General features: G+C 74.3%; 51 protein-coding genes (2 of these 51 cut by a window edge). 17 read left to right on the top strand and 34 right to left on the bottom strand.

What is annotated here, in order from left to right; translation table 11 throughout:
* The 14 genes from ACFVQZ_RS01005 to ACFVQZ_RS01070 all read right to left on the bottom strand — a co-directional run.
* Window positions 1-744, bottom strand: the 5' portion of a protein-coding gene (locus ACFVQZ_RS01005; RefSeq protein ID WP_030493211.1) for a nucleotide pyrophosphatase/phosphodiesterase family protein. Its footprint begins 660 nt before the window's first position; the window shows 744 of its 1404 coding nt (coding positions 1-744); its start codon is at window positions 742-744; its stop codon lies beyond the left edge, outside the window.
* A 40-nt stretch (window positions 745-784) separates the two neighbouring features.
* Window positions 785-1954, bottom strand: a complete 1170-nt coding sequence (eboE, locus tag ACFVQZ_RS01010; RefSeq protein WP_383618586.1) for a metabolite traffic protein EboE — start codon at window positions 1952-1954, stop codon at window positions 785-787.
* A gap of 16 nt (window positions 1955-1970) precedes the next feature.
* On the bottom strand, window positions 1971-2822 hold the full coding sequence (locus tag ACFVQZ_RS01015; RefSeq protein ID WP_383618587.1) for a TatD family hydrolase: 852 nt from the start codon (window positions 2820-2822) through the stop codon (window positions 1971-1973).
* Window positions 2822-3454: an EboA domain-containing protein gene (locus ACFVQZ_RS01020; protein ID WP_383618588.1), complete on the bottom strand. Its 633-nt coding sequence runs from the start codon at window positions 3452-3454 to the stop codon at window positions 2822-2824. Before ACFVQZ_RS01020 ends, ACFVQZ_RS01015 begins: the two co-directional genes overlap by 1 nt.
* Window positions 3448-4326 carry a TIM barrel protein gene (locus ACFVQZ_RS01025; RefSeq protein WP_036413830.1) on the bottom strand — a complete coding sequence of 293 codons (879 nt, stop codon included), beginning with the start codon at window positions 4324-4326 and terminating at the stop codon, window positions 3448-3450. Before ACFVQZ_RS01025 ends, ACFVQZ_RS01020 begins: the two co-directional genes overlap by 7 nt.
* Window positions 4323-5258, bottom strand: a complete 936-nt coding sequence (locus ACFVQZ_RS01030; protein ID WP_383618589.1) for an SCO3242 family prenyltransferase — start codon at window positions 5256-5258, stop codon at window positions 4323-4325. The genes ACFVQZ_RS01025 and ACFVQZ_RS01030 overlap by 4 nt, the downstream gene beginning before the upstream one ends.
* Complete coding sequence (locus tag ACFVQZ_RS01035; RefSeq protein ID WP_383618590.1) at window positions 5255-6373, bottom strand: inositol-3-phosphate synthase; 1119 nt, start codon at window positions 6371-6373, stop codon at window positions 5255-5257. Before ACFVQZ_RS01035 ends, ACFVQZ_RS01030 begins: the two co-directional genes overlap by 4 nt.
* 373 nt (window positions 6374-6746) lie before the next feature.
* A complete protein-coding gene (locus ACFVQZ_RS01040; RefSeq protein ID WP_383618591.1) occupies window positions 6747-7754 on the bottom strand; it encodes a sugar phosphate isomerase/epimerase family protein in 1008 nt (335 codons plus the stop codon).
* A gap of 94 nt (window positions 7755-7848) precedes the next feature.
* Window positions 7849-9111 (bottom strand): Gfo/Idh/MocA family protein, encoded by a 1263-nt coding sequence (locus tag ACFVQZ_RS01045; RefSeq protein WP_051787506.1) that lies wholly within the window; start codon window positions 9109-9111, stop codon window positions 7849-7851.
* Window positions 9112-9190: 79 nt separating this feature from the next.
* A complete protein-coding gene (locus ACFVQZ_RS01050) occupies window positions 9191-10234 on the bottom strand; it encodes an ABC transporter substrate-binding protein (RefSeq protein WP_030493202.1) in 1044 nt (347 codons plus the stop codon).
* A 70-nt stretch (window positions 10235-10304) separates the two neighbouring features.
* The gene (locus ACFVQZ_RS01055) at window positions 10305-11348 is read right to left on the bottom strand and encodes an ABC transporter permease (protein ID WP_030493201.1); all 1044 of its coding nucleotides are present in this window, start codon (window positions 11346-11348) and stop codon (window positions 10305-10307) included.
* Window positions 11345-12880, bottom strand: coding sequence for a sugar ABC transporter ATP-binding protein (locus tag ACFVQZ_RS01060; RefSeq protein ID WP_383618592.1), 1536 nt, complete (start codon window positions 12878-12880; stop codon window positions 11345-11347). Before ACFVQZ_RS01060 ends, ACFVQZ_RS01055 begins: the two co-directional genes overlap by 4 nt.
* Before the next feature lie 388 nt (window positions 12881-13268).
* Window positions 13269-14450: an ROK family transcriptional regulator gene (locus tag ACFVQZ_RS01065; protein WP_030493199.1), complete on the bottom strand. Its 1182-nt coding sequence runs from the start codon at window positions 14448-14450 to the stop codon at window positions 13269-13271.
* 202 nt (window positions 14451-14652) lie between these two features.
* Complete coding sequence (locus ACFVQZ_RS01070) at window positions 14653-15591, bottom strand: helix-turn-helix domain-containing protein (RefSeq protein ID WP_030493198.1); 939 nt, start codon at window positions 15589-15591, stop codon at window positions 14653-14655.
* A 340-nt stretch (window positions 15592-15931) separates the two neighbouring features.
* Between ACFVQZ_RS01070 and ACFVQZ_RS01075 the strand changes: the two genes are divergently transcribed.
* The 3 genes from ACFVQZ_RS01075 to ACFVQZ_RS01085 all read left to right on the top strand — a co-directional run bounded on the left by ACFVQZ_RS01075 (window position 15932) and on the right by ACFVQZ_RS01085 (window position 17352).
* Window positions 15932-16420 carry a membrane protein gene (locus ACFVQZ_RS01075; RefSeq protein ID WP_030493197.1) on the top strand — a complete coding sequence of 163 codons (489 nt, stop codon included), beginning with the start codon at window positions 15932-15934 and terminating at the stop codon, window positions 16418-16420.
* Between the two features lie 110 nt (window positions 16421-16530).
* Window positions 16531-17133, top strand: a complete 603-nt coding sequence (locus ACFVQZ_RS01080; RefSeq protein WP_030493196.1) for a type 1 glutamine amidotransferase domain-containing protein — start codon at window positions 16531-16533, stop codon at window positions 17131-17133.
* 30 nt (window positions 17134-17163) lie between these two features.
* A complete protein-coding gene (locus tag ACFVQZ_RS01085; protein WP_030493195.1) occupies window positions 17164-17352 on the top strand; it encodes a CsbD family protein in 189 nt (62 codons plus the stop codon).
* Between the two features lie 97 nt (window positions 17353-17449).
* Here ACFVQZ_RS01085 and ACFVQZ_RS01090 read toward each other — a convergent pair whose 3' ends face one another.
* Together ACFVQZ_RS01090 and ACFVQZ_RS01095 are read right to left on the bottom strand one after the other, a co-directional pair.
* The gene (locus ACFVQZ_RS01090) at window positions 17450-18205 is read right to left on the bottom strand and encodes a glucose 1-dehydrogenase (protein WP_030493194.1); all 756 of its coding nucleotides are present in this window, start codon (window positions 18203-18205) and stop codon (window positions 17450-17452) included.
* Window positions 18206-18306: 101 nt separating this feature from the next.
* Window positions 18307-19164, bottom strand: a complete 858-nt coding sequence (locus ACFVQZ_RS01095) for a helix-turn-helix domain-containing protein (protein ID WP_030493193.1) — start codon at window positions 19162-19164, stop codon at window positions 18307-18309.
* A 151-nt stretch (window positions 19165-19315) separates the two neighbouring features.
* On the opposite strand from ACFVQZ_RS01095, the gene ACFVQZ_RS01100 reads away from it, so the two are divergent.
* Window positions 19316-20005 carry a hypothetical protein gene (locus ACFVQZ_RS01100; protein WP_383618594.1) on the top strand — a complete coding sequence of 230 codons (690 nt, stop codon included), beginning with the start codon at window positions 19316-19318 and terminating at the stop codon, window positions 20003-20005.
* 95 nt (window positions 20006-20100) lie between these two features.
* Window positions 20101-20829: a dienelactone hydrolase family protein gene (locus ACFVQZ_RS01105; protein ID WP_383618596.1), complete on the top strand. Its 729-nt coding sequence runs from the start codon at window positions 20101-20103 to the stop codon at window positions 20827-20829.
* 25 nt (window positions 20830-20854) lie between these two features.
* On the opposite strand, the gene ACFVQZ_RS01110 is transcribed toward ACFVQZ_RS01105, so the two are convergent.
* Window positions 20855-21400 (bottom strand): hypothetical protein, encoded by a 546-nt coding sequence (locus ACFVQZ_RS01110; protein WP_383618597.1) that lies wholly within the window; start codon window positions 21398-21400, stop codon window positions 20855-20857.
* A gap of 134 nt (window positions 21401-21534) precedes the next feature.
* Here ACFVQZ_RS01110 and ACFVQZ_RS01115 point away from each other — a divergent pair, with 134 nt between their 5' ends.
* The gene (locus tag ACFVQZ_RS01115; protein ID WP_030493188.1) at window positions 21535-22059 is read left to right on the top strand and encodes a S1 RNA-binding domain-containing protein; all 525 of its coding nucleotides are present in this window, start codon (window positions 21535-21537) and stop codon (window positions 22057-22059) included.
* A 46-nt stretch (window positions 22060-22105) separates the two neighbouring features.
* On the opposite strand, the gene ACFVQZ_RS01120 is transcribed toward ACFVQZ_RS01115, so the two are convergent.
* On the bottom strand, window positions 22106-24058 hold the full coding sequence (locus ACFVQZ_RS01120; RefSeq protein ID WP_383618599.1) for a helix-turn-helix domain-containing protein: 1953 nt from the start codon (window positions 24056-24058) through the stop codon (window positions 22106-22108).
* Window positions 24059-24173: 115 nt separating this feature from the next.
* Window positions 24174-25574: an MFS transporter gene (locus tag ACFVQZ_RS01125; protein WP_051787500.1), complete on the bottom strand. Its 1401-nt coding sequence runs from the start codon at window positions 25572-25574 to the stop codon at window positions 24174-24176.
* 474 nt (window positions 25575-26048) lie between these two features.
* On the opposite strand from ACFVQZ_RS01125, the gene ACFVQZ_RS01130 reads away from it, so the two are divergent.
* Window positions 26049-26678, top strand: a complete 630-nt coding sequence (locus ACFVQZ_RS01130; protein ID WP_383618601.1) for a CBS domain-containing protein — start codon at window positions 26049-26051, stop codon at window positions 26676-26678.
* 65 nt (window positions 26679-26743) lie between these two features.
* Entirely contained in the window at window positions 26744-27433 is a 690-nt protein-coding gene (locus tag ACFVQZ_RS01135) for a response regulator transcription factor (protein WP_030493184.1), read from the top strand.
* Here the strand turns inward: ACFVQZ_RS01135 and ACFVQZ_RS01140 are convergent.
* From ACFVQZ_RS01140 to ACFVQZ_RS01155, 4 genes are read right to left on the bottom strand one after another with little or no spacing between them, the layout of a single operon-like run.
* Complete coding sequence (locus ACFVQZ_RS01140; RefSeq protein WP_383618603.1) at window positions 27430-29178, bottom strand: GAF domain-containing protein; 1749 nt, start codon at window positions 29176-29178, stop codon at window positions 27430-27432. The two genes, ACFVQZ_RS01135 and ACFVQZ_RS01140, sit on opposite strands and share 4 nt — an antisense overlap.
* 48 nt (window positions 29179-29226) lie before the next feature.
* Window positions 29227-31845, bottom strand: coding sequence for a cation-translocating P-type ATPase (locus ACFVQZ_RS01145; protein WP_383618605.1), 2619 nt, complete (start codon window positions 31843-31845; stop codon window positions 29227-29229).
* A gap of 9 nt (window positions 31846-31854) precedes the next feature.
* A complete protein-coding gene (locus ACFVQZ_RS01150) occupies window positions 31855-32715 on the bottom strand; it encodes a universal stress protein (RefSeq protein ID WP_030493181.1) in 861 nt (286 codons plus the stop codon).
* Window positions 32712-33614 carry a universal stress protein gene (locus tag ACFVQZ_RS01155; RefSeq protein ID WP_383618607.1) on the bottom strand — a complete coding sequence of 301 codons (903 nt, stop codon included), beginning with the start codon at window positions 33612-33614 and terminating at the stop codon, window positions 32712-32714. Before ACFVQZ_RS01155 ends, ACFVQZ_RS01150 begins: the two co-directional genes overlap by 4 nt.
* A 245-nt stretch (window positions 33615-33859) precedes the next feature.
* Between ACFVQZ_RS01155 and ACFVQZ_RS01160 the strand changes: the two genes are divergently transcribed.
* Both ACFVQZ_RS01160 and ACFVQZ_RS01165 read left to right on the top strand, forming a co-directional pair.
* The gene (locus ACFVQZ_RS01160; RefSeq protein WP_383618609.1) at window positions 33860-34486 is read left to right on the top strand and encodes a CBS domain-containing protein; all 627 of its coding nucleotides are present in this window, start codon (window positions 33860-33862) and stop codon (window positions 34484-34486) included.
* Window positions 34487-34512: 26 nt separating this feature from the next.
* Window positions 34513-35502 carry an Acg family FMN-binding oxidoreductase gene (locus tag ACFVQZ_RS01165; protein WP_383618611.1) on the top strand — a complete coding sequence of 330 codons (990 nt, stop codon included), beginning with the start codon at window positions 34513-34515 and terminating at the stop codon, window positions 35500-35502.
* Between the two features lie 12 nt (window positions 35503-35514).
* Here ACFVQZ_RS01165 and ACFVQZ_RS01170 read toward each other — a convergent pair whose 3' ends face one another.
* From ACFVQZ_RS01170 to ACFVQZ_RS01180, 3 genes are read right to left on the bottom strand one after another with little or no spacing between them, the layout of a single operon-like run.
* The gene (locus ACFVQZ_RS01170) at window positions 35515-37911 is read right to left on the bottom strand and encodes a glycoside hydrolase family 65 protein (RefSeq protein ID WP_383618613.1); all 2397 of its coding nucleotides are present in this window, start codon (window positions 37909-37911) and stop codon (window positions 35515-35517) included.
* Entirely contained in the window at window positions 37908-38684 is a 777-nt protein-coding gene (locus ACFVQZ_RS01175) for an HAD family hydrolase (RefSeq protein WP_383618615.1), read from the bottom strand. The genes ACFVQZ_RS01170 and ACFVQZ_RS01175 overlap by 4 nt, the downstream gene beginning before the upstream one ends.
* Window positions 38681-39754, bottom strand: coding sequence for a zinc-dependent alcohol dehydrogenase family protein (locus ACFVQZ_RS01180; RefSeq protein WP_383618617.1), 1074 nt, complete (start codon window positions 39752-39754; stop codon window positions 38681-38683). Before ACFVQZ_RS01180 ends, ACFVQZ_RS01175 begins: the two co-directional genes overlap by 4 nt.
* Before the next feature lie 197 nt (window positions 39755-39951).
* On the opposite strand from ACFVQZ_RS01180, the gene ACFVQZ_RS01185 reads away from it, so the two are divergent.
* From ACFVQZ_RS01185 to ACFVQZ_RS01210, 6 genes are all read left to right on the top strand, one after another.
* Entirely contained in the window at window positions 39952-41379 is a 1428-nt protein-coding gene (locus tag ACFVQZ_RS01185; protein WP_383618619.1) for an MBL fold metallo-hydrolase RNA specificity domain-containing protein, read from the top strand.
* A gap of 94 nt (window positions 41380-41473) precedes the next feature.
* Window positions 41474-41944 carry a cyclic nucleotide-binding domain-containing protein gene (locus ACFVQZ_RS01190; RefSeq protein ID WP_030493173.1) on the top strand — a complete coding sequence of 157 codons (471 nt, stop codon included), beginning with the start codon at window positions 41474-41476 and terminating at the stop codon, window positions 41942-41944.
* A gap of 11 nt (window positions 41945-41955) precedes the next feature.
* Window positions 41956-42609, top strand: a complete 654-nt coding sequence (locus ACFVQZ_RS01195) for a CBS domain-containing protein (RefSeq protein WP_383618621.1) — start codon at window positions 41956-41958, stop codon at window positions 42607-42609.
* A 53-nt stretch (window positions 42610-42662) separates the two neighbouring features.
* Complete coding sequence (locus tag ACFVQZ_RS01200) at window positions 42663-43997, top strand: nicotinate phosphoribosyltransferase (RefSeq protein WP_383618623.1); 1335 nt, start codon at window positions 42663-42665, stop codon at window positions 43995-43997.
* Window positions 43998-44115: 118 nt separating this feature from the next.
* Window positions 44116-45054 (top strand): potassium channel family protein, encoded by a 939-nt coding sequence (locus ACFVQZ_RS01205; RefSeq protein ID WP_383618625.1) that lies wholly within the window; start codon window positions 44116-44118, stop codon window positions 45052-45054.
* A 74-nt stretch (window positions 45055-45128) separates the two neighbouring features.
* On the top strand, window positions 45129-45791 hold the full coding sequence (locus tag ACFVQZ_RS01210) for a DUF4389 domain-containing protein (protein ID WP_036413826.1): 663 nt from the start codon (window positions 45129-45131) through the stop codon (window positions 45789-45791).
* Here the strand turns inward: ACFVQZ_RS01210 and ACFVQZ_RS01215 are convergent.
* The 6 genes from ACFVQZ_RS01215 to ACFVQZ_RS01240 all read right to left on the bottom strand — a co-directional run bounded on the left by ACFVQZ_RS01215 (window position 45728) and on the right by ACFVQZ_RS01240 (window position 52537).
* Window positions 45728-48490, bottom strand: coding sequence for a cation-translocating P-type ATPase (locus tag ACFVQZ_RS01215; RefSeq protein ID WP_383618628.1), 2763 nt, complete (start codon window positions 48488-48490; stop codon window positions 45728-45730). The genes ACFVQZ_RS01210 and ACFVQZ_RS01215 overlap by 64 nt on opposite strands.
* Window positions 48483-49076 carry a hypothetical protein gene (locus ACFVQZ_RS01220; protein ID WP_382800128.1) on the bottom strand — a complete coding sequence of 198 codons (594 nt, stop codon included), beginning with the start codon at window positions 49074-49076 and terminating at the stop codon, window positions 48483-48485. The genes ACFVQZ_RS01215 and ACFVQZ_RS01220 overlap by 8 nt, the downstream gene beginning before the upstream one ends.
* Window positions 49077-49127: 51 nt before the next feature.
* Window positions 49128-49631: a flavodoxin domain-containing protein gene (locus ACFVQZ_RS01225; RefSeq protein WP_030493167.1), complete on the bottom strand. Its 504-nt coding sequence runs from the start codon at window positions 49629-49631 to the stop codon at window positions 49128-49130.
* Window positions 49628-50083 (bottom strand): Hsp20/alpha crystallin family protein, encoded by a 456-nt coding sequence (locus ACFVQZ_RS01230; RefSeq protein WP_030493166.1) that lies wholly within the window; start codon window positions 50081-50083, stop codon window positions 49628-49630. The genes ACFVQZ_RS01225 and ACFVQZ_RS01230 overlap by 4 nt, the downstream gene beginning before the upstream one ends.
* A gap of 877 nt (window positions 50084-50960) precedes the next feature.
* Entirely contained in the window at window positions 50961-51590 is a 630-nt protein-coding gene (locus ACFVQZ_RS01235) for a universal stress protein (RefSeq protein WP_383618630.1), read from the bottom strand.
* A gap of 38 nt (window positions 51591-51628) precedes the next feature.
* Window positions 51629-52537 (bottom strand): universal stress protein, encoded by a 909-nt coding sequence (locus ACFVQZ_RS01240; protein ID WP_382953555.1) that lies wholly within the window; start codon window positions 52535-52537, stop codon window positions 51629-51631.
* A gap of 187 nt (window positions 52538-52724) precedes the next feature.
* Here ACFVQZ_RS01240 and ACFVQZ_RS01245 point away from each other — a divergent pair, with 187 nt between their 5' ends.
* Window positions 52725-53585, top strand: a complete 861-nt coding sequence (locus ACFVQZ_RS01245; RefSeq protein ID WP_030493163.1) for a universal stress protein — start codon at window positions 52725-52727, stop codon at window positions 53583-53585.
* 92 nt (window positions 53586-53677) lie between these two features.
* Here the strand turns inward: ACFVQZ_RS01245 and ACFVQZ_RS01250 are convergent, their stop codons facing one another.
* Window positions 53678-54367 (bottom strand): helix-turn-helix domain-containing protein, encoded by a 690-nt coding sequence (locus tag ACFVQZ_RS01250; RefSeq protein ID WP_383618633.1) that lies wholly within the window; start codon window positions 54365-54367, stop codon window positions 53678-53680.
* Window positions 54364-54857, bottom strand: the 3' portion of a protein-coding gene (locus tag ACFVQZ_RS01255) for a universal stress protein (protein ID WP_383618635.1). The gene runs 409 nt beyond the window's last position; only the last 494 of its 903 coding nucleotides appear in the window; its start codon lies beyond the right edge, outside the window; the stop codon is at window positions 54364-54366. Before ACFVQZ_RS01255 ends, ACFVQZ_RS01250 begins: the two co-directional genes overlap by 4 nt.

Here is a 54857-nt window from a genome sequence, read left to right on the forward strand (position 1 = left end):
GGACAGGGCGACGACCGTGCGGCCCTCGGCGCGCGCGTCGTCGAGCAGCGGTCCGATGACGGCGTCGAGTTCGGCGGCGGCGCGGAGCGAGCGCGGGTCGTCGGGGCCGTATCGCTGGAGGTCGTAGTCGAGGTGCGGGAGGTAACAGAGCGTCAGGTCGGGGCGGCGGGTGCGCATGATGTGGCGGGTGGCGTCGGCGATCCACCGGCTGGAGGCGAGCGAGGCGCCCGGCCCCCAGTACTGGAAGAGCGGAAACGTGCCCAGTTCGGCGGTGAGTTCGTCGTGGAGGGCGGGGGGCCGGGTGTAGCAGTCGGGTTCCTTGCGGCCGTCGGCGCGGTAGACGGGCCGGGGGGTGACGGTGATGTCGGTGTCGGCGCCCATCGCGTACCACCAGCAGATGTTGGCGACGGTGTAGCCGGGGTGGGCGCGGCGGGCGGCGTCCCAGATCTTGTCGCCGGCGACCAGGCCGTTGTGCTGGCGCCAGAGCAGGACCTCGCCGAGGTCGCGGAAGTACCAGCCGTTGCCGACGATCCCGTGCTCGGCGGGGAGGGTGCCGGTGAGGAAGGTGGACTGGGCGGAGCAGGTGACGGCGGGCAGCACGGTGGAGAGGGGTGCCCGAGAACCGGAGTCGGCGAGGGCGCGGAGGCGGGGCATGTGGTCGAGGAGCCGGGGGGTGAGGCCGACGACGTCGAGGACGAGGAGCGGCGTCGGGCGTCCGCCTGCCGGGGTCTTCGCGTCGGTCACGGGCGTTCCTTCACAGGAGGTCCTTCACGGGAGAGGTCCTTCACGGGAGTTCCTTCAGGCCGAGGTCGGTGAGCAGGTCGCGGGCGAGGGCGAGTTCGGCGGCGATCCCGTCGGCGAGGCGGCCCCGGGTGCGGGGCCGTGCTCCGGGCGGCAGCGCCGGCCAGGTGTACGTCTCCACCTCCAGGTGGCGGGTGCGGGGACGGTCGCCGCCGACCAGGCGGGCCAGGGCGTCCTTCAGGACGGGGAGCGTGGAGGTGAGCGGCGGGGCGGGCGGGGCGTGCAGCGGGACGTGGAAGTGGGCGCGCCAGGGGGCCGTGTCGGGCAGGGCGTTGCCCGCGAGCGCTTCGGGGAGGTCGTCGGTGCCGTGGAGTCCGGCGGCGGTGCGGGTGCGGGTCTGGTGCAGGAAGCGGGGTTCGGCGAAGGCGGCGAGCGCGGCGCGGACCTCGGGGCGGTCGGGGTGCTCGGCGTGCAGGGCGGTGGAGAGCTGGGCCTTGGGGACGGGGATGCCGGCGGCGTCGAGCGCGGCGAGCGCGCTGGCGGGGTCCTCGAAGGAGGTGGCGAGGTGGCACGTGTCGACGCAGACGCCGATGCGGTCGCCGGGCAGGGCGGCGAGCGGTGCGAGGGCGTCGGCGGTGGTCTCCACGACGCAGCCCGGTTCGGGTTCGAGGGCGACGCGCACGGACTTGCCGGTCAGCTCCTCCAGGGCGTCGAGCCGTTCGGTGAGGGTGGTGAGGGCGGTCCGGGCGGTGGCGGCGGCGCGTGCGTCGAAGCCGGTGCGCCAGGCGAGCGGCAGGGTGGAGACGCTGCCCTCGGTGACGTCGTCGGGGAGCAGGGCGGCGAGGAGGCGGGCGAGGTCGGTGGTGTGGGCGAGGCGCTGCGGTTCGGTCCAGTCGGGTCGGTAGACGCGGTGCTTCACCGCTTCGGCGCCGAACCCCTCGTAGGGGAAGCCGTTGAGGGTGACGACCTCGAGGCCGCGGCGTTCCAGTTCGTTCTGGAGTCCGCGCAGCGCCACCGGGTCGTCGACGAGGGCGTGGGCGGCGTCCTTGGCGAGCCAGAGGCCGATGCCGAGCCGGTCGCGGCCGAGCCGTCGGCGCACCGGTTCGCAGTGGTCGCGGAGCTGGGCGAGGACGCCGTCCAGGGTCTCGGCGGGGTGGACGTTGGTGCAGTAGGAGAGGTGGACGAGGGTGCCGTCCGGGTGGCGGAAGCGCACGGGGGTCCCTCCTTCGTCATTCTCCGCCGCGCAGCACGGAGTTGCCCTCGTGCAGGGCCTCCGGGGCGGCGGGGACGTCGAGCTGGAGCCGGCCGCTGAGTCCGTAGAAGGCGACGGGGTTGCGCCACAGCACCTGGTCGACGTCGTCGTCGGTGAAGCCGGCGGCGAGCATCGCGTCGCCGACCTCGCGGGTCTTCAGCGGATCGCTTCTGCCCCAGTCGGCGGCCGAGTTGACGAGGATCTTGTCGGTGCCGTAGGTCCGCAGGACGGCGACCATGCGGTCGGGGTCCATCTTGGTGTCGGGGTAGACGGAGAAGCCGAGCCAGCAGCCGCTGTCCCGGGCGGCGGCGACGGTCGTCTCGTTGAGGTGGTCGAGGAGGGTCCGCTCGACGGGCAGCGCCGACGCGCGGACGACGTCCAGGGTGCGGCGGAGTCCGGCGAGCTTGTCCCGGTGCGGGGTGTGGACGAGGGCGGGCAGGCCGTGGTCGGCGGCGAGCTGGAGCTGGGCGGCGAGGGCGGTGTCCTCGGCGGGGGTCATGGCGTCGTAGCCGATCTCGCCGACGGCGACGACGGAGTCCTTGACGAGGTAGCGGGGCAGCTCGTCGAGGACGGGCGTGCAGCGCGGGTCGTTGGCCTCCTTGGGGTTGAGGGCGATCGCGCAGTGGTGGGCGATGCCGAACTGGGCGGCGCGGAACGGCTCCCAGCCGAGCAGCGCGTCGAAGTAGTCGAGGAAGCTGGCGGGCGAGGTGCGGGGCTGGCCGAGCCAGAAGGCCGGTTCGACCACGGCGCGGACGCCCGCCGCGCACATCGCCTCGTAGTCGTCGGTGGTGCGCGACGTCATGTGGATGTGGGGGTCGAAGATGCGCATCACGGCTCCTCGGTCGGTACGCCGGTCAGGGTCAGGGCGTGGCGGAGGTCGCGGGGGACGTCGCGGCCGGCCGCGGTGCGTTCGGCGGCGAGGGCCGCGAGCATGCGGGCTAGGTCCGCGTCGCCGGCCGCGCGCCGCGCCAGGTCCGCGACGGCGGTCAGCGGTACGCCGGTGAAGAGGCACTTCAGGACGGCGTGCCGCCAGGCGTGCGGGTCCAGGTGGGCGGCGGCGTACGGGCCGACGGCGGCGGCGATCAGCCGGGTGTCGTGCGTCCGCAGGGCGTCCTCCACGAGCGGGACGGCCTCCGGGCCGGGGACGAGGGCGGGCAGGGCCTGCAGCACCGCGCGGCGCTCGGCGGCGCTGCCCTCCCGGTAGAGCCGGGCCAGCGTCTCCGTGCCGGCCCGGGCCTCGGTCAGCAGCAGCGCCCGTACGGCGTCGGCGTGGTCCTGGCCGCAGTGCCGGCCCGCGGTGACGAAGCGCAGCTCCCAGGCGGGGCGCGCGGACGGGGCCGGCGGGGTGCTCGCGGCCCGGGCGGCGTCGGCGAGGGCTTCGGCGAGCCAGGCGCGGGCGGGGTCGCCGGGCAGCCGGGCCGCGAGGGCGTCGACGGTGCGGGACGGCGGCGGCGTCAGCATGCGGGTGCTCCCTTCGCCGCGGTCTCGGCGGCGGCCCGCAGGAACGCGGCGGACTCGGCGGCGAGTCGCGGGCCGGCGTGCGCGTGGCGGGGCAGTTCGACGATGGTGAGGCCCCGGTAGCCGACGGCCGCGAGGGCGTCGAGGACGGGCGGGAAGTCGATCTCGCCCTCGCCGAACGGCAGGTGCTCGTGGACGCCGCGCCGCATGTCCTCGATCTGCACGTGCCGCAGCCAGGGTCCCGCCGCGCGGACGCACGCGGCGGGCGGCTCCGGCTCCAGGCACTGGCAGTGGCCGATGTCGAGGGTGAGGCCGAGCGGCGCGGGGTCGCCGAGCGCGGCGCGCAGCCGGTGGAAGTCGGCGAGGGTGGCGAGGAGGTGGCCCGGTTCGGGTTCGATCGCGAGCGGCACGCCCGCGGCGGCGGCCGTGTCGAGCACGGGCTCCAGCGCCTCGGTGAGCCGCCGCCAGGCCGTGGCGGGGTCGGTGCCGGGCGGGGTGACGCCGCTGAAGCAGTGCACGGCGTGCGCCCCGAGGTCGGCCGCGACGCCGACGGCCGTGCGCAGCAGCCGGATCCGGGCGGCCCGGTCCTCGGGGTCGGCGTCGAGCAGGGACGGGCCGTGCTTGCGGCGCGGGTCGAGCACGTACCGGGCGCCGGTCTCGACGGTCGCGGTGAGCCCGAGCGCGCCGAGCCGGCGGGCGACGGTCGCGGTGCGGGCGGCGAGGCCGGGCGCGAGCGGGTCGAGGTGCATGTGGTCGAGGGTGAGTCCGACGCCGTCGTAGCCGAGGTCGGCGAGGAGCGCGAGGGCGTCGTCGAGGCGGAGGTCGGTGAGTCCGTTGGTGCCGTATCCGAGGCGGAGCGGCGGCCGGTCGGTCATGTGGTGCTCACCTTCCGTGCGAGGGCGCGGGCGAGGGGGACGAGCCCCAGCAGGCCGATGCCGGTGCCGGTGGCGCCGGCGCGGGCGGCGAGCGCGGCCTGGAGCGGGATCAGGGCGCGGATGCCGCCGCCGACGGCGCGCCGGGTGAGCGGCGGCGACGGGTGGAGGGCGGCGTGCAGCAGGGGGACGGCGGCGGTGCCGGCGTACAGGGCGGCGGGCGCGAGCGGGGCGAGGGCCGCCGCGCCGCCGGGCCGCCGGAGCGCGCCCAGCGCGGTGGCGGCGCCGAGGGCGCCCGTCGCGGCGAGCGCCCCGAGCGGGGCGAGCGTCGATCCGCCCCGCTCCTCGTGCCGGGACACGGCGGTGACGGCGTACGTGTGGGCGGCGAGCGCGGCGGCGGGCGCCGCGACCCGGCGTACGGTACGGGCGTCCGCGCCGGGCCGCGCGGCCGTGGGCGGCGCGCCGGTGGCGGCGGCGCCGAGGACGAGGTCGAGGGCGCGGGCGGCGGCCATGGCGGCGGGCGCGGCGGGCGTGTGCTTGAGACGCAGGTCGTAGGCCCAGACGGTGCCGGCGAGGGCGGTGGCGACGGAGAGGGCCGGGCGGCCGGCGCGGGAGGCGAGGGCGAGCCCGGCGGCGGTGAGGAGGCCCGCGGCGCCGAGCGCGGCGGCCGGCGCGATGCGGCCGGAGGGCAGCGGGCGGTCGGGGCGGTCGACGGCGTCCTCCTTCCGGTCGGCCCAGTCGTTGAGGGCCATGCCCGCCTCGTACAGGCAGAGCGAGGCGCCGATCGCGTACGCCGTCCCCCGTCCGGGCCGCAGTCCGGTGGCGGCGGCGCCGGCGAGCGCGTCACCGGGGACGGTGAACAGCGCCGAGACGCGCAGCAGTTCGGCCCAGGCCCGGAGCTGCCGGGTGCGGTCCGGCCGACCGGGGCGCGTCACCGTGCCTCCCGCAGCCGGTCGGCGAAGGCGAGGAGCGCGGCGTACTGCTCCGCGAGGCCGGAGGGTCCGCCGTCGGGGTCCTTGAAGTAGAAGCCGAGCTGCGGGAGCGGTCCGGAGAGCCCGGCCTCGTGGGCGCGGGCCACGAGCCGGGCCAGGTCGAGGACGAGGGGCGCGGCGAGCGCGGAGTCGCAGCCCTGCCAGATGGTCTGGAGCACCATCCGGGTGCCGAGGAAGCCGTCGAAGGCGATGTGGTCCCAGGCGGTCTTCCAGTCGCCGAGCGCGGGGACGTCGTCGATGTGGACCTGTCCCTCCGGCCGGTGGCCGAGCGTGTCGGCGAGGACGCGCTCCTTGCCGGCGTTCTTCGCCGCCGCGGCGGCGGGGTCGGCGAGCGTCGCCCCGTCTCCCCCGCCGAGCAGGTTGGTGCCGGACCAGGCCCGCACGTCCAGGGCCCGCTGGACGAACATCGGGGCGAGCACGGCGCGCAGGAGCGTCTGGCCGGTCTTGCCGTCGCGGCCCGCGTGCGGAAGTCCGGCGTCGGCCGCGGCGGCCGTGAGACCGGGGGCGCGCAGCCCGGTGGACGGGGTGAAGTCGACGTACGGGCAGCCGGCCCGGAGGGCCGCGGAGGCGTAGAGGGAGCTGGGCGGCAGGCGTACGGCGCCGGGTGCGGGCGGGGGTTCGGTGGCGGAGACGTTGACGACGACCACGCGGGCCAGGGCGTGCCGGTCGCGGAAGGAGACGAGGTCGGCCGCGAGGTCCGCGACGAGCTCGGCGTCGGTGCGGGGGTCGTCCGGGAGGGGGCCGCCGGTGCGTATCTCGGCGTCGGCGGCGGCGAGTTCGGCATGGACGGCGGCGGCGAGACCGTGCGGGAGGACGCCGGCGCCGGTGAGCTGCTCGGCGCGCTTGGGGAGCGGGCAGGACACGATGTCGTGGCCGCCGAAGACGAGCGCGGCCAGGGACGGCAGCCCGGTGCCGGCGAACGCGTGCGTCTCGGTGACCATGCCGGTCGCGGGGTGGAGTCCGGCGCGGACGGCGGCGCATCCGGCGACGGCCGTGGTCGCCACGGAGCCGCGCGCTCCGGCGAACCAGACTCCGGTGCGTACGTGGGTGTCAGTCACGGGCTGCCTCCTTGCCAGATCGTTCGGTGCGGGGGTGGAGGGCTGGGGTGGGGGTGGCGTGGTGCCGCCGGTGCGGGGCGGGCGGCGGGAGCGGGTCTTCGGCTGCGGCTTCAGCTTCGGCGCGCGGGGCCGTCTCGGCGGTCCGGGCGCCGGGTGGGGGCGGAGAACCCGGGGGCGTACGGGGAAGGCGGGGCGTACGGGGAAGCGGGTCGTACGGGGTGCGGTGAGGGGACCGTATCCGCCTTCGTCCGCGACGGAAAGCCCTTGCGCGGCACATCGGTCGAACTTTCTCCTGCGTCAGGACAAAGCCGTGCGCGGGCAGGCCGGACCGCCCGGTGGCGCTTCCCGCGCCACCGGGTCCGACCGCCGGCTCCTACCGGTCGCCGCCGGAGAACGCCGCGTCGAACGAGGCGGCCGGCGGGTCGAAGTCGAACCGCTTCAGATGGGCCAGCGCCTCGGGCGCGCCGGTGAGCCGGTCCATGCCGGCGTCCTCCCATTCGACGGACACGGGGCCGGCGTAGCCGATGGACCGCAGCATACGGAAGACGTCCTCCCAGGGCACGTCCCCGTGACCGGCGGAGACGAAGTCCCAGCCGCGCCTGGGGTCGCCCCACGGCAGGTGGGAGCCGAGGCGCCCGTTGCGCCCGTCGAGGCGCTTGCGCGCCTCCTTGCAGTCGACGTGGTAGATCCGGTCGCGGAAGTCGTACAGGAAGCCGACCGGGTCGAGGTCCTGCCAGACGAAGTGACTGGGGTCGAAGTTGAGCCCGAAGGCCGGCCGGTGGTCGACGGCCTCCAGGGCGCGGCGGGTGGTCCAGTAGTCGTAGGCGATCTCCCCGGGGTGGACCTCGTGGGCGAAGCGGACCCCTTCGGCGTCGAAGACGTCGAGGACCGGGTTCCACCGCTCGGCGAAGTCCTCGTAGCCGCGCTCGATCATGCGCTCCGGCACGGGCGGGAACATGGCCACCAGGTGCCAGATGGAGGAGCCGGTGAAGCCGATGACGGTGTCGACGCCGAAGGCGGCGGCGGCGCGCGCGGTGTCCTTCATCTCGGCGGCGGCCCGCCGCCGCACGCCCTCGGGTTCGCCGTCGCCCCAGATCCGGGGCGGCAGGATGCCCTGGTGCCGCTCGTCGATCGGATGGTCGCAGACCCCCTGGCCCACGAGGTGGTTGGAGATCGCCCAGCACTTCAGGCCGTACTTGTCGAGCAGGGCATGCCGCCCCGCGAGGTACGCCGGGTCGGCGAGGGCCTTGTCGACCTCGAAGTGGTCTCCCCAGCAGGCGAGTTCGAGGCCGTCGTAGCCGAAGTCGCGGGCGAGCCGACAGACCTCCTCCAGCGGCAGGTCGGCCCACTGGCCGGTGAAGAGCGTGAACGGGCGGGGCATGGGGCCTCCAGACGGCGGGCGGACGGACGGACGGTCACGCGGGCGGACGGACGGGGTGGCGCTCCCGGACGGCGGACGGACGGTCCCCGGGCGGCTAGCGGACGGCGGGCGGACGGTCGTGCGGCGGCCGGCGGACGGCGGCCGGCTCGTCCGGGACGGGGGTGTAGACGGCGTTCTTCCGGGCGCTCTCCTCGACCGCGTCGAGCACCCGCTGCACCCGCAGCCCGTCGGCGAACGACGGTGACGGTTCGGTGCCGGCGCCGATCGCGGCGACGAGGTCGCGGGCCTGGTGGGTGAAGGTGTGCTCGTAGCCGAGGGTGTGGCCGGGCGGCCACCACGCCTCCAGGTAGGGGTGGTCGGGCTCGGTGACGAGGATCCGGCGGAAGCCCGCGGTGGCGGCGGGTTCGCGGTGGTCGTGGAAGGAGAGCTCGTTGAGCCGTTCCAGGTCGAAGGCGAGCGAGCCCCGCTCCCCGTTGATCTCCAGTCGCAGCTGGTTCTTGCGGCCGGAGGCCATCCGGCTGGCCTCGAAGGCGGCGAGCGCCCCCGAGGCGAGCCGCCCGGTGAAGACGACCGCGTCGTCGACGGTCACCGGCCCGCGCGGGGCGGCGGCGGACTGCCCGGCGGGCGCGGCCAGGCCGGCCGCCGCGGCGGCGAGCCGGGGCCGTTCCCGTACGAAGGTCTCCGTCTGGGCCGACACCCCGACGACCGGCTCCCCCGCCAGGTACTGCGCGAGGTCGACGATGTGCGCGCCGAGGTCGCCCAGCGCCCCGGACCCGGCGTGCTCGCGCTCCAGCCGCCAGGTCAGCGGGAAGTCCGGGTCGACCAGCCAGTCCTGGAGGTAGCTCACCCGGACGTGCCGCAGGGCGCCGAGCCGTCCCTCGGCGATGAGCCGGCGGGCGTACGAGAGGGCGGGCACGCGACGGTAGTTGAAGCCGACCATCGCGACCTGGCCGCGGGCGCGGGCGGCCTCGGCGGCGGCGGTCATGGCCTCCGCCTCGGCCACCGAGTTCGCCAGCGGCTTCTCGCACAGGACGTGCTTGCCGGCCTCCAGGGCCGCGATCGCGATCTCCGCATGGCTGTCCCCCGGGGTGCAGATGTCGACGAGCTGCACGTCGTCCCGGGCGATCAGGGCGCGCCAGTCCGTCTCCGCCGCCGCCCAGCCGTGCCGCCGGGCGGCGGCCCGGACGGCGTCCGCGTCCCGGCCCGCGATCGCCGCGAGGACGGGCCGCAGCGGCAGGTCGAACACCCGGCTCACGTTGCGCCAGCCCTGGGAGTGCGCCGCGCCCATGAACGCGTACCCCACCATGCCGACGCCGAGTGCGGGCGGCGCGGTCGCGTCGCTGTCCCGCTGTTCCATACGGTTCCTCCTGGTCAGAGAGTCACTGACTCGTCGGTGTGCTGCGGAGCCGGGCATCCCCCCGGGAGCCCGGATCCGGTCAGTTGAAGCCGGTCGGCAGGTAGTCGTCGACGTTCTCCTTGGTGACGACGGCGGAGTAGAGCGTCAGCGAGGACGGGATCTCCAGCTCGGCGAGTCCGCCGACGCCCTTGCCCTGGCCGAGGGCGCGGGCGAGGTCGATCGCGGACGCGGCCATCGTCGGCGGGTAGAGGACGGTGGCCTTGAGGACGCCCGTGCCGGCCTTGATGGCGTCCATCGCGGACTTGGCGCCGGCGCCGCCGACCATCAGGAAGTCGTCGCGGCCGGCCTGGGCGATGGCGCGGAGCGCGCCGACGCCCTGGTCGTCGTCGTGGTTCCACAGCGCGTCGAACGCGGGCTGGGCCTGCAGCAGTTGGGCCATCTTGGCCTGGCCGGACTCGACGGTGAAGTCGGCGGCCTGGCGGGCGACCTTGGTGATGTTGGGGTAGTTCTTCAGGGCGTCGTCGAAGCCCTGGGTGCGCTGCCGGGTGAGTTCGAGGTTGTCGAGGCCGGCGAGTTCGACGACCTTGGCGTTCGGCTTGTCCTTGAGCTGCTCGCCGATGTAGGTGCCGGCGTTGAGCCCCATGCCGTAGTTGTCGCCGCCGATCCAGCAGCGGTACGCCTGCGGGGAGGCGAAGATCCGGTCCAGGTTGACGACCGGGATGCCGGCCCGCATCGCCTGGAGGCCGACCTGGGTGAGGGCCTTGCCGTCGGCGGGCAGGATGACGAGGACGTCGACCTTCTTGTTGATGAGGGTCTGCACCTGGCCGATCTGGGCGGCGGTGTCGTTCGAGCCCTCGGTGATCTCCAGGGTGACGTCGGAGTACGTCGCCGCGCGGGACTTGGCGTTCTGGTTGATGGCGTTGAGCCAGCCGTGGTCGGCCTGGGGGCCGGCGAAGCCGATGGTGACGGGCTTGCCGGGCTTGTCGCCGGCGGCGGGGGCGTTGCCGCTGGGCTGGGCCTGCTGCTTGGGCTCGTTGCTGGTGCAGGCGGTCAGCAGGGCCCCGGCGGAGACGGCGGCGGTGCCGAACAGAAGTCCTCTGCGGCTGGGGGAGGTTCGGGACATGGCGGATCAACCCTTCGGCTGGGCGGGACGGATCGGCTCGGGTGTCGGGACGGGTGCCGGGCGGCGGGCGTCAGGCGTCGCCGCCGCGCAGGGTGCGGCGCTGGACGAGGACGGCGGCCACGATGATCGCGCCCTTGGCGATCTGCTGGACGGCCGTCTCCATGTTGTTGAGGGCGAAGATGTTGGTGATGGTCGTGAAGATCAGGACGCCGAGGACGGAGCCGACGATGGTGCCGCGTCCGCCGCTGAGGAGGGTGCCGCCGATGATGGCGGCGGCGATGGCGTCGAGCTCGTACAGGTTGCCGTTGGTGTTCTGGCCGGATCCGGCGAGGACGATCAGCATGAACGCGGCGATCCCGCAGCACAGCCCCGACAGCAGGTACAGGTAGAGGCGCTGCCGCCGCACGTCGATGCCGGCGAGCCGGGCGGCTTCCGCGTTGCCGCCGACGGCGACGGTGCGGCGGCCGAACGTGGTCCGGTTGAGCAGCAGCCAGCCGACGACGGTCACGGCGGCGAAGACGAGGACGAGCGGCGGGATCCCGAGCACGTAGGCGTCCTTGACGCCCAGGTCGAGGACGTCGGTCACGGTCACCATCTGGGTGCGGCCGTCGGTGATCTGGAGGGCGAGGCCCCGGGCGGAGGCGAGCATGGCCAGGGTGGCGATGAACGGCACCAGGCCGCCGTACGCGATCAGCACCCCGTTCACGAGGCCGCAGCCGAGGCCGACGAGCACGGCGGTGAAGAGGATGCCCGCGAAGCCGAACTCCTGGGTGGCCACGGTCGTCGCCCACACCGACGCGAGGGCGACGATCGCGCCGACCGACAGGTCGATGCCGCCGCTGGTGATGACGAACGTCATGCCGACGGTGACGACGCCGATGACCGACGCCTGGGTGAGGACGAGCTGGAGGTTGCTGGTGGCGAGGAAGGAGTCGGGCTGGGTGATGCCGCCGACGGCGACGAGCGCGACGAGGACGCCGAGCAGCGTCACGCTGCGGACGTCCCACCGCATGAACGCCGGCCGGTGCGGCGCCTTCCTGCCGGGGGCGGCGGTGGCGGGCGCGGGGGCGGACGTCGGCGCGTCCTTCCGCGCGGCGGGGGCGGGCTGCGTCATGGCGTCGGGTTCCCTTCCATCACGAGATCGAGTACGCGGTGCTCGTCCAGCTCCTGGGCCGGCGCCGTGTGCACGACGGACCCTTCGCGCAGCACCAGCACCCGGTCGGCGAGCCCGAGGACCTCGGGAACCTCGCTGGAGACGAGCAGCACGGCCAGTCCTTCGTCGGCCAGCCGGCGGATCACGGCGTAGAGCTCGGCCCGGGCGCCGATGTCGACGCCCCGGGTCGGTTCGTCGAGCAGCAGCACCTTGCAGCCGCGCAGCAGCCAGCGTGCGAGCACGGCCTTCTGCTGGTTCCCGCCGGACAGCGTCCTGACCGCCACGTCCGGGTCGTCGGGCCGCAGCGACAGCTCGCGCACGGCCTGGTGCGCGGCGGCCCGCTCGGCGCGCCGGTCGAGCCAGCCCGCCCGGGAGTAGCGGGAGAGCGTGGAGACCGAGACGTTGCTGCCGACGGACTCCAGCATCAGCAGGGCCTGCGCCTTGCGTTCCTCGGGGGCCAGTCCGATGCCGGCCCGGACGGCGGCGCGGACGCTGCCCGGGCGCAGCGGGACGCCGTCGACGAGGACCCGGCCCGCGTCGGGCTTGCGCGCCCCGTAGATCGTCTCCAGGATCTCGCTGCGGCCGGAGCCCACCAGCCCGGCGAGGCCGACGATCTCCCCGGGCCGCAGGGCGAGGTCGAGAGGGGCGAACTCGTGGGCGCGGGTGAGGCCTTCGACGGTGAGGACCGGGGCCCGGACGGCGGCGGCGTCGTCGTCGGGGGGTGCGGGGCGGGCGGGGAAGACGTGCTCGACGGTGCGGCCGGTCATGAGGGCGACGATGTCGCGGGTCGGGGTGGTGTCCGCCGGCAGGCCGCCGGCGACGGAACGGCCGTCCTTCAGCACGGTCACCCGGTCGCCGATGCGGCGGATCTCCTCCAGGCGGTGGGAGATGTACACGACGGCGACGCCGTCGGCGGTGAGTTCGGCGACGATCCGGAAGAGGTTGTCGACCTCGTCGGGGTCGAGCGCGGCGGACGGCTCGTCCATGACGATCAGCCGCACCTCGTGCGAGAGGGCGCGGGCCATGGAGACGATCTGCTGCTGGGCGGCGGAAAGTTCGCCGACGAGCCGGCCCGGGTCGATCTCGGGGTGGCCGAGCCGTTCCAGCAGCCGGCCGGCGGCGGCCCGGGCCCGCGCCCCGCGCACGACGAACCCGGCGGAGGTCGGCTCGTTCCCGAGGAACACGTTCTCGGCGACGGACAGCCCGCCGACCAGGTCCAGCTCCTGGTAGATGGTGGCGATCCCCAGCCGCATGGCCGCGATCGGGGAGGTCAGGGCGACCGGCTCGCCGGCCCAGGTGATCTCTCCGTCGTCGGGCTGGTGGGCCCCGGCGAGGACCTTGATGAGGGTGGACTTGCCGGCGCCGTTCTGGCCGAGGAGGCAGTGGACCTCGCCGGCATGGACGTCGAGGTCCACGCCGTCCAGGGCGCGGACGCCGGGGAACGACTTGGTGATGCGGGTCATCGTGAGCAGCGGTGGGGGTGATGAGGCCATGGGGTTCCCCTCGGCGGATGGGCCGTGTGCGGGCAGGGCGAAGCAGGCCGCGGCGCGCGGCGGGACGAGGCGAGGCGCGGTGAGGCGAGGTGAGGCGAGGTGAGGGAAGGGTGGGGCTCAGGGCCCTGCGGCGTGGTGGGTACCGGCGCGTGCGGGGGCGGTGAGCGGGCATGGCGGACAGCCACGGGACCGTTGCGTGGTGCGGGGTTGCGGGTGGTGCCGGGGTGCGGTGGTGCCGGGGTGCGGGTGTGCCGGGGTCCGGCGTGCGGTGGGACGCGGGTGCGATGAAGGTACGGATACGGGACGGGGTACGGGTGGTGCGCGGGTGCTTCGGCGGGCGGCGTACCGCTGCCGGAGGTACGGGGGACGGCGGAGAGGCCGTCCGGGGTCAGGCCGGGGAGAAGACGTGGTCGCTGATGAGCCGGGCCGCGCCGATCACTCCGGCGGTCGGGCCCAACTCGCCCAGAACGATGGGGAGGTTGCCGGTCGCGAGCGGCAGCGACTGGCGGTAGACCTGGGTGCGGACGCTGGCCAGCAGGGTGTGGCCGAGACCGGTGACACCGCCGCCGATGACGACGAGCCCCGGGTTGAAGAAGCTGACGAGCCCGGCGATGACCTGGCCCAGACGCCGTCCGCCCTCGCGGATCAGTTCCAGGGCCACGGTGTCGCCCGCCGCCGCGGCGGCCGAGACGTCGGCGGCGGTCAGCTCACCGGCCGCCTCCAGTCGCGCGGCCAGGTGCGGGGACCGGCCCGAGCGCGCCGCGTCCTCCGCGTCGCGGGCCAGCGCCGCGCCGCTGAAGTGCGCCTCCAGGCAGCCCTGGTTGCCGCAGGCGCAGGCGCGTCCGTCGGGCTGGACCTGGATGTGTCCGATGTCGCCGGCGCTGCCCGTCGTACCGCGGTAGACCTGGCCGCCGATCACGATGCCGCAGCCGATGCCGGTACCGATCTTGACGCACAGGTAGTCGCCGACGGAGCGGGCGACGCCCGCGTGCTGCTCCCCCATCGCCATGAGGTTCACGTCGTTGTCGACCATCACCGGGCAGCCGAGGTCCTGGCTCAGGGCCTCGCGGACGGGGAAGCCGTCCCAGCCGGGCATGATCGGCGGCGCGACGGGAACGCCCTCGGGGAAGCGGACGGGCCCGGGGACGCCGATGCCGGCGCCGTCGAATCCCTCCGCGACCCCGGACGCCTTCAGCTTGTCGGCCATGGCCAGCACGCGCTCGAAGACGGCGACGGGTCCCTCGCGGACGTCCACGGGCTGGTTCAGGTGCCCGAGGACCTCCAGTTCGGCGTTGGTGACGGCGACGTCGATCGAGGTGGCGCCGATGTCGACGCCCAGGAAGCGCAGGGACGGGGCGAGCCGGAGGTTGTGCGAGCGGCGACCGCCGCGCGAGGCGGCGAGTCCGTCCGCGGCCACCAGGCCCGTCTCCAGCAGCCGGTCCACCTCGACCGCCAGTTTGGAGCGGGACAGGTCGACGAGATCGCCCAGCTGCGCGCGGGAGTTGGGGCCTCCGTCGCGCAACAGGCGCAGCAGGCGCGCCTGGTGCACGTTCGCGGGTCGAGCGGTCATCCGTCTCACGAATCCCTCCCCTCCCCCGCCTCCGGCTGGGGGCCCGAATGCCTGTCCGCGGCGGTCGACCCGTCGGGCTTTCGAGAGGAACGTAGCAGCGCTCTCCCGCCCTGGGAACTACTTGCGCAGGAAACAAGCACGACTTCTTCCACTCCCGGGACAAAGACGGCCGGGCGGCGACCGCTCGGGGCCCGTACGGGGGTCAGGCGAAGGTGCGCCGGTAGGTCTGCGGACTGACGCCCGTGGTGCGCTTGAAGCGCTCGCGGAAGGCGGTCGGGGAGCCGAATCCGACCTGCCCGCCGATGCGTTCGACGGAGTGTCCGGTGGTCTCCAGGAGGTGCTGCGCCTGCCGGATCCGCGCCCGGTTCAGCCACTGGAGCGGGGTCGTGCCCGTCTGGTCGCGGAAGCGCCGGATGAGGGTCCGGGTGCTGGTCCCGGCCCGTTCGGCGATGTCGGCGAGGGTGAGTTCCCGGGCCATGTTCGCGCGCAGCCAGTCGAGCAGCGCCTCCAGTTCGGAGCCCTGCGGCGTCGGCGTGTGGTCGTGCACGATGAACTGCGCCTGCCCGCCTTCCCGTTCGAGCGGCATCACCGACAGCCGGGCCGCGTCGGCGGCCACCGCGGAGCCGTAGTCGCGGCGGATCATGTGCAGGCAGAGGTCGAGCCCCGCCGCCGCGCCGGCCGAGGTGAGGAACTGTCCGTTGTCGACGTACAGGACGTCGGGGTCGACGTCGAGGGCCGGGTGGAGCGCGGCGAGCAGCCCGGCGGCCTGCCAGTGGGTGGTGACGCGCAGCCCGTCGAGGAGTCCGGTCGCGGCGAGCGGGAAGGTGCCGACGCAGAGGGAGGCGATCCGGGTGCCGTCGGCGGCGGCCGACCGGAGCGCGTCGCGGACGGCCGGCGCGAGCGGCGCCGCCGGATCGGCGACGCCCGGCACGATGACCGTGTCCGCCTCCCGCAGGCCCTCCAGCCCCCAGGGCGCGCGCAGCGTGAACGCGCCGGCGTCGACCTCGTCCCGCTCGGCGCACACCCGGACCTGGTAGCCGGGCCGCCCGTCGGGCAGCCGGGTCCGCGAGAAGGCTTCGATCGGCGTGGACAGGTCGAACGGGATCACCTGGTCCAGCGCGAGTACGGCGACGGTGTGCATGGCGGGAACCTACCGCGCCGCCCTCCGGTCGCGCGCTCGCCTGTTCCCATACCGGCGCAGTTCAGAGCCGTACGGCAGCGTCTGGCACTTTTCCGTTGAGACCTGGCGGCAGTGCCACTGGGCGATCACGGCGCCGACCGGTTGACTCGGAGCGTCCCGCCCGCACCCCTCGCTCTCCCGCCCGTACCCCTCCCTCTCCCACCCGCTTCCCACCCCCTCCTGACCGAAAGCAGAAAGCACCCGCCATGCCCCGCACCACCGCTGCCGTCGCAGGCACCAGGAACCCGTCGCCCGCCGAACCCGCGCGGTCCGCCTCCCCGGCGATCCAGGAGGGGCGGGCATGACCAAGCTGCTCCTCTCCGTGCACGTCCTGGCCGCCATCGTCGCCATCGGGCCGGTGACCGTCGCGGCGAGCATGTTCCCCGCGACCCTCCGGCGTGCGTACGGCGACCCCGCCGACGGCGGCGCTTCCGGCCGGGGCGACGCCCTGGCGACCCTGCGGACGCTGCACCGCATCTGCCACGTCTACGCGTACGTCGGGGTCACGGTCCCCGTCTTCGGCATCGCCACGGCCCGTAGCCTCGGCGTCCTGGGCGACACCTGGCTGATCGTCTCGATGGCGCTGACCGCCGCCGCGGCGGGAGTCCTGGGCCTGCTCCTCCTGCCCGCCCAGAGCCGGGCCCTGGAGCAGACGGCGAGCGGGCCCGGTCTGCCGGTTCCCACAGCGGCGGCGGCCCGGCTCGCGATGCTCACCGGCGTCTTCAACCTGCTGTGGGCCACGGTCACCGTCCTGATGATCGTCCGCCCCGGCTCCACGACGGGGGCGTGACCGAGCCGGCAGCCCGTGGGCCCTCGCCACCCGCCTCGACGTTTGAGCCGCGCCCGCCGGGTGAGGCGCCCAGGTGACGGAGCCGCGACGACACCGGAGAGGACCACATCGTGTCGCACCACGAACACCACGACGGCAAGCACGACGGCGAGCTCGGCGGGCGCAGCGTGCTCGTCCTCACGACCAACTACGGCACCGAGCAGGACGAGCTGCGCGAGCCGGTGGCCGTGCTGCGGGAGAACGGAGCCCGGGTGACGGTCGCCGCGCAGAAGGACGAGCCGGTACGGACCCTGGTGAGCGACCGCGAGCCCGGCGCGGAGGTCACGCCGGACACGACGCTGGCGGAGGCCACCTCGGAGGGGTACGACGCCGTGATCGTGCCGGGCGGCACGATCAACGCCGACCACCTGCGGGCCGACGACGACGCCCGCCGCCTCGTGTCGGCCTTCGCCGAGGAGGGCAAGCCGGTGGCCGCGATCTGTCACGGACCGTGGCTCCTGGTCGACAGCGGGCTCGCCAAGGACCGCGAGCTCACGTCGTACCCCACCCTCCGTCCCGACCTGGAGAACGCCGGCGGCACCTGGCGGGACCAGGAGGTCGTCGTCGACACCTCCGGAGAGCACCCGCTGATCACCTCCCGCAAGCCGGACGACATCGACGCCTTCGCGGCGGCGATCGTCCGCACCCTCGCGGGCGCGGGAACGGCGGCGTGACGGAGCCCGACGAGAAAGGACGTGTCCGCCATGGCCAAGGGCGACATGCAGAAGGGCAAGGGCAAGATCAAGGACGCCGTGGGCAAGGCCACCGGCAACCGGCGGATGGAGGCGGAAGGCAAGGGCGACCGCGCGCAGGGCGCCGGCCGCGAGGCCGTCGAGAAGGTGCGGAACATGGCGGAGAAGGCCCGGGGCGCCCGCAAGCGCGGGACGTCGTGACCTGACCCGCCCCACCCCGTGAGGGGTTTTCTCCGTGTCCACGCCGTCGCCGGCCGGTTCCGCGCGACGGCGTGAACACGGACGTGCCTGCCCGGTCTCAGGGGTTCGGGAAGGACCCGACGAGGCCGCCGTCGATCACCAGATCCTGGCCGGTGACGTAGGCGGCGTCGGCGGAGGCGAGGAACGCGACGGCGGCGGCCACGTCGGCGCCGCGCCCGATCGTGCCGAGCGGCACCTGTGCGGCGTTCCGGGCGTCCGCCTCGGCGTCGGCGTTGGCGTCCCGGTACATCTCGGTGTCGATGAAGCCGGGGCTGACCGAGTTGACGCGGATGCCGCGCGGTGCGAGGTCGGAGCCGAGGGTGCGGGCCAGGTTGTGGACGGCGGCCTTCGTCGCGGAGTAGACGGAGGCGACCGGCAGTCCGCGGTACAGGGTCCAGGAGGCGTTCAGGACGATCGCGCCGCCGTCCTTCAGCAGGGGCAGCGCCTTCTGGACGGTGAAGAAGACGCCCTTGAAGTTCACGTCGGTGGACCGGTCGAAGTCGGCTTCCGTGATCTCGGCGCCGGGCTTGAACACACCGGTGCCCGCGTTGGCGAAGAGGGCGTCGAGGCCGCCGCGCCACGCCCGGACCCGGCCCATCAGCGCGTCGAGGTCGGCCAGGTCGGCGACGTCCGCGCGGACGGTCAGCAGCCGCTCTCCGGCGCCGAGGCCGGCCGCCGCCTTGTCCAGGCGCTCCTCGTCGCGTCCGGTGATGACGACGTGGGCGCCCTCGTCGAGGAGGCGTCGGGCCGTGGCGTACCCGATGCCCGAGGTGCCGCCGGTGATCAGAACGGTGTGGTGGGTGAATCGCTCCATGCCGACGATCCTGCGCGCCGGGCCGGGCCCCCGGCAGTGCGGGACGAACCTGGGTCTGCCACCACCACCTTCGCGTACGGGAGGCACTCCCGGCCCTCGGCTTACGCCGGCACCGCCGCGAGCAAGGCGGCGAGCCGTTCCCCGGTGTCCGTGCCGGGGGCGGGCGTGTGCAGCATCAGGCGGTGACCGGGCAGCTCCGGGACGGTCAGCGTGGTGTAGGTGAAGACGAGTTCGCCGCAAGCGGGGTGGTCGACCGTCTTGGTCCCGCCGGCCGCGCCGCGGAGCCCGTACTCCCGCCAGATCGCGGCGAACTCCGGGCTGACGGCGCACATGTCGGCGGCGAGCCGCCCGAATTCGGGGTCGTCCGGGTAGCGCGCGGCGTCCGCGCGGAACTGGCCGACGATGGTCCGCGCGGCGTCCTGCCCACCGACGAGGGACGAGCGGTAACGGGCGCTGGTGAAGAAGGTGACGAGGCAGTTGTGGTCGTCCTCGCCGTAGCCGAAGACCGCCTCGGCGGCCCGGTTGACGGCCACCAGGTTCCAGTGCCGGTCCAGCAGGTACGCGGGGCGCGGCAGCCAGGAGTCGATCACCTGCCGCAGCCCGTCCGGAACGACGCGCCCGGGGGCGGCGGCGGTCCGGGGCGGGTTCAACCCGGCGAGCAGGTAGAGGTGTTCGCGCTCCATGGGGTCGAGGCGGAGCACCCTCGCGACGGCGTCCAGCACGTCCGCGGAGACGTTGATCTCCCGGCCCTGCTCCAGCCACGTGTACCAGGAGACGCCGACGCCGGCGAGCACCGCGACCTCCTCCCGCCGCAGGCCGGGCGTCCGGCGGGCGCGCAGGTCGCCGACCGCGAGCCCGGCGTCGCCCGGCGACACCCGCGCCCGTCGCGTCCGCAGGAACTCCCGTATCTCGGCGGTCCGTCGGGCCCGTGCTTCGGCGGGAAGGCGGTGGAACTCCATCCGGGCATCCTAGGCGGCGCGGAACGCGCCGTCCGCGCGGAACGCAGGGCCGTGCGGCCGGCGGAGGCGCGACGGCGTCATGATCGACGGTCTCAGCCGTCGGCGTACGATGGGCGGCCGCTGACTTCAACCGACGGCACACGGGGGCGACATGAAGGACATCCAGCAGCTCAGGGCGGCGACGCGCCTCATCGGCCGGCGCACCACCCTCCGGTACCTGGCGATCGGCGCCGCCTCGGCACTGGTCGCGGCCTGCACGGGCGAGACGAAGAAGGCGGGAACGGGCGGTAGTACGGCATCGGCGACGACGCCCACGCCCGCGACCTCGGCCACGGCCTCGGCCACGCCGTCGGCGAATCAGCCCACTTCGGCACCGAGTTCTCCGGAGGCGACGACGACTGGCGTCATGAGCCGCGCCTTCGACGCCTTCGTCCGGGGCGGCTGGACCGTCGAGTCCACTACTCCCGACGGCGAGACGGTCAAGGGCAAGGCGACCGTGATGGCGGACGGCGGCGGCAACGGCGGCTTCACCCTCGTCTGGGAAGGCGGCGGCAAGCAGGTGACCTGGACCGGCAGTTGGCTGCTGCGCGGCGGACACCTGCGGATCGACGTGTTCGACGCGCCCGAGGACGTGGACAAGCTGACGGGCGGCCAGGCCCTCACGGTCCCCAAGGAGGTCGGCGAGGGCACGTCCCTGCTGCTCCCCTGGCAGCCCCCGGGCCACGACGGCACCACCGACGGCCAGTACCTCAAGGTCACGTACAAGAACGACGTCCTCCGCATCGTCCACTCCGAACGCGGCGGCAGCGAGTCGGTCCACGTCTGCACCCGCATGGTCTGACCCGACCGAGCCGGGGGCGGGGGCGGCGCCGACTGCTGTCTGCCGTCGGTGAACAGCGCCCCGTGCGGGCGCGGCGGTGACTACCGTCGCGTCGCATGACCACCACAGTCACCACCCACACGGTCACCTACCAGGCCGACGCCCTGACCATGTTCGGACACCTGGCGCTCCCGGCCGGCACCGGACGCCGGCCCGCCGTGCTGGTCGGCCCCGAGGGCATCGGCCTGAGCGACATCGAGCGCCGGCGGGCCGAGGCGCTGGCCGAACTGGGGTACGTGGCGCTGGCCTTCGACCTGCACGGCGGTCGCTATCTGGCCGACCCCCAGGAGATGCTGGACCGCTGCCTGCCGCTGCTCGCCGACGCCGACCGCATGCGGGAGATCGGCCACGCCGCACTCGACGTCCTGCGTTCCGAACCCCGGACCGACCCGGGCCGGATCGCCGCCATCGGCTACGGCACCGGGGGCGCGATCGCCCTGGAACTCGGCCGGGCCGGCGTCGACCTGCGCGCGATCGGCACGGTCAACGCGGTGACCACGGGCCGGCCGGGCGAGGCGGCGCACATCCGCTGCCCGGTGTGGGCCGGGGTCGGATCGGAGGACCCGATCATGTCGCCCGCGCAACGGGAGGCGTTCACCGCGGAGATGCGCGCCGCGGGCGTCGACTGGCGCCTCACGGTCTACGGCGGCGCCCAGCACGCCTTCCACCACCCGCCGGTCGACCACACCACGGTCCCCGGCGTCGGCCACCACCCCCAGCACGCCCAGCGAGCCTGGCGCGACATCGTTGACCTGCTCACGGAGTGCGTACCGGTCACGGAGTGACCCGCGGACACTCCCCACACGCCCGTCAGAGCAGACCGGCGGCCTGCCGGAGGCTCGCCCGGCGGGCCGGATCGGCCACGTCCGCCGCGAGCGACGCCACGACGTCCGCGTGCGCGGCGAACACCGCTCGGCAGAGGGCGCGTTCGGGACGATCCTCGTCGGCGCCGTACCACAGCACCCATGCCTCGCTCTGCCCGGCAACCGACTCGGAGAGCTCAGCGGCCGTCACCACGACGTCGCGCAGCTCCACACGCACCGGAACGCCCGGATCGCTCGCGAGCCGGAGCAGGAACGGCAGCGCGGCCGGCATGGCCGCGTTCATCGTGGCGACGTCGTCGAAGAGCACCCCGCTGAGCACCCCCTGGGCCTCCGGGGCGGCCGTCTGGTCGAAGAGCGCCCGGAGCACCAGCGGGAGCGCTGCCGGGCATCCCGCGAAGCCGGCCCAGGGCACGTCCTCGCAGCCCTGGAGCGACGGGCGGCCCCGTCCGGCGTCCGGCGCGCCCGGGTGCCGCCGGAGCAGGCCCTCGATCGCCGCCCCCTTGGCGGCCACGTCCTTTACGAACCCGCACACCCCGTCCACCCCTTCCCGTCCGGTCGGCCGACCCGACGGCCCCCTTCAAGCCCGATGACCGCCGTGAGACGCTGGGCGGCATGAAGGCGACCCCGCGTAATCACCGTACCGAAGGGCGCGCATTTCCCGCGGAGTTGCGGGAGTTCCTGGCGGCGCTCCGCGAGGGCGAAATCCTGTCCGGCACCGTCGCCGCGATCGAGTCGTTCGGCGTGTTCGTGGCGCTCGACGAGGGGCCGGAGCATCCGGTCTTCCCCGGCGTCGGCTTCATCTCCATGGCCGAGCTGTCCTGGCACCGCTTCGAGTCGGCGGCGGACGTCGTCCGGGTCGGGCAGCGCGTCTCGTGCGAGTTCCTGCAGTTCGACACCACGAACGGCGAGGCACGCCTGTCCCTCAAGGCGACCCGGCCGGACCCGTTCGACCGGCTCGCCGACGAAGGCGTCGCCGTCGGCGCGACGCTGCGCGGGACGGTCACGAAGCTCGTGCCCTTCGGTGCGTTCGTCGAGGTCGCCGACGGCGTCGAGGGGCTGATCCACCTCCGCGACCTCGCCACCCCTCCCGTGGCGGCCCCCGAGGAGGCCGTCGCGGTCGGTGACGCGCTGACGGTCGTCGTGACCGCCGTCGACCGGCCGTGCCGCAGGATCGGGCTGTCCCTGCCCTAGTCGGCTTCCGGCGGTCCGGGCAGGTCACGGCCGCTTCACAGCGTCCTCAGGGGCGTGCGGTCGTGAGCCGGTGGAGGCGGAGGGCGAGGTGGATCTCCAGGGCGCTGCCGGGGGTGTTCCAGTCGGGGCCGAGGAGCTGGGCGACGCGGTCGAGGCGCTGGACGACGGTGTTGACGTGCACGTGGAGGGCGTCCTTGGCGCGCGAGAGGCTGGCGCCGTGGTCGTAGTAGGCGTGCAGCGTGCGGACGAGTTCGGTGCCGCGGTCGGCGTCGTAGGCGAGGACGGGGCCGAGGACCCGCTCGACGTAGGTGCCGATGTCGGCGCGGTCGCCGAGGAGGACGCCGATGAAGCCGAGGTCGGCGGTGTGGGCGCCCTCTCCGGTGCGGCCGAGGGCGTGGAGGGCGGTGAGGCAGCGCACGGCCTCGGCGTGCAGGGCGGCGTGCCGGCCGGGGCCGGTGGCGGGCCCGGCCGTGCCGGCGGTGACGGGCGTGCCGAGGATCCGGGCGAGGTCGGCGGCCAGGCCGTGGGCGAGGGGGCCGGGCCGGTCGGACGGCACGAGCAGGACGGTGTGTCCGTGGCGGGTGCCGGCGAGGCCGCCGAGCCCGCGCGCGACGCGGGCGGCCTCCGCGGCGAGCCGGATCCGCGCGGCGGGTTCGCAGTCGAGGACGGCGACGGCGTGCGGCCGGGCGAGGTCGAGTCCGAGGCGGCGGGCGCGCAGCGCGAGGCTGCCCGCGTCCCAGTGGGCGGAGGAGTCGGGGCCGGCGAGGAGGTCGTCCAGGAGTTCGCCGCGTACCCGGTCCTCGGTCTCGGCGACCGAGCGGCGGATCAGCAGGAGCATCGCGGTGACGAGGGCGGACCGTTCGAGGAGGCGGCGGTCCGCTTCGGTCAGTTCGCCGCGGCCCGTGAGAACGATGCTGCCGAGCGGTTCGGCTCCGGCGAGGACCGCGCAGGTCCAGACTCCGTCGGCGCGGACCGCGCGTCCCTCGGTCTGCGAGGCGGCCAGGCTCGCGGCGGAGGGGGCCACGGGCGGGGTGCCGACACGGGCGAGTTCGCTGCCGTCGGTGTCGTGGACGGCGACTCCCCCGCCGAGCAGCGCCGCGATCTCGGCGGCGACCTCGTCGGTGCCGGCCCCGCGCAGGACCAGCTGGGAGAGCCGGTCGTGGGCGTCGGACGCCTGGTGGAGGGCTTCGCTGTGGGCGCGGGCGGTCGCGTTGGCGGCTTCGAGGCGGGTGAGGGCGGTGCGGGTCTCGTCGAGGCGGCGGGCGCTGTCGATGGCGACGGCGGCGTGGTCGGCGAGCGACGCGAGGAGGGCGATGGCGTCCGGGGTGAACTCGCGCGGGGTGCGGTCCGCCGCGAACAGCACGCCGATGACGTCCTGGCCGAGCCGCAGCGGCACGCCGAGGATGCCCCGGAGGCCTTCCTCGGCGACGCCGTCGTCGATGGTGCCGGTGTGCCGGTAGCGGTGGTCGGTGCGGTAGTCGGTGCTGGCGTACGGGCGGGCGGTCTGCGCGACGAGCCCGCCGAGTCCTTCGCCCATGCCGAGCCGCAGCTGCTGGAAGGCGGCGGAGACGGACCCGTCGGTGACCCGCATGTACGTGTCGCGGGCGGCCGGGTCGTTGAGGGTGAGGTAGGCGACGTCCGAGCCGAGGAGCGTACGGGCCCTGCGGACGATGGCGCGCAGCACGGCGTCGAGGTCCCGCAGCCGGGCGAGATCCCCGGCGGTGTCGTACAGCGCCACCAGTTCGGTCTCGCGGCGCCGGTACTGGTCGAGGACCCGCCGCACCGACAGCGCGACCTGGGTGCTCTCCTCGATCCACGCGACTTCGGCCGGGTCGGCGCCGGCGGCGCGGAACCGGGCGGGCTGGGCGGCGAGTTCGCCGGCGGGGGCGTCGGCGGCGAGCAGGTCCAGCATGCGCCGGGCGGCCTCGGCGGACGCGGGCACGGAGGCGGTCGCGCCCGTCGCGGGCGTCCGGGCGGCTGTGGGGCGGCCGGCGGTCATGGGGCCTCCTCGCGGGCGGGTCGGTGGGACGGACGTACGGGGGCGACCCGGTCCGCCGTCCCTCCCCACGGAAGCGGGGGGGGACGGCGGACCGGGCCGGGGGCTTGCGTCGCGCTCAGGCCCGGTCGCCGGCGGACGAGGCCACGGAGGGGACGGCGGTGCCGGCGGTGGCACCGGCGCTCCGCTCCTCGTCCTTCCCTCGGGAGAGGTCGCGGCCCAGGGTCTCGCGGGTGACCGCGACGGTGATCGTGGTGACGACGGCCGCCGCGCAGAGGTAGAGGGAGATCGGGACGGAGGAGTCGTAGTCCTTGAGGAGTTCGACCGCGATGATCGGGGCGAGCGCGCCGGCGACGATCGAGGCGAGCTGCGAGCCCATCGACGCGCCGGAGTAGCGGACCTTCGTGTCGAACATCTCGGAGATGAAGGCCGCCTGGGGGCCGTACATCGCGCCGTGCAGCAGCAGACCGGCGGTGACGGCGAGCGTGATCACCGCGAACGACTTCGAGTCGACGAGACCGAAGAAGGCGAACGCCCACCCGGCCATGCCCACCGAGCCGATCAGCGTGACCGGCCGCCGGCCGATGCGGTCGGACAGCGCGCCCCAGAGCGGGATGGTCACGAAGTGGATGGCCGAGCCGATGAGGACGGCGTTGAGGGCGGTGCTCTTCGGCAGGCCCAGGTGGGTGGTGACGTACACGAGGAGGAAGGAGGTGAGGATGTAGTACGAGATGTTCTCGCCGAAGCGGGTGCCGATGGCGGACAGCACCTCGCGCCAGCTGCGCCGGAAGACCTCGACGACCGGGGCCTCCTCCTTGACGCCCGCCGCCGCGGCGGCCTCCGCCTTCGCCTGGGCCTCCAGGAAGACCGGGGACTCGGACACCGAGACGCGGATCCACAGGCCGATCATGACGAGCAGACCGGACAGCAGGAACGGGATGCGCCAGCCCCAGGACTGGAAGGCGGCGTCCGACTGGACGGCGGCGAGCAGGGCCAGGACGCCGGTGGCGAGCAGGTTGCCGCCGGGCGCGCCGGCCTGCGGCCACGAGGCCCAGAAGCCGCGGTTCTTGTCGCCGCCGTGCTCGGAGACGATCAGCACGGCGCCGCCCCACTCGCCGCCGAGCGCGAAGCCCTGGACCAGGCGCAGCACGGTCAGCAGGATCGGCGCCCACACGCCGATGGTCCCGTACGTGGGCAGCAGCCCCATGGCGAAGGTGGCGCCGCCCATCATGAGCAGGCTGAGCACCAGCAGCTTCTTGCGTCCGATCTTGTCCCCGAAGTGACCGAAGACGATGCCGCCGAGCGGCCGGGCGGCGAACCCGATGGCGTACGTGATGAACGCGATCAGCGTGCCGACGAGCGGGTCGGCACTGGGGAAGAACAGCGTGTTGAAGACGAGCGCGGCGGCCGATCCGTAGAGGAAGAAGTCGTACCACTCGATGGTGGTGCCGATGAGGCTCGCGGCGACGATGCGCTTGATGGATCCGGGGGACGTGGGGGCGGGTCTTGCGGCGGCCATGTGCACCACTTCCGAGCAGGTGACGGGGACGTGTTCGTGTCGCCACACCGTAGAAACCCGCTGGTCACGCGTGTATGTGGCTGCACACCATAGTTCGGCGGCCGAAGGTGCGGGCGGCCACCATGCGGAGGCCCTCCGAGGCGGTCGACCACCTTCCGGACAGCGGCTTGCACCAGCCGCGGGAGGGCGTCAGATATGGCTGCTTCTGCCCCGGTTCGACGACGGGGTTCTCACTCCAGTGCTGGTTCGGTGCTGACCTAAAGCCCCACGTCAGCACCCCTGCCCACCGCTCCCGTGCCGGCTCGGTGCTTACTACGGAGCGTTGGGCTCGGACCTTCGCGTACGGAGCGGATGGCGACCGCGGAGCGGACACGTGGGGCCGGCAGGGCCGGGGGCGGGAGCAGGGGACCGGTCGGCCCTCCCCGTCCGGCGCGCACCCGGGCAGAGTGGTGGGGACACACGAGGAGGTCTCTCATGTCGAAGCCTGCCGGGCCCAGCGTCGTCAGTGACGTCATGACCCACACCGCCGTGGCGATCGGCCGCGACGCGCCCTACAAGGAGATCGTGGCGCTCATGGACCAGTGGAAGGTGAGCGCCCTGCCCGTCCTGGAGGGGGAGGGAAGGGTCGTGGGGGTGGTCTCGGAGGCGGATCTGCTGCCCAAAGAGGCGTTCCGCGGCGCGGACCCGTGCTCGGGGGAGGTCGAAGAGGCGGCGAAGGCCGGTGCCGTGCGGGCGGGGGACCTCATGACGAGCCCGGCGGTGACGGTGCACGCCGGCGCTTCTCTGGCCGAGGCGGCACGGATCATGGCCCGCCGGAAGGTGAAGAGGCTTCCGGTGGTGAACGGGATCGGGCTGCTGGAGGGGGTCGTCAGCCGGAGCGACCTGCTCAAGGTGTTCCTGCGGGAGGACGATGAGATCGGGGCGGAGATCCGGCGGACCGTGCTCGGCGCGGCGGCGCTCACCGGGCTGGACGTCACGGTGACCGAGGGTGTGGCCACGTTGCGGGGGACGCTCGCGGACCGTGCTCTCGTGCCGCTGCTGGCCCGTGCCGCCCGCGCTGTGGAGGGGGTCGTCGACGTCCGGATGGAGCTCGGGGCCGCGTGAAGGCGCTCTGTGACGGACAATTCTCCTGGGGGGCGGGCAGATGCCCACCGAGCACAGGGGTCGCCATGACCGAGCTTCCGGCAGCCGAGGAATCCGTCCGGGTCTTCCTGGTGGACGATCACGAGGTCGTCCGCAGGGGACTGCGGGACCTGATCGACGACGAACCCGACATGCGGGTCGTCGGGGAGGCGTCCACGGCGGGTCAGGCCCTGGCCCGGGGGCCCGCGCTGCGCCCGGACGTGGCCGTGCTCGACGTCCGGCTGCCCGACGGCGACGGCATCGCCGTGTGCCGGGAGCTGCGGTCGCGGATGCCGGAGCTGGCGTGCCTGATGCTGACGTCGTTCGACGACGAGGACGCGCTGCTCGACGCGATCATGGCAGGGGCGGCGGGGTACGTCCTCAAGCAGATCAAGGGGTCCGACCTCGTGTCGGCGGTGCGGACCGTGGCGACGGGGCAGTCGATGCTCGACCCGGCGACCACCGCCCGTCTGATGCGGTCGCTCCGCGCCCCGGAGACCGCCCGGCCGCCCGAGGACGAGCGGCTCGCGGCACTGTCCGAACGTGAGCGGTCCGTGTTGGAGCTGATCGGCGAGGGGCTCACCAACCGGCAGATCGCGAAGCGGCTCTATCTGTCGGAGAAGACGGTCAAGAACCACATCTCCCGGTTGCTCGGCAAGCTCGGCGTCGAACGGCGGGTGCAGGCGGCCGTGATAGCCGCGCAGACCCACGAGCACGAGGCGACGGGGAACGGTTAATTCTCCTGTGAGGTGTCGGGGGGCAGGGGGACGCGCCAGCTGAGGCGGGTTCCCCCATCGGGTCGCGTCGGGGAGTGGACGCTCAGTCGGCCGTCGAGGCGCTCGGCCCGTTCCGCGAGGTTGCGCAGCCCCCTGTCGTCCACCCGGTCCGGTGGCAGGCCGGTGCCGTCGTCCGTGACCTCCACCTCCAGGACGCCGTCGTCCACGAGGACGGCGATCTCGGTCCTGTGGGCGTGGGCGTGCCGGGCGACGTTGGTGAGGGATTCGCCGATGACGGCGACGACGGCGTCCGCGATGTCGGGGGGCACGTCGGTGTCCAGCAGGCCCTCCATGCGGAGCGCGGGGGCGAAGCCGAGGGTCTCCGCGGCCGCGTCGACGGCCGTGACGATCCGGCTCCTGAGCCGGGGCGCGGTGCCGGGAGCGTCGTGTTCGCGGAGGCCGAAGATGGTCGAGCGGATGATCTTGATGGTGGCGTCGAGATCGTCGATCGCCCGGGTCAGGCGGTCCGTCGCCTCGGGATGCTCGACGAAGCGCCGGGCGCTCTGCAGCGTCATGCCGGTGGCGAAGAGGCGCTGGATGGCGAGGTCGTGGAGGTCGCGGGCGATCCGGTCTCGGTCCTCCAGGAGGGTCACCTGCTCGGCGTCGCGGCGGCGGTCGGCCAGTTCGAGCGCCAGGGCCGCCTGCCCGGCGAAGCCCGGGAGGGCGGCGGTCTCGGAGCTCAGGAATGGGCGGCGGCCGCTGCGCCGGGCGAGGATCAGGACGCCGCTGAGCCGTTCCTTGGTCCCCACGGTGACGGCCACGGCCGGGCCGAAGCCCTGCCAGCGTTCTGGCTGGACCGTCACCCGCGCGTCGCCGGACACGTCCGCGACGGTGACGAGCCCGTCGGTCTCGCCGAGGGCGGCGGCCGCCAGGGTGCCCTCGCTGCTGGGCAGGACGACTCCGCGATGGGTTTCGGCCCCGTCACCGTGGGCCAGTGAGCCCCGCAGCTCGCCCTCCGAGCCGACGAGGTAGAAGACCCCCATGTCCGCGTCGGCGATGTCCACGGCCTGCTCCAGCATCCCGCCCAGGACCTCCGCCTCCCCAGTGCCGGAGAGCAGGGCGCTGGTGAAGTCGGAGCTCGCGGCGAGCCAGCGCTGCCGGCGCCTGCCCTCCTCGTAGAGCCGTGCGTTCTCGATGGCGATGCCCGCGGCGACGGCAAGGGTGGTCACGACCGCCTCGTCCTCGGCGTCGAAGTCGGCACCCCCGCGCTTCTCGGTGAGGTAGAGGTTGCCGAAGACCTCGTCGCGGACCCGGATGGGGACGCCGAGGAAGGAGTGCATGGGCGGGTGGTGGGCCGGGAAGCCGTAGGAGGCGGGGTGCTCGGACAGCTCGGTCAGGCGCAGCGGCTCCGGATGGCGGATCAGCTCGCCGAGAATGCCGTGGCCGGACGGCAGGGCGCCGATCCGCGCGCGCAGGTCGTCGTCGATGCCGATGGGAAGGAACTCGGACAGCCGCTGGTCCTCGCCGATGACGCCCAGGGCACCGTACTCGGCGTCGACCAGGGAGACGGCTGCCTCGACGATGCCCCGCAGCACCTGGGGGAGGTCGAGTTCGCGGCCCACCGAGATGACGGCTTCGAGGAGGCCCGTGAGGCGGTCTCTCGTGCCGCGCACGTCGTCGATGCGCGCCTGCAGCTCGTCCAGCAGGTCGTCCAGCCGGAGCTTCGGCAGCCTGGTGTCCGCCGGCCCGGCTTCTTCCCGGTCCATCAGACCTCCGGTCGCGCCCGGGAGGCACGACGTCTGCCGTACCCGTCTTCACGGTAGCCCGGCGGGCCCGGTCGTTCCTGTCGAGCCCGTTCCCCGGAAGGCCGTGCGGACGGCTCGTGCCGCGAGGAACCCGGCGGGCGCGCAGGCCGCGGCCAGGCCCAGTCCGGCTCCTCCGAGCGGATCGGTGTCGAGGGCCGTACGGAGGAAGGGCACGTAGAGCGCCGCCAGGGCCAGCAGCGCGGAAGTGAGGACCGAGAGGGGAAGGAACGGGTTCTTCCGGGTCAGCGGCCGGGACCGCAGCCCGAGGACGACGCCGAGCTGGGCGGCGAGCAGGGCGAGGAAGAGCACGCTCTGCCACGCCAGGCCGAGCGACCGTGCGGCCAGGCCCGCGCCGAGGGACGCTGCGGTGACGACGGCAGCGAGGACGAGCAGGCGCTGCCAGGCGCCGCCGCCGAGGATGTGCTGGTCCGGAGGGCGCGGAGGGCGGCGCATCGTCCCCGGCGATGCCGGCTCGGCGCCCATGGCGACCCCGGTGAGGCCGTGGGTGAGGAGGTTGATCCAGAGGATCTGTCCCGCTCGCAGCGGCAGGGGCAGGCCGAGCAGCGGGCCGACGAGCATCACCAGGATCTCCGCGGCCCCGCCGGCCATCCCGTAGACGAGGAAGCGGCGGATGTTGTCGTAGACGCGCCTGCCTTCCTCCACGGCCGTCACGACGGTCGACAGCTCGTCGTCCGTGAGCACGAGATCCGCGGCCTGGCGTGCGACCTCGGTGCCGCGCGCGCCCATGGCGACGCCGATGTCGGCCCGGTGCAGAGCGGGGCCGTCGTTGACGCCGTCGCCGGTCATGGCGGTGACCGCGCCCTTCGACCGCCAGGCGGCCACGATGTCGAGCTTCTGCTGGGGATCGGTGCGGGCGAAGACCCGTACGGACGTGAGGTCGTCGATCAGGCCCTCGGTGACGTCCTCGCCGGTGGCGACGCGGAGTTCCCGTCCGTCGGTTTCGCCGGCGAGCCCGACGGAGTCCGCGACGGCCCGCGCGGTCGCCGGATGGTCGCCCGTGATGAGGACGGGGATGATGCCCGCCGCACGGCAGGCGGCCAGCGTCCCGGCCGCATGGGGCTTCGGCGGGTCGCTCAGCGCCACCAGGCCGAGGAACCTCAGCCCCGACTCGGCCGCCGCCACCGGGTCCGGGGCGTCATGGCGTACTCCGGAGGCGACAGCGAGCACCCGGTGGCCCCGTCCGGCGAGGCGCTTCGCGGCCTCCCCGGCCCGCGCGAGGGTCTCCGCGTCCGCCCGCAGCACCTCCGGGGTGAGGACTGCTTCGGGTGCTCCTTTCAGGCAGACGAGAACCCGTCCGCCAGCGGTCTCGTGCAGGGTGGTCATGCGCTTGCGGAGGCTGTCGAACGGTGCTTCGGCGATCCGGGGGCGCCGGGCGTCCGGTTCCTTCCCCGAGGGGCAACCCGCCTTGGCCGCCGCGGCGAGGAGGGCGGCTTCCATGGGGTCGCCCACCGCCGTCCAGCGGCCGTCCGGGTCCGTCTCGTCCGGCGGGCGCAGGGCGGCGTCGTTGCAGAGGGCGGTCACCGTCAGCAGTTCCCGCACCGGGGCGAGCTCCTCCGGCGCGGGGGGTCTCCCGCCTGCCAGGACCTCACCCACCGGCTCGTAGCCGACGCCCGTGAGCTGGACGCCCGCCTCGGGCGTCCAGACCTCCCGCACGACCATGCGTCCCTCCGTGAGGGTGCCCGTCTTGTCGGTGGCGAGGACGGACACCGAACCGAGCGTCTCCACCGCGGGCAGCCGGCGCACCAGCGCGTGCCGGGCGGCCATGCGCCGCGCCCCGAGGGCGAGGGCGAGGGTGACCACGGCCGGCAGGGACTCCGGGACCGCCGCCACCGCCAGGCTGATCGCGGTCACCGCCATCGTCCCGGGCGGAAGACCGCGTACGAGGCCCAGGGCGAAGACCAGCACGCACAGGGTCAGCGTCACCGCGGCGAGGACCCGGCCCAGTGCCGCGAGCCGACGCTGGAGCGGGGTCGCCTCGCGCCGGTCGTCGAGAAGGGCGGCGATGCGGCCGAGGGCGCTCCTCGGGCCGGTCGCGGTGACGGTGGCGACGGCCCGGCCCCGTACGACGACCGTGCCCGCGCTCAGGGTGCCGTCGGCGTCCTTGTCCACCGGCACGGATTCCCCGGTGAGCATGGATTCGTCCAGAAGGAGGGCGGACGCCTCGTCGAGGCGGGCGTCGGCGGCGACGATGTCGCCCTCTCCGAGCACCAGGACGTCCCCGGTGACGACCTCCGCGGCCGGGAGGTCGCGGACGGCACCCTCCCGCCGCACGCGCGCGTGCGGGGCACTGAGGTCCGAGAGGGCGGCGACGGCGTTGTCGGCGCGGACTTCCTGGACGACGCCGACGGTGGTGTTCACGATGATGACCAGGGCGATGACGATGCTGTCGGGATGGTCGCCGATGGCCAGGGTCAGCGCTACGGCGCCGAGCAGCACCATGATCAGCGGGTCGCGCAGCTGGGCGAGGACCCGGCTGTACAGCCGTACGGGTCGGCGGGCGGCCACCTCGTTGGGCCCGTCGGCGGCGAGGCGGCGGGCCGCCTCCGTCGCGGTGAGTCCTGCCGCCCGGGCGGTCGGGGCGGCCCGGACGTCGGTCGGTGTCGTCATGGGGCGTGCTCACCCCGTGGGGACGGTGATCACGGGGCAGTGGGCGCGGTGGAGGAGGCCGTGGACGACCGAGCCGACGCGCATGCCGGTGTAGCCGCCCCGGCCCCGGCGGCCGACGACGACGGCCAGGGCGTGCTCGGCGGCGTCCGCGAGCAGTTCGACGGGCGAGCCGATGAGCACTTCGTGGGTGAGGCGCACGTCCGGGTACTTCTCCGCCCAGCCCGCGGTGGTCTCCGAGAGCAGGCGGCGCTCGGCGTGGAACAGGGTGTCCCCGGTGTGGAGGGTGAAGACGGGGGGCTGCCAGACCGCGACGGCCCGCAGGGCGCAGTGCCTGAGGTCGGCCTCCTCGAAGGCGAAGGCGAGGGCCGCCCGGGAGGACTCGCTGCCGTCGACGCCGACGACGAGGTACGCCGGGTCCTGGGTGGTGTGCTCGGCGTCGCCGACCACGACGACGGGGCAGCGGGCCCGCGCGGTGACGGGCACGACGAGGGAGCCGGCGCTGAGGAACTCCTCGGTGCGGCTCAGGTGGCGGGAGCCGAGGACGGTCATGACGGCCTCCTGGGCGAGGCCGGCCATCACGGCGGCGGGGGGACCCTCGGCCAGGGCGGCGGTGACGGGCACGTCCGGCCGGCGGGTCCGGGCCCAGTCGGCCGCCGCGCGCAGGGCGTCCTTGCCCCGCTGCGTCCGGGCCTGGTGCCGGGGCGTGTCGTCGACGTGCTGGGTGTCGTGCGCGGGTGGTACGGCGACGACGAGGCGGAGGGCGAGCCCTCGGCGGTGGGCCTCGTCGGCCGCCCAGGCCAGGGCGAGGCGTCCTTCGCGGACGGGGTCGATGCCGACGACGAGTTCGCGCCGTCCCGGGGTGGTGGTCATGACGTACTCCCGTGTCCGGGTCCGTGCCGGGGGATGAGCTCCACCGGGCAGTGGGCGTGTTGCAGCAGGGCGAGCGTGGTCCGGCCCAGTGTCGGCCCCAGGTATCCGGGGCCCCGGTGGCCGCCGACGACCAGGAGACAGGCGTCGCGGCTCGCTTCGACGAGGGCTCCGGCCACGCTGGGATTCCTCACGCCCTCGATCTCGGTCTTCAGGTCCGGGAACTCGTCACGGAGGAGGCCCTCCATCCGGGACTGCGCGAGCACGTGGTCGGCGGCCTGGTCGCAGGGGTGGTCGCGCGAGGCGGCCCGTCCGCCCCGTGGCCAGGCGGTTCGCCACACGTGCAGAAGCCGGAGCGGCCGGTGTCGCAGCAGGGCCTCGCGGGCGGCCGCCCGCGCGCAGCCGAGGTCGTGATCGTCCCGTACGGCGGCGAGCACGGCACCCGGGCGTCCGGTTCCGCTGTGCCCCCGCACCACGACCACCGGTGTGTCCACGGTCGCCGCGGTCCGCAGGCCGACCGATCCGAGGAGGAGCGAGGCGAATCCGCCGCGGCCCCGGTGGCCGACGACGATCGTGCCGCTCAGGGCGGCGGCGTGCCGCAGCGCCTCAGAGGGCGGCCGGTCGCTGAGCTCCTTGACGACGAGCACGTCGGGGTGGCGTGCGGAGACGGTCTCGGCCGTGACGTCGAGGAGTTCGCGACCGGTTCTGCGGCTTTCGTCGATCTCGGCCTGGAAGAGGTACCGGGCGAGGGCCTCCGTGTCCGTGGCGTGGACGAGGAAGAGCCCCGAGCCTCGCAGGAGCGCCTCTTCGGCGGCCCACAGGACGGCGGACAGCGCGCCTTCGGATCCGTCGACGCCGACGACGACGTCGCCGAGGCCCGAGGGGCGCTGGACTGCGGCCATGGTTCCTCCTTGCGGGGTTCCCCGAGGACTGCCCTTCGACCCTCGCACCCGGTCCCCGGAGAGCCCGAGGGCCTGAGGGGGCACAGGGTGGGGCCGAAGGTCCCATGAGGCGGGCGCCCGGAGCCGACGGAGGCCCGGTCGGGCCCGCGGGGTGGACCGTTCGGCCCCTCGCCGGCCCGCACCGGCGCGGTGGACGGTGGTGGCGTAGGCACCCCTCCGCCGACGAGCCGAACGGGAGGTCCGCCATGAGGCACCTGAAGGTCGGCGGCCTGATGACCGACGACGTGGTCACCGCCCTTCCCGACACGTCGTTCCGGGACGTGGCGAAGCTGCTCGCCGAACACGACATCAGCGGGCTGCCCGTCGTCGACGCCGACGACCACGTGGTCGGCGTGGTCTCCGAGAGCGACCTCCTCGCTCGCAGGGCCCTGACCGCCCGGGGTGTGATGAGCGCTCCCGCCGTCACCGTGCACGCCGAGGAGGCCGCAGCGGACGCGGCACGGCTCATGGTGCGCCGCGGGGTGGAACGCCTGCCCGTGGTCGACGAGGAGGAGCGGCTGGTGGGCATCGTCACCCGCCGTGACCTGCTTCGCGTCTTCCTCCGGCCGGACCCCGAGATCAGGCGGCGCGTCCGGGAGGAGGTCCTCTCGGACGCCCTGGACCTGCCGCAGGACGCGGTCGACGTGCACGTGCTCGACGGCGTGGTCACCCTGGCGGGCCGACTCCGGAGGCGGAGCCAGGCCGGGATGCTCCTGAGGCTCGCCGAACGCGTGGACGGAGTCGTCGCCGTCGTCGACCGGCTGTCCGCCCCCGACGACGGCGCCCGTCTCGCGCCCGCGTCCACGCGCACGGCCCACGACTTCTCCGAATGACCGCCCTCGCACAGACAGGACGCACCGTGGCCTCCAACCCCCTGCCCCGTCCCCTCGTCGCCTCGCTGGTCGAGGAAGCCGTCCTGGCTCCGTCGATGCACAACTCCCAGCCCTGGCGCTTCATCCACCGCGAGGCGTCCGGCACCGTCGAGCTGTACGGCGACCCGTCCCGCGGCATGCCCCGCCAGGACCCCGACCACCGGGCCCTCCACCTCGGCTGCGGCGCCGCCCTGTTCGGTCTGCGGGTGGCCGCCGTGCACAGGGGGCTGCGTCCGGCGGTCCGGCTGCTGCCGGACCCCGGTGATCCGTGGCATCTCGCCGACGTCCGGTTCGACGGGCCCGAGGGCGTCGACGACGGACTGGACGTGCTCCACCCCGCCCTGCCCCGCCGGCACACCAGCCGCTTCCCCTTCACCGAGGAGCGCATACCCCCCGAGCTGTTCGACGGCCTCCGTGCCGCCGCCCTGCTGGAAGGCTGCCGTCTGACCGTCCCCGGCGAGTGGCACACCGACACCGTGATGGGGCTCGTCCACGCCTCCGCGCTGTACGAGGCGGCGGACGACGCCGTACGGGCGGAGATCGCCTCCTGGACGCGTACGGGCGCGGCCGGAGAGGCGTCGCACCGCGACGGGGTGCCCGCCTACGCCTTCGGTCCGCGGCAGTACGACGTGACCTCGCCCGTCAGGGACTTCGGCGCCCCGGGCCGGGTGACCGGCCGTCCTTCGGCGCGCTTCGAGAAGACACCCCAGATCGCCCTGCTCGGCACCGTCGAGGACACGCCCGAGGCGTGGTTGCGGGCGGGGCAGGCGACGCACCGGGTGCTGCTCCAGGCCACCCTCGACGGGCTGGCCACCTCCCCCATGTCCCAGCCCCTCGAATGGCCGGAACTGCGCTTCGACGCGCGGGACCCGCTCTCGGCCGTCGGCTACGTCCAGATGGTGTTCCGTCTGGGGTACGGACCGGTGGGCCGGGCGACGCCCCGCCGGCCCGCCTGCGAGGTGCTCGCCTTCGGCTGAGCGCCCGCGCCCTCACAGCGGGAACCACCGTTCCTCGCCGGGCGGAACGGTGAACCTCCGGTCTCCGGGGAGGACCAGGGCAAGGGGGGCTCCGGGCCCGGCGGGGACCCGCACTCCCAGCCGGCCGGGCAGCACGCGCAGGCGTACGCCGCGGTGCCCGCCGCAGCAGAGGGTGAAGGCGAACCGGGGCAGCTGCCGCAGGGACACCGGCGCCACCCGCAGGCCGTCCGGGCCCGCCTCCAGGCCGGTGATCCCGCGTTCGACCAGGTCGATCGTGCCGGCCATCGCCCCGAGGTGGATGCCCTCACCGGTCGTGCCGCCCTGGACGTCCGCCACGTCGGAGAGCAGGGCCTCGTCGCAGTACCGCCAGGCTCCGGCGCCCTTCAGCCGGGCGAGCACCCAGCCGTGGACGAGGCTGCTGAGGGTCGAACCGTGGCTGGTACGGCGCAGATAGTAGTCCACCGTGGCCCGCCAGGTCTCGTCGTCCAGCCGGTGCTCGAGCCGCGCGAACAGGGCCGACAGCTCCTCGGGCCGGAAGAGGTAGCCGAGCATGAGGGTGTCGGCCTGCTTCGACGCCTGGTAGCGGTTCACGGCGTCGCCCTCCGCCTCCAGGATCCGGTCCAGGCGGCGGATATCGCCGTAACGGGCGCGGTACGCCTCCCAGTCCAGCTCCGCCAGTTCCCCGAAACCTTCGAACTGGCTGATCACCCCTTGGTGGAACGGCACGTGCAGACGGCGGGACACGTCGTCCCACCGGGCGACGGCCCCGTCGCCCAGCGCGAGGCGATCGCACAGTTCCGCCCGCCGTGCGGCGGGCAGTTCGCGCAGCAGGTCGAGGCCGCGGGCGAGCACCCAGGCGGCGGTCACGTTCGTGTAGGCGTTGTCGTCGACTCCCGGAGCCGCCGCGCCGGGGTACGCGTCGTGGTACTCGTCGGGGCCCACCACGCCGCGGAGACGATAGCGGCCGAGGGCGGGATCCGGTTCGGCGGCGTCGGCCCAGTACCGGGCGACCTCCAGCAGGATCTCGGCGCCCTCGCCGTGCAGGAAATCCTTGTCCCCGGTGGCCCGCGCGTACTTCCAGACGTTGTACGCGACGGCCGAGCCGACGTGCCGCTGGAGCCGGGAGTGGTCGGGCAGCCAGCGGCCCGACCGCGGGTTGAGGTGCACCTCCTGGGTCTCCTCCGCTCCCGAACCGCCGCTCTGCCAGGGGTACATGGCTCCCTGGCGGCCCACTCGGCGCGCGGCCGCGCGAGCGGCGGGCAGACGCCGGTGGCGGTACCGGAGCAGGGCCCTGGCCACGTCCGGGAAGTGGAGGTCGAGGTAGGGCAGGACGAAGAGCTCGTCCCAGAAGACGTGCCCCCGGTACGCCTCGCCGTGCAGGCCCCGGGCCGGTACGCCGACGTCGAGTCCCGCCGTGTGCGGGGAGAGCGTCTGCAACAGGTGGAACAGGTGCAGCCGCAGGATGCGGCCCGGCTCCCCCGGCACGTGCAGCTCGCCCTCCTCCCAGAGGCGTTGCCAGGCCGCCTCGTGCGCGGCCCGCAGGGCGGGGAAGGCGGGCGCTTCGCCGGCCGCCTCGACGGCCGCCGCGAGGGGGTCGCCGGGCGCGCGGGCCGACGCGGTGCGCAGGGCCAGCGTCTTGGTCACCCGTACCGTCCGTCCCCGGGCGATGGGAAGGCGGTACGCCTGCCCGGCGCGGGTCGAGGTGCCGGTCGTCCGGGCGGGACTTGCGGGGCGGGTGTCCGTGCGGACGGCCAAGGCGATCAGGTGGCCGGGGTCGCCCGTGCGACAGGACAGGCCGGCGACCCCGCCGGCCGCGAACACGGTGCGGTGGCCGGACAGGTGCCGGCTCTCCAGGTGGTGGTAGCGCTCGACGCCGGTGTTGGCCACGTCGCCGTCGAGGACGGACTCGACCTCGATCTCGCCGCTCCAGCCGTAGGCGTGGAAGGTGGTGCGCTGGGCGGCGAGCCTGGGATCTCCCATGTGGACGAGGCGGGTGTGTCCGACGCGCAGTCCGCGTCCTCCGGCGTCCTGGAAGTAGAGGCTGCGGTGCAGGACGCCTCGCCGCAGGTCGAGCCGGACGGTGGAGTGGCGGAGCTCGTCGGAGTCGGGGGTGAGCCACTCCCCCGCCGGCTCGTCCTCCGGCAGGCGCCGGTAACGCAGCAGGGTCCAGTTCGGCAGGTTGACGAGGTCCTCGTTCTCGACCTCCCGGCCGTCGACGAGCGAGGTGCGCCGGTCGTAGCAGCCCGCGAGGTAGGTGCCGGGGTAGTGCGTGGTGTCGGCGGCGCACTCGGGCGCGGAGCCCCGGGCGGCGAACCGGCCGTTCCCGAGGGTGCACAGGGCCTCCACCAGGCGCTCGCGCTCCGGCACGTAGGCGTCGTAGTCCCAGGTCCAGCCCGCCCCCGAGTTCACGGCCCCGCTCCCCACACCGCCTCTACGCACTCCATGAGGTCGGTGGTGACGAGGTCGGCGCCCTGTTCGCGGAGGGCGCCGGTGGTGTGCCGGTCGGGGGTGCGGTCGACACCGACGACGAGGCCGAAGCGTCCGCGGCGGCCGGCCAGGACGCCGGCGAGGGCGTCCTCGACGACCGCGCAGTCCCGGGGGCGGACGCCGAGGGCGTGGGCCGCGTGGAGGAAGAGCGCAGGGTCCGGTTTGCCGGGCAGTCCGAGCCGGGCGGCTTCCTCGCCGTCCACGACGGTGCGGAGGAGCCGGTCGAATCCGCCGGCGGCGAGCAGTGCGCGGGCGTGCCGGGAGGCGGAGACCGCCGCGCACGGCACGCGGAGGTCGCGCAGGGCGGTCAGGGCCCGTACGGCGTCGTCGAAGGCGACCACCGGCTCGGTGCGCAGGGCGTCGCGGAACGCCTGTTCCTTGCGCGCGGCCACGGCCCGGATCGTGCCGTGCCCGGGGCGGTCGTCGGGCGTTCCGTGCGGCAGGCGGATGCCTCGGGCGGTCAGGAACGCCTCCGCGCCGTCGTAGCGGGACCGGCCGTCGACGTATGTGCGGTAGTCGGCGTCCGCGTCGAACAGCTCCTGTCGTGCTGTCCCGTCCGCCCGCTCCACGAGGCAGGCGTCGAAGGCCGTCTTCCACGCCGCCGCGTGGACGGCGGCGGAGTCGACCAGCACGCCGTCGGTGTCGAGGACGACGGCGCGTGGCGGTGCGGAGCCGGTGGGACGGTGGCGGTTCATCCGGCTCCTGTGGCCTGGAGGGACGTGTGCTGCGGTCCGCCGAGCGCGACCTTGATCGCCCCGGTCTCGGCGGCACGGCCGAAGACGTCGTACGCCTCTTCCATCTGCCCCAGTTCGAAGCGGTGGGTGACCAGTCCGGAGACCGGGAGCCGGCCGGCGGCCGTCATGCGCAGCAGCATCGGCGTCGAGGAGGTGTCGACGAGGCCGGTGGTGAGGGTGACGTCCTTGATCCACAGGTCTTCGAGGTGGAGGGCGGCGGGCTTTCCGTGGACTCCTATGTTGGCGACCCGCCCGCCGGGGCGGACCATGCGGGTGCACATCTCGAAGGTCTCCGGGACGCCCACCGCTTCCATGACGACGTCGGCGCCGAGGCCGTCGGTCAGGTCGGCGACGAGCTGTTCCGGTCCCTCGTCGGCCGTGGCGGTGGCGTCGGCGCCGAGGCGGCGGGCGGCGGCGAGGCGGGAGTCGGCCAGGTCGACGGCGATGATCCGGCCGGGGCTGTAGAGGCGTGCGGTGATGATCGCGGCGAGGCCGATGGGCCCCGCGCCGACCACGACGACCGTGTCGCCCGGCCGGACGCCGCCGTTGAGGACGCCGACCTCGTACGCCGTGGGGAAGATGTCGGCGAGGAGCACCGCGTCGAAGCTGTCGACCACGCTCGGCAGCGGGTGGACGGAGAGGTCGGCGAAGGGCACACGGACGTACTCGGCCTGCGTCCCGTCGATCAAGTGGCCCAGGACCCAGCCGCCGCCACCACCGCACTGCCCGTAGCGCCGATCGCGGCAGAAGGCGCAGCGGCCGCACGAGGAGATGCAGGAGACGAGGACGCGGTCCCCGGGCCGCACCGTGCGGACGTCGCCGCCCGTCTCGACCACCGTGCCCACCGCCTCGTGGCCGAGGACGCGGCCCGGTTCCACCTCGGGAACGTCCCCCTTGACGATGTGCAGGTCGGTCCCGCAGAGGGTGACGGCGTCGACGCGGACGATCGCGTCGGCGGCGTCCTCGACGGCGGGGTCGGCCACCTCCTGCCACGCCACCTCGCCCGTCCCCTGGAACACGAGAGCCTTCATGACGGCCGCCTCCTCGAAGGGCCCGCGGGTCTCGTCCCGCGGACGTCACCGTCAGGCTGGCCCGTCGGCGGGCCCGTGCGCATGGGCCGGTCGGTCCCCGCCCGGGGCCCTACGGGCCCATGCACCGCGGCCCCGGGCGGCGCGAGGGTGGACAGGGGCCGGCGAGGCCGGTCCCCGGGACGAAGGAGGACCCGCCCATGTCCGAGGCAGCCCCGCATTCCGCTCCCTCCTCCCCTCGCCCCGCCCTGCTCTCGTTCCTGGGCGGCGTGGGGACGGTCACCGGCAGCAAGTTCCTCGTCGAGAGCGACCACGCCCGGGTCCTCGTCGACTGCGGTCTCTTCCAGGGTTTCGCGAAACTGCGCCGCCGCAACTGGGACCGGTTCGCCCGTGACGCGGCCGATGTCCGCGCCGTGGTCGTCACCCACGCCCATCTGGACCACTGCGGATACTTGCCGCGCCTGGTCCGGCAGGGCTTCCGCGGGCCGATCCTCGCGACCCCGCACACGGCCCGCCTCGCCGGGATCGTCCTGCGCGACAGCGCACGCCTGCAGATGGAGGCGGCCCGGCACGCCGACGAGCACGGCTGGTCCAAGCACCGCCCGGCGAAGCCGCTGTACGACGACACCGACGTGGACAAGACGCTGTCGTTCTTCGACCCCGTCCCCATCGGGGAGGACGTGGAGCTCCTGCGCGGCACCCGGCTGACGCTCCACCACGGCGGCCACATCCTCGGCTCGACCTGGGCCCGCCTCACTCTGGAGGACGGGCACACGCTGGCCGTCTCCGGCGACCTGGGGCGCCCCGGCCACCCGCTGCTCCTGCCACCGGAGCCGTTCTCCGGCGCGAACACGCTGCTGGTGGAGTCGACGTACGGCGACCGGTACCACGACCAGGACTCCGCCCGTTCGGAGTTCGCGGCGGTCGTCGCACGGACCCTCTCCCGGAACGGGACGGTGGTGATCCCCGCCTTCGCCATCGACCGGACCGAGGTCGTCCTGCACGAGCTGACCCGGCTGCGCGAGACGGGCGTGCTTCCCCCTTCGGTACCCGTCTTCGTGGACAGCCCGATGGCGCTGGCCGCCCTCGACGTCTACCGCGACGCCGTGCGCGAGCGCTCCCCCGAGCTGCGCCCCGAGATCCTGGCGCGGGGGGAGGCCGCGCTGAGCCCCGCCCCGTTCCTCGCCGCCCGGACCGTGCGGGAGTCCATCGACATCAACAGCGTGCACGGACCCGCCGTCATCGTGTCTTCGGCCGGCATGGCCACCGGTGGCCGCGTCCTGCACCACCTGCGCCGGCTCCTGCCCGACCCGCGCAACGCCGTCGTCGTGGTCGGCTTCGCCGCCGCCGGTACCCGGGCCCGGGACCTGGTGGACGGAGCCCGCGCGCTGAAGATGTTCGGCGAGTACGTGCCCGTACGGGCCGAGGTCGCCGACGTACCGCACTTCTCCGCCCATGCCGACGCGGCACAGGTCGTCGACTGGCTCCGGGGCGCGCCCGCCCCGCACACCACCTACGTCGTGCACGGCGAACCGGCCGCCTCCGAAGCGCTCCGCGACCGGCTCGACCGCGAACTGGGCTGGACGGCCGTCGTGCCCCGCTCCGGCGAGGCCGTCCTGGTCCGCTGAGACGGGCCCTTCGGGCCCCACCGTCGGACCCTCGCGGCCCTGCCGCCCGACGCGAGCCCCGCCGGACCCTGGGAGGGAAGGGCTGGAGGACACGATGACCACCACGCGGACCCTGCTGGACGAACTCCCCCCGAAGGCACGGGAACAGCTCCTGGAGCACTCCCGGCCGGTCCGCTTCGAGGCCGGCACCCGGATCTTCCGCGAGCGGCAGCGGGCCGACCGCTTCTGGATCGTCCGAACGGGCCGCGTCGAGCTCGACACCCATGTCCCCGGCCGCCGCGACGCCGTCGTGGACACCCTCGTCGGCGGCGCGCTCCTCGGCTGCTCCTGGATCGTCCCGCCCCACATCTGGCACCTCGGCGCCACCGCGGTCACCGAGGTCCGCGCCCTGGAGTTCGACGCCCGGGCGGTACGGGAGCTCTGCGCCCGGGACCCGTCCGTCGGCGAGGCCGTGTTCGCGTGCGTCGCCGCCACGATGGCGCGCCGGCTGCTGGCGGTGCGAAGCCGCCTCCTCGAAGACCTCGCGCCGCACGCCGGCGCGGAAGCCCTGGCCTACGCCCGCTGAAGGAGACCGCCATGACCTACAGGCCGTTCACCGTCGCCGACGTGATGACCAAAAAGGTCGTCGCCGTTCGCCCCGACACCCCGTTCAAGGAGATCGCCGCCGCCATGGAGCGCTGGAAGGTGACCGCGCTCCCCGTCCTGGAGGGCGAGGGCCGCGTCGTCGGCGTGGTGTCCGAGGCGGACCTGCTCCTCAAGGAGGAGTTCCACGACCACCGCCTCGGCATGATCGAGCAGCTGCGGCGGCACGACGCCACCGCGAAGGCCGGTTCCGACCGGGCGGCGGAGCTGATGACCGCTCCGGCACTCACCATCGGCCCCGACGCGACCCTGTCGCGGGCCGCCCGGCTCATGGCCACCCACCGGGTGAAGCGGCTGCCGGTCGTGGACGGGGAGGGCGTGATCCAGGGCGTCGTGAGCCGGTCCGATCTGCTCAAGGTGTTCCTCCGGCCGGACGAGGAGCTCGCCGACGAGATCCGCCGCGATGTGGTCGCGCACCTCTTCCCGCTCTCCCGGGACCGGATCGAGGTCCGCGTCGAGGCCGGTGTCGTGACCCTGACCGGCGACGTGCGCGACAGCACGCTCGTCCCGGTCGCGGAGCGCCTGGCCCGGGCCGTGGAGGGCGTGGTGGACGTACGGTGCGGCCTCACCCTCGCCGCCGGAGCGTGAGACCGGTGTCCCGGCCCCATGCGGAGCGCCGGTCGACCGCGCATGCTCGAAGCATGTCCGAGGTGACGACCACCGACCTCTACGAGGTCACCATGGCGCTCTCGTACCTGCGGGAGGACATGCGGGCGCCGGCCACGTTCAGCCTGTTCGTGCGGGACCTCCCGCCGGGGCGGGGTTTCCTGATCGCCGCCGGCCTGGAACCGGCCTTGGACTACCTGGCGCGGTTCCAGGTGAGCCGTACGGACGTCGAGGAGTTCGCGGCGGCGCTGCGGCGGCCCGTCGCGGACCTCGCACCGCTGCGCGGACTCTCCTTCGACGGGGAGGTGCGGGCCGTTCCGGAGGGGCGGGTGGTGTTCGCGGGTGAGCCGCTGCTGGAGGTGACGGCGCCACTGCCGCAGGCCCAGCTGGTCGAGACGTACCTGCTGTCCCTGCTCTGCCATCAGACGGCGGTCGCTTCCAAGGCCGCCCGGTGCGTCCTCGCGGCCCGCGGGCGGACCCTGGTGGACTTCTCGCTGCGCCGGGCCCACGGCCCCGGGGCCGGCGTGGAGGCGGCCCGGCTGTGCGCCCTGGTCGGGTTCGCGGGCACCAGCAACGTCGCCGCCGCCTGCCGGTACGGCATCCCGGCGGCCGGCACGATGGCCCACTCCTACGTCGAGTGCTTCCCCTCCGAGGAGCGGGCGTTCCGCGCCTTCGCCCGGACCCACCCCGGTCCGGTGACGTTCCTGGTCGACACCTACGACACCGGGCGCGGGGTCGCGACCGCGGCACGCGTGTTCGCGGACCTCGGGCTCGCCGCAGGATGCGCGGTCCGGCTCGACAGCGGTGACCTGGGGGCGCTGGCCCGCCGGGCCCGCGCCACGCTCGACGCGGCCGGGCTGGCGGACGTCCGGATCATCGCGAGCGGCGGCCTGGACGAGTACGGGGTGGACCGGCTGGTGCGGGAGGGCGCGCCGATCGACGCGTACGCCGTCGGGACGAAGGTCGGCACGGCCTCCGACGCACCGTATCTGGACGCCGCGTACAAGCTGGTCGAGTACGACGGCCGGCCCGTGATGAAGCTGTCGTCCGCCAAGGTCACGGCGCCGGGCCCGAAACAGGTCTTCCGCGGGCCGGAGCTGCGCGACGTGATCGGCCTGGCGAACGAGGAGCCGCCCGAGGGCACGGAGCCGCTGCTGCGGACCGTGATGCGCGGCGGGCTCCGCACCGGGTCGCCGGACACCCTCGCGGCGGCCCGGTCCCGTTTCGAGGCTGACCTCGCCTCGCTGCCGGGGGAGGCGAGGCACGTCGAAGGGCCGGTGGCTCCCGTTCCCGCTGTCTCGGCCCGGCTGACAGCGCTGACCTCCGTCGTCCGGAACCGCGTCATCGGACGGACCCGAACAGGGCCATAGGAGGTATGCGGCGGGACAGGGCCGAAGAGGCGACGGAGACGGGAAGAACAACCTGCGCGGCGGAGTGGCCACACCACCCTGCCGGGGTGGAGTGGCTGCAGTCCGGAAGGGGTCCGCTATGACGTGGCTCGTGACGCCGTTGGGCGTTCTGCTGGTATTGCTCGTCCTCCGGGACGTCTTCCACACGCTCTGGCATCCGACCCGCCACGGCGGTCTGAGCAGAGTGGTGATGCGGACGGTGTGGCGTCTGTCGGCACACCGCGGCACGCGGTGGCGCCCGGCCGGGCTGGCCGGCCCGCTCGGCATGGTGGCGGTGGTCGCCGTCTGGGCGCTGACGGTGGCCGTGGGATGGGCGCTCGTCTACTGGCCCCGCATGCCGGAGGACTTCTCCTACGCGCCCGGGCTCACGCCGTCCGAGCACGCCGGCCCGCTGGACGCCCTGTACCTCTCCCTGGTCACCCTGGCCACGCTCGGCCTCGGCGACATCGCCCCGACCCCGGAGTGGCTGCGGGTGCTGGCGCCCCTGGAGGCCCTGGTGGGCTTCGTGCTCCTGTCGGCCACGGTCGCGTGGCTCCTCGGCATCTACCCCGCCCTCGCCCGCCGCAGGACGCTGGCCCTGCGGCTGTCCCACGTGCGCCGCGGCCGGGTCACCGTCCGGGCACTCGACTCCGACGGCGGGGCGGCGCTCCTCGACGGGCTCGCCGCCGGCCTGTCCACCGGCACCGTCGACTTCATGCAGTACGCCGAGTCGTACTACTTCCACGACGCCGACGAGAACACGTCCCTCCCCCGGCAGCTCGGATACGCCCTCGGCCTCGCCGACGGCGCCGACGAGGCGCGCCACCCGGACGTCCGGCTCTCCGCGTCGGTGCTGCGCAAGGCCCTCGACGACCTGGCGGCCGTGCTCGACGAACGTTTCCTGCTCACGGGCGAGGGGACCGACAGGGTCTTCGCGGCCTACGCGGAGGACCACGGGCACGCATGGGGGCCGGACGGCCCTCCCCCGGGCGGCGGGCACGGAGGACCCTGGGAAACGGGGACACCGCAGGAGAGGTGACCAGCCATGAGGCACCGAAACGCCGTCGACCGCATCCGATACCGGGACTGGGCCGGAGCGAGGAGGTGACGGTCATGGACGACATCAGCTCCTCGTACCCTCCCGTCCGAGTGACGGCCGTGCTCGACGCCCCCCTGTCCCGCTGGCTGTGGCTGGTGAAGTGGATCCTCGTGATCCCTCACTGGATCGTGCTGTTCTTCCTGTGGATCGCCTTCCTGGCCGTGACGGTGATCGCCTTCTTCTCGGTCCTGTTCACCGAGCGCTACCCACGAGGTCTCTTCGACTTCAACCTCGGCGTGCTCCGGTGGTCGTGGCGGGTCTCGTACTACTCCTACGGCGCGCTCGGCACCGACCGCTACCCGCCCTTCAGCCTCGGCCCCGAACCCGGCTACCCGGCCCGGCTCGACATCGCCTACCCGGAACGGCTCTCCCGCTCGCAGGTGCTGGTCAAGTGGTGGCTGCTCGCGATCCCGCACTACCTGGTCCTCGCGTTCTTCACCGGCGGCCTGCGCGCCGGATGGTGGAGCGGTGGCCTGATCACGCTGCTCGCGGTGTTCGCCGGCTTCGCCCTCGCGTTCACCTCGCGCTATCCCCGGGACCTGTTCGACCTGATCGCCGGCCTGAACCGCTGGGTCCTCCGCGTCGCCGCCTACGCGAGCCTCATGACGGACGCCTATCCGCCCTTCCGCCTCGACCAGGGCGGGAGCGAACCGGCGTCCCCCCAGCGGTCCCTCTGACGGCGCCGCCGGGCGCGACGTGCCTCGTCGACGCCCCAGACCACTAGTGGGAAGGTCCCGATGAGCAGGACGACGTCCCAGGGGAGCGCGGCCGTCCCGAAGACCCGCTGGAGCGGTGGCGCATAGACGAGCGCGGCGGTGAAGCAGAGTTCGAAGGCGATGCCCGCGAGCAGCAGCGGATTCGACAGGACGCCGATCTCGCGGAGCGCCGCGTGGTCGGTGCGGGCCGCGAAGGCGGTACCGATCTGGCAGGTGACGATGCCGGCGAACGTGGCCGTCGTCGCCGTCACGTACGCTCCGTACAGCGGGGACCCCTCGCCGGTGGGGTCTCCGGGCTGCCAGCCTGCGCGCCAGAGGACGTAGAGGAATCCGGCCATGACGAGGACGGCCGAGACCAGGCCCAGGTACCCCCAGCTACGGATGAGCATTTCACGGGAGATGACGCCCTGGTGTGCGGATCGGGGCGGCCGTCGCATGACACCGGGCTCGGAGCGTTCCCTGCCCAGCGCGAGGGCGGGAAGGGTCTCCGTGCCGAGGTCGACGGCGAGGATCTGGAGCACCGTGAGGGGGAGCGGAACTGCTCCCGCCGACAGGGCGAAGACGAGGAAGGGCACGATCTCCGGCGTCGCGTGGGCGAAGATGTAGACGATGAACTTGCGGACGTTGTCGTAGACGCGGCGCCCGGATTCGATCGCGGTGACGATGGTGGCGAAGTCGTCGTCGGTGAGGACCATGGCCGCCGCCTCGCGGGCCACGTCCGTGCCGGAGCGGCCCATGGCCACCCCGATGTGCGCGCGGTGGAGAGCGGGGGCGTCGTTGACGCCGTCCCCGGTCATGGCGACGATCCGGCCGTGGGCCCGCAGGGTGTCGGCGACCCTGAGCTTCGTCTCGGGCGAGGAACGGGCGAAGACGATCTCGGCGTCGTCCTTCACGAGCAGGCGGTCCAGTTCTGCGTCGCCCAGGGTCTCGGAGTCGTCGACGACCTCCAGCCGGGGCACCCCGATGCCGACCTCCCGCGCGATCGCGGCGGCCGTGGCGCCGTTGTCCCCCGTCACCACGTGCACGCGCACCCCGGCCCCGTGGCAGCGGCGGACGGCGGACGCCACCTCGGCCCGCGGCGGGTCGTAGAGCCCGACGAGTCCCAGCAGGGTCAGGCGGGTTTCGGCGTCCTGCCGCCGGGCGGGCGCCCCGCCGTCGGCCGGGAGGTCGCGGACGGCGACGGCCAGGACGCGGGTGCCGGCCCCTGCCAGTCGTTGCGCCGCGTCTCGGGCCGCATCCCGGTCCGGGCCGGGCAGAACGTGCTCGAGAACCGCTTCGGGGGCTCCCTTCGCCACGACCCGGGTGGGCCCGGAGGCCCCGCCGTCCTGCACGACGGTCATCATCCGAAGCCGTGGGTCGAACCGGAAGAGCGCCTGCCGCCGCTCGTCACGCCGGGCGAGGTCCACCGGGGCGCCCAGCTCGGCGGCTCCCTCGACGAGAGCGGTCTCGGTGGGGTCGCCGTGCAGCCCGTCCTCGGCGTCCCGGGTGACCGTGGTGCACTCGGCGGCAGCCCTTACCAGCTCCTGTGCCCAGGGCCCCGTTTCCCTCTCGTGACCGGGGGTCCAGCAGACACGCAGGTGCATGCGGTTCCGGGTGAGGGTGCCGGTCTTGTCCGTGCAGATGACGCTGGTGGACCCGAGGGTCTCCACCGCGCTGAGCCGCTTGACCAGGGCGCCCTGCCGGGCCAGGGCGCGGACGCCGACGGCGAGGGCGAGGGTGATCGTCGGCAGCAGCCCTTCGGGGACGTTGGCGACGAGGAGCCCGATGGCGAACATCAGGGAGTCGGTCACCGGCAGTCCGACCGCCACACCGACGACGAGGAAGACGGCTCCCATTCCGGTGGCGACGGCGGCGATGAGCCAGGCCACCTTCTTGACCTGTCGCTCCAGGGGGCTGGCCTCTCGCCGCGTCCGCTGGCTGAGGGCGGCGATCCGCCCCAGCTCGGTACGGTCCCCGGTGGCGAAGACGACGGCCCGGGCCTGTCCCTCGATACAGGTCGTCCCGCTGAAGACGAGATTGGGCTCCTCCAGGAGGGGCGCGCCGAGCAGCCCGGCCACCGCCACCCGTTCCGCCGGCACCGACTCCCCCGTCAGCATCGACAGGTCCACCTCCACACCGCCCTCGGTGACCCTGGCGTCCGCCGGGACCTTGTCCCCCTCCTCCAGGAGGACGACGTCCCCCGGCACGAGCTCGCGGGCCTCCACGGCCAGCGGGTGCCCGTCACGCACGACGAGGGCGTGCTCGGGCAGATAGCGGGCGAGGGTCTCCACCGCGCGCTCCGCCTGGCGCTCCTGGAGTAGCGCGAAACCCGCGTTGACGACGATGACCGCGAGGACGGCCCAGCCGAGCACGGCGAGATCGGCCACGAAGGCCAGAGCGGCCGCGGCCCACAGCAGCAGGGCCAGGGGGTGCGCCAGCTGCGTGGCCACCTCCCGCCAGACGGAGGGTCCGGCCTTGCGGCGCACCTCGTTCGGACCGTACACCGCAAGGCGCCGGGCCGCCTCCCGAGCGGACAGCCCGTCCGGGCCTGTGTCCAGTTCCCGACGGAGGCGGGGCAGGGGCTCGCTGGGGTCAAAGGGGAGCGCCTCGGTCGGCCGTGCGGTGCCCGTACGGTGGCCCGCGCGACCGGTCGCGGTACGGTCGGCACCGTCGTCAGACATCGTCCGTCCCGGCGTCGTTCTCTTTGCGAAGGCGGCCGGACCAGACGGGCTCGACCTGTTCCCACTCGCGTTCCAGGGCGGCGAGGGTGCGGCCGTCGGTCCTCCGTCGCAGGAGGACGAGGACGCCGGCTCCGGTCGCGGCGACCGCCCCGGCCGTCGCGGTACCGCCGACGACCGACGCCAGCAGGAGGTCCGACGTCCCGACGGCCCGGCGGACGGGAGCTCCCGAGTCGTCCACCGAGACCTTCACGGTCCGCCCCTGGGGGGTCCTGGCCGGTACCTCGACGGTGCCGGAGCGGCGCTCACCGTCCGGGTACTCCCAGACCGCGGGTGCGACGGCCCGGTTCGCCGCACCGCTCCGCGCGAGGGCGGACGGCTCCCGGGCCGGTCCCGTCGTGGTCGCCGTCACCTGGTGCAGACGGGCGGCGCGGTCGTGCTCGGTCCTGGCGCCGAAGCTCCACAGGTACCCGGCGGCGATCGCGCCGCCGACGAGCGCGAGGACCGCGATGACGACCACCGTCGCGCGGCGGCCGGGGGCGCCCCGCGGCAGCCGTGGTCCGGCGCGGGGTGTTTCGCGGTCGGACATGGCACGCCTCCGTACGCTCGTCCCCGTCGGAAGAGGAAGGCCGAAGCGGGTTCAGCCGGCTTCCCCGAGCGCGGCTCCGATCCGGTGGGCCCAGGCCCGGACGCGGGCCGGGTCCCGGAAGTCCCCGCCCTTGCCGTGGCGGACCATGGCGCGGGCGACGAGATCCGGATTGTCGGCGGTGAGCGCGCCTCCGAAGGTGACGTGCTCCTTCGCGCCGAGCTTCTTCATCCGGCGGGCGACGCCGGGCACGGGCGGGATGTCGTGCTGTTCGGCGGAGCTGTCGACGGGGCCGCTGCTGAAAAGCCAGAGGGGGCGGTGGCGGAGCTGCTCGGCGTTGCGCCGGGCGCACCGGCGAGCCTTGCCGTTCCAGCGTCCGGCGTAGAGGGCTCCGCCGAGGACGACGCCGTCGTAGTCGCTGACGTCGGTGACGGCGTCGGCCGGCCGGACGTCGGTGTCGAATCCGTCGTCCCGGAGGGCCCGGCCGATCTCGTCGGCGATGCCCGCAGTGGAGCCGTGCTTGCTGCCGTAGGCGACGAGGACGCGCTTCGGGGTCATGACCGGTCCTCGCCGTCGTCCGCGGGCCGCTTGACGCGGATGGTCCGTGTCGTGCGGGTGTCCTGGGCGGGCATCGGGATCCGGACGGTCAGGATGCCGTCCGCGTAGGAGGCGTCGACGTCGTCCGCGGGGATGGTGTCCGGGAGGCGGACGGTCCTGCGGAACGCTCCGTAGCGGAACTCCGAGTGGTCCTTGTCCTCGGTGTTCTCCCGGTGCTCGGCTCTCACGGTGAGGAGGTTGTCGTCGACCGTGAGGGTGATGTCGTCCGGGTCCATCCCGGGGAGCTCGGCCCGCAGCGTGCAGACGCCGTCGTCGCCGGTGGAGACCTCGACCGGGATGGAGTGGGCGGCCGTCGCGGGCCGCCATCCGGGGAGACCGGGAAACTCCCGGCCGAACCAGGTGTCGAGGTCGGGGAGGAAGCTGTGCCTGCGTTCGGGCTTGGCTCCGGTCATCGTCCTGCTCCTCTTCCACGTGCCGGGTGCCGTCCCGGCGGACTGTGTCGGGTGGCGGACACCGGTTTGGTTCCGTGGTTCCAGCCTTCCGCCCGTACGCCGCGCGGCGGAGTGTCGAAAGGGGTCGTCGGGGAGGGCCGAACGGTCCCGTTCCCGAGGGACCCGACCGGCCCCCGGAGCACCCTCCTTCTCACGGGCGGGTCATCGGGAGACGCCGCGGTGCCGCGGCGGGGCGTCCGTGGTGGACGGACACGCCGTACCGGCGGCCGTGAGGACGGAGGAGCCGGGGTCACGGTACGGCGCCCGGCAGGCCGGATCCCCTCCCTCGTCGCGTGGACAGGAAAAGTGGTTCGATCCCGATGACGGGGCGTGTTTCCGGTGCTCTTGGCGCATGGACGGGAGGAGCGTGCGGACCCGGTCGGGCCGATGGCGGTTCCTTCGGGGGCCTGAGCGGCCTCCTCCATGGCCCGGGACGGCGGCCCGTACCTGTACGGGCGGGGTGCTCGGCCGTCGCGAACTCCAAACGGCCCGGAGCCGAGACCGGCGCCCCCACGGTTTCCGGACGGCTCCGTCGCGGAGCCGGCCGGATCAGTAGGGCAGGGTGCGGCCGGACGGAGTCCGCAGGTCGAGCGGGGGCTGCTCGCGGGGCCGACGGGGCTTGGTGCTGATCCGGATGCGCTGCATGGTGCTCGCCTCTTCGTGGCCGGGACGACCCGATCGCGCCCTCTTCGACCACCCTCGAGCACGGCGTGCGCGGTGACCAGTGCCGAGCGGGTCAAGCCGCCGGAGGCCGGTCGGTCTCTCCGGGGCGGGGCCGTTCGGCCCAGCCCCGGGACGTGGTCGCCGCGTTCGCGGGGCGTGCCGGAGGGGAAGGTGATCACGGGCAGTCGGCATGGTGCAGGAGGCCGTGGAGCGTCGATCCCAGGCGCATGCCCGTGTGACCGCCGCGACCGGTCCTGCCCACGACGAGGGCGAGGGACTCTCTTCCGGCCAGGGCGAGTTGTTCGACCGGATGTCCTCGGAGGACGTCCTGGAGAACGGGGACGTCGGGGTGGTGCTCCGACCAGCCGGCCACGGACTCCGCGAGCGGGCGTCGCCGCTCGGACAGACCCGTCCCGGTGTCCTCGTGCGCGAGGAGCGGACGGGGCCGGACCCAGACCGCTCTGAGCCGCGCATCGCGCAGGCTCGCCTCGCGTACGGCGAACGCCACGGCCGCCCGGCTCTGTTCGCTGCCGCCCACGCCTACCACGAACGTCGGCGGATGGACCTCGCTGTGTTCCGGCGCCCGGACGACGAGTCCGGGCAGGGGGCGCGCGGTGAGCGGGACGATGACCGAGCTCTCGGCGAGCAGTTCGGCGGCCTGCCGTGCCGGCGCGATCCGCGTCCGCAGGGCGGACCGGTGCCCCAGGGCGTCGTATCCCCGCCTGTCGTGGACGGGAGGGACCGCGACGACGAACCGCAGCCGTCTGCGGGCCGCCTCGTCAGCGGCCCGGACCAGGGCGGTCACGGACGGATCCGCTGGATCCACTCCGTGCAGGAGGTCGTTCACGTCGTGTCGCCGCCCCGCGTCCCGAAGCCGACGGGGACGATCTCCACGGGGCAGTGGGCGTGGTGGATGAGGGCGTGGGCGACGCGTCCGAGGGACGGTCCCACGCCGAGCGGCCGGTGCCCCCGGCCCATGACGACCAAATCGGTGTGGACGCTCGCGTCGACGAGGATCCCGGGCGTCGAGGTGCCGGTCTCCACGTGGTGGGTGACGGTCAGGTCCGGGTACCACTCGCGGATGCGGTCGGCGAGGGCCTTCACCTCACGGACGCGCCGGTGCGCGGCGGCGTCCAGGTCGTCGAGCATGGTCGCCACGTCGCCGACGTGCGTGAGGATGTTCCACACGCTGAGGAGACGCAGCGGGACCTTGCGGACGTCCGCCTCGGCGGCGGCGAGGAGGAGCCATCCCAGGTCCTCGGAGTCACGGACCGCCGCGGTCACGGAACCCGCCTCGGGACGGTCCGCGTCACCGCGCACGACGATGACGGGCACGTCCGCGCGGGCGGCGACTCCGAGTCCCACGGAGCCGAGCAGGAGGGCGGAGAAGCCTCCGAGCCCCCTGCTGCCGACCACGATGGTCTTCTCGCCGCCCGCGGCCTCCCGGAGTCCGTCGAGCGGTTCCTGTCGGCCGAGCAGCCGGGTGACGACGAGGTCGGGAAAGCGTTCCCCGACCGCCGCCTCGGTCGCGGTCAGCAGGTCGCGGCCGGTCTCCCGGACGGTCTGGATCGTCGCGGCGTCGCTCCAGTAGGCGCGCCGGTCGGTGTCGGCGGCGTGGACGAGGTGCAGGGGGCGGGACCGGCGGTCCGCCTCCGCGGCGGCCCACAGGGCGGCCGTCCGGGCCGAGGGGGATCCGTCGATCCCGACGACGACGTCGGCCAGCTCGGGCCGGACGGGCGTCTCGCTGCTCATGGTTCCTCCTCGGGTTCGGCCCGGGGCTCGTACGGCGCCCGGAGGGACGACACTGCTCACGCTCGCACCACGGAGCGCCGGCCGCGATGGGCCGTTCGGCCCCGATGGCGACCTGCCCGGCCCTCACCGCGCGGTGGTGCGCCGGGCGAGTCTGGTGTCATCGACGGCGACGGCCGGGGAGGCAGTGATGACAGCACAGGTCACCGTGGGGCTCGACGGCTCGGACGAAAGCCTCGCCGCGGCACGCTGGGCCGCGGTGGAGGCGGTTCTCCGTGAGGTTCCGCTCCGGCTGCTGCACGTGGAGGAGTGGCCGGACACTCCGGAGATCCCCGTCTCCCACGCCCGGACCCTGTACGAGCGGGCGGAGGCCCTCCTGCACGACGAGGCGGAGCGGGCGCGGAAGGAGCATCTCGGCCTGGAGGTCGTCACGGAACGGGTGCGTGGGCGGGCCGCGGACGAGCTGGTCGCCGCGGCGGACGCGGCCGACCTGCTGGTGCTGGGGTCCCGCGGCCTCGGCGGCGTCCTGGGTTTCGTCATGGGTTCGGTCTCCCTCGCGGTCGTGGGCACGGCCCGGCAGCCGGTCGTCCTCGTGCGGGCGGAACACCCGGACCCGACGTCCTCCGCCCGCGGGATCGTGGTGGGGGTCGACCTTCGTCACGCGTGCGAGCCGCTGCTGGCCTTCGCCTTCGGGGAAGCGGTCAGGCGGCACGCTCCCCTGCGGTTCCTCAGCACCTGGACGGTGCCCACCTCCTACGGCTACGCGGCCATCGTGGACCCCGGGATCAACGAGGAGCTGGGAGCCGGCGTACGCGCCGGCCTCGAAGAACTGCTGTCGCCGTGGCGCGCGCGGTATCCGGGTGCCGACGTCACGACCGAGGCGGTCGTGGGAGCGGCCGCGCCCCGGATGACCGACGCGTCGCGGGAGGCGGAACTCGTCGTCGTGGGGCGCCGCTCCCGCCGGCTGCCCGCCGGCCCGCACGTCGGCCACGTGGCGCACGCGGTCGTCCACCACAGCCCGGTGCCGGTGGCGGTCGTCCCCCTGGGATGAGTCTGGGATGAGTGGGCGGGTGCGGAAGTGGGCGGGTGCAGGGGCGGACCGGCCGGTCCGCCCCTGCACCCGCGTGTCCTGGCCCCGCCGGCTCAGGTCCCCGGCGCGGCGGGCGCGCCGGGGACGACGATCCGTCGTCCCGTGACACGTCGGGGGACGAGCCTCACGAGGGTATCCCGCTCGTCTCCGGACCAGGGGCGCACCGTCACGGCCCGACTCATGTCCATGGCTTCGGCCGGATCGGAGAGCACGTGCACCGGGCCGACGACAAGGACGCTCCAGCCTCGCCGGAACGCCTCGTCCAGACGGTCTTCCTCGAAGGCGATCTCGGCGCCGGAGGCCGCCGCCCGACCGAGAGGGGAATCCGCCGCGGTCGAGATGACCATGCTTCCGTCGATGACCTGATAGTTGACCGGGAACACGGAGAGGCCGTCGGCCCCCTCGACGGCGACCCGGCCGACCCCTCGGTCGTCGAGCAGGGACCAGCACTCCGCCTCGTCCATCCCGACCAGCTCCGGCCGGTTCCCCGGCGGCGCCCCACCGGGGGCGAGGTCCGCGGTGAGGCCGGTCAGCTCCTGGATGGTCGTCCCCAGGGCGTGGGCGAGGCGGACGAGGAACTCGATCCCCGGCGTGGGCAGCTGCTCCTCCACGTGGGCGATGTATCCGGGCGCGGACCCGGCACGCTCCGCCACCTCCTCGCGGGACAGGCCGAGCTGCAGTCGTCGGGTCATGACGCGACGGCCGAGGTCGCTCCGGTACCGCCGGTCACCGTTGGTGTTCATCGCTCGCCCCCTTCCGTGACGGCGGGTGCGGGCTGCGGTACGACCGCGACCGGGCACCGGGCGTGGTGCAGGGCCCGGTGGGCCACTCTGCCCAGCTGGAGGCCGACGTGTCCGTCGCGGCGGCGCGCGCCGAGCACGAGGAGGTCGGCGGCGGCGGAGCGCTCGACCAGCACCCGGCGTGCGGCCCCCTCGACACTGCTCCGGCGCACCCGCACGTCGGGGTGTTCCCGTGTGCCCGCGGCGAGGACCTTGTCCAGGGCCTCCGACGCCTCCTCCGCGAGGTACACCCCGGTCTCGCCCCGGAGGAGGGGGTGGTCGAGCGGATCGTGGAGGGGTCGGCGCCAGGTGCGCACCGCGTCCAGTTCCGCGTCACGAACCGCGGCCTCGCGGAAGGCGAACGCGACGGACGGGGCGTCGAGGTCGTGGTCGCCGACGCCCAGGAGAATCCGCTCGTGGCGCGCTTCCAGAGCCTGCCCGTCTCCCCGTACGA

Source organism: Streptomyces sp. NPDC057854 (assembly GCF_042797055.1).
Taxonomy (GTDB): Bacteria; Actinomycetota; Actinomycetes; order Streptomycetales; family Streptomycetaceae; genus Streptomyces.

Excerpts from the sequence above, each read along its gene's own strand:
- ACFVQZ_RS01015 (WP_383618587.1), bottom strand. The coding sequence starts at position 2,822 with ATGCGCATCTTCGACCCCCACATCCACATGACGTCGCGCACCACCGAC.
- ACFVQZ_RS01020 (WP_383618588.1), bottom strand. The coding sequence starts at position 3,454 with ATGCTGACGCCGCCGCCGTCCCGCACCGTCGACGCCCTCGCGGCCCGG.
- ACFVQZ_RS01025 (WP_036413830.1), bottom strand. The coding sequence starts at position 4,326 with ATGACCGACCGGCCGCCGCTCCGCCTCGGATACGGCACCAACGGACTC.
- ACFVQZ_RS01040 (WP_383618591.1), bottom strand. The coding sequence starts at position 7,754 with ATGCCCCGCCCGTTCACGCTCTTCACCGGCCAGTGGGCCGACCTGCCG.
- ACFVQZ_RS01045 (WP_051787506.1), bottom strand. The coding sequence starts at position 9,111 with ATGGAACAGCGGGACAGCGACGCGACCGCGCCGCCCGCACTCGGCGTC.
- ACFVQZ_RS01050 (WP_030493202.1), bottom strand. The coding sequence starts at position 10,234 with ATGTCCCGAACCTCCCCCAGCCGCAGAGGACTTCTGTTCGGCACCGCC.
- ACFVQZ_RS01055 (WP_030493201.1), bottom strand. The coding sequence starts at position 11,348 with ATGACGCAGCCCGCCCCCGCCGCGCGGAAGGACGCGCCGACGTCCGCC.
- ACFVQZ_RS01060 (WP_383618592.1), bottom strand. The coding sequence starts at position 12,880 with ATGGCCTCATCACCCCCACCGCTGCTCACGATGACCCGCATCACCAAG.
- ACFVQZ_RS01065 (WP_030493199.1), bottom strand. The coding sequence starts at position 14,450 with ATGACCGCTCGACCCGCGAACGTGCACCAGGCGCGCCTGCTGCGCCTG.
- ACFVQZ_RS01070 (WP_030493198.1), bottom strand. The coding sequence starts at position 15,591 with ATGCACACCGTCGCCGTACTCGCGCTGGACCAGGTGATCCCGTTCGAC.
- ACFVQZ_RS01075 (WP_030493197.1), top strand. The coding sequence starts at position 15,932 with ATGACCAAGCTGCTCCTCTCCGTGCACGTCCTGGCCGCCATCGTCGCC.
- ACFVQZ_RS01085 (WP_030493195.1), top strand. The coding sequence starts at position 17,164 with ATGGCCAAGGGCGACATGCAGAAGGGCAAGGGCAAGATCAAGGACGCC.
- ACFVQZ_RS01090 (WP_030493194.1), bottom strand. The coding sequence starts at position 18,205 with ATGGAGCGATTCACCCACCACACCGTTCTGATCACCGGCGGCACCTCG.
- ACFVQZ_RS01095 (WP_030493193.1), bottom strand. The coding sequence starts at position 19,164 with ATGGAGTTCCACCGCCTTCCCGCCGAAGCACGGGCCCGACGGACCGCC.
- ACFVQZ_RS01100 (WP_383618594.1), top strand. The coding sequence starts at position 19,316 with ATGAAGGACATCCAGCAGCTCAGGGCGGCGACGCGCCTCATCGGCCGG.
- ACFVQZ_RS01105 (WP_383618596.1), top strand. The coding sequence starts at position 20,101 with ATGACCACCACAGTCACCACCCACACGGTCACCTACCAGGCCGACGCC.
- ACFVQZ_RS01120 (WP_383618599.1), bottom strand. The coding sequence starts at position 24,058 with ATGACCGCCGGCCGCCCCACAGCCGCCCGGACGCCCGCGACGGGCGCG.
- ACFVQZ_RS01125 (WP_051787500.1), bottom strand. The coding sequence starts at position 25,574 with ATGGCCGCCGCAAGACCCGCCCCCACGTCCCCCGGATCCATCAAGCGC.
- ACFVQZ_RS01130 (WP_383618601.1), top strand. The coding sequence starts at position 26,049 with ATGTCGAAGCCTGCCGGGCCCAGCGTCGTCAGTGACGTCATGACCCAC.
- ACFVQZ_RS01135 (WP_030493184.1), top strand. The coding sequence starts at position 26,744 with ATGACCGAGCTTCCGGCAGCCGAGGAATCCGTCCGGGTCTTCCTGGTG.
- ACFVQZ_RS01140 (WP_383618603.1), bottom strand. The coding sequence starts at position 29,178 with ATGGACCGGGAAGAAGCCGGGCCGGCGGACACCAGGCTGCCGAAGCTC.
- ACFVQZ_RS01145 (WP_383618605.1), bottom strand. The coding sequence starts at position 31,845 with ATGACGACACCGACCGACGTCCGGGCCGCCCCGACCGCCCGGGCGGCA.
- ACFVQZ_RS01150 (WP_030493181.1), bottom strand. The coding sequence starts at position 32,715 with ATGACCACCACCCCGGGACGGCGCGAACTCGTCGTCGGCATCGACCCC.
- ACFVQZ_RS01155 (WP_383618607.1), bottom strand. The coding sequence starts at position 33,614 with ATGGCCGCAGTCCAGCGCCCCTCGGGCCTCGGCGACGTCGTCGTCGGC.
- ACFVQZ_RS01160 (WP_383618609.1), top strand. The coding sequence starts at position 33,860 with ATGAGGCACCTGAAGGTCGGCGGCCTGATGACCGACGACGTGGTCACC.
- ACFVQZ_RS01175 (WP_383618615.1), bottom strand. The coding sequence starts at position 38,684 with ATGAACCGCCACCGTCCCACCGGCTCCGCACCGCCACGCGCCGTCGTC.
- ACFVQZ_RS01180 (WP_383618617.1), bottom strand. The coding sequence starts at position 39,754 with ATGAAGGCTCTCGTGTTCCAGGGGACGGGCGAGGTGGCGTGGCAGGAG.
- ACFVQZ_RS01185 (WP_383618619.1), top strand. The coding sequence starts at position 39,952 with ATGTCCGAGGCAGCCCCGCATTCCGCTCCCTCCTCCCCTCGCCCCGCC.
- ACFVQZ_RS01190 (WP_030493173.1), top strand. The coding sequence starts at position 41,474 with ATGACCACCACGCGGACCCTGCTGGACGAACTCCCCCCGAAGGCACGG.
- ACFVQZ_RS01195 (WP_383618621.1), top strand. The coding sequence starts at position 41,956 with ATGACCTACAGGCCGTTCACCGTCGCCGACGTGATGACCAAAAAGGTC.
- ACFVQZ_RS01200 (WP_383618623.1), top strand. The coding sequence starts at position 42,663 with ATGTCCGAGGTGACGACCACCGACCTCTACGAGGTCACCATGGCGCTC.
- ACFVQZ_RS01205 (WP_383618625.1), top strand. The coding sequence starts at position 44,116 with ATGACGTGGCTCGTGACGCCGTTGGGCGTTCTGCTGGTATTGCTCGTC.
- ACFVQZ_RS01210 (WP_036413826.1), top strand. The coding sequence starts at position 45,129 with ATGGACGACATCAGCTCCTCGTACCCTCCCGTCCGAGTGACGGCCGTG.
- ACFVQZ_RS01215 (WP_383618628.1), bottom strand. The coding sequence starts at position 48,490 with ATGTCTGACGACGGTGCCGACCGTACCGCGACCGGTCGCGCGGGCCAC.
- ACFVQZ_RS01220 (WP_382800128.1), bottom strand. The coding sequence starts at position 49,076 with ATGTCCGACCGCGAAACACCCCGCGCCGGACCACGGCTGCCGCGGGGC.
- ACFVQZ_RS01225 (WP_030493167.1), bottom strand. The coding sequence starts at position 49,631 with ATGACCCCGAAGCGCGTCCTCGTCGCCTACGGCAGCAAGCACGGCTCC.
- ACFVQZ_RS01230 (WP_030493166.1), bottom strand. The coding sequence starts at position 50,083 with ATGACCGGAGCCAAGCCCGAACGCAGGCACAGCTTCCTCCCCGACCTC.
- ACFVQZ_RS01240 (WP_382953555.1), bottom strand. The coding sequence starts at position 52,537 with ATGAGCAGCGAGACGCCCGTCCGGCCCGAGCTGGCCGACGTCGTCGTC.
- ACFVQZ_RS01245 (WP_030493163.1), top strand. The coding sequence starts at position 52,725 with ATGACAGCACAGGTCACCGTGGGGCTCGACGGCTCGGACGAAAGCCTC.
- ACFVQZ_RS01250 (WP_383618633.1), bottom strand. The coding sequence starts at position 54,367 with ATGAACACCAACGGTGACCGGCGGTACCGGAGCGACCTCGGCCGTCGC.